Annotated in this window: 44 protein-coding genes and 1 tRNA gene (2 of these 45 only partly in view); 17 read left to right on the forward strand and 28 right to left on the reverse strand. The window is 44.9% G+C overall.

The annotated features are described in order from the left end of the window. The 3 genes from sufC to P150_RS0108525 form a co-directional block, all read left to right on the forward strand. Positions 1 to 41, forward strand: the final stretch of a protein-coding gene (gene sufC / locus P150_RS0108515; protein WP_028897319.1) for a Fe-S cluster assembly ATPase SufC. 721 nt of this gene lie to the left of the window's left edge; 41 of the gene's 762 nt are visible here — the last part of the coding sequence; its start codon lies beyond the left edge, outside the window; its stop codon occupies positions 39 to 41. Between the two features lie 541 nt (positions 42 to 582). Further along, positions 583 to 1,926, forward strand: coding sequence for a Fe-S cluster assembly protein SufD (gene sufD, locus P150_RS0108520; RefSeq protein WP_028897320.1), 1,344 nt, complete (start codon positions 583 to 585; stop codon positions 1,924 to 1,926). 71 nt (positions 1,927 to 1,997) lie between these two features. Then, positions 1,998 to 3,236: an aminotransferase class V-fold PLP-dependent enzyme gene (locus tag P150_RS0108525; RefSeq protein WP_028897321.1), complete on the forward strand. Its 1,239-nt coding sequence runs from the start codon at positions 1,998 to 2,000 to the stop codon at positions 3,234 to 3,236. A gap of 94 nt (positions 3,237 to 3,330) precedes the next feature. On the opposite strand, the gene P150_RS16240 is transcribed toward P150_RS0108525, so the two are convergent. Further along, positions 3,331 to 3,672: a hypothetical protein gene (locus tag P150_RS16240; protein WP_051617603.1), complete on the reverse strand. Its 342-nt coding sequence runs from the start codon at positions 3,670 to 3,672 to the stop codon at positions 3,331 to 3,333. Between the two features lie 170 nt (positions 3,673 to 3,842). Here P150_RS16240 and P150_RS0108535 point away from each other — a divergent pair, with 170 nt between their 5' ends. The 7 genes from P150_RS0108535 to P150_RS16255 all read left to right on the forward strand — a co-directional run bounded on the left by P150_RS0108535 (position 3,843) and on the right by P150_RS16255 (position 15,310). Further along, a complete protein-coding gene (locus P150_RS0108535) occupies positions 3,843 to 4,445 on the forward strand; it encodes a ribonuclease HII (RefSeq protein WP_028897322.1) in 603 nt (200 codons plus the stop codon). A 122-nt stretch (positions 4,446 to 4,567) separates the two neighbouring features. Further along, positions 4,568 to 5,476 (forward strand): YafY family protein, encoded by a 909-nt coding sequence (locus P150_RS16245; RefSeq protein WP_036932148.1) that lies wholly within the window; start codon positions 4,568 to 4,570, stop codon positions 5,474 to 5,476. A 919-nt stretch (positions 5,477 to 6,395) separates the two neighbouring features. Beyond that, positions 6,396 to 9,641 (forward strand): TonB-dependent receptor, encoded by a 3,246-nt coding sequence (locus P150_RS0108555; protein WP_028897323.1) that lies wholly within the window; start codon positions 6,396 to 6,398, stop codon positions 9,639 to 9,641. Between the two features lie 18 nt (positions 9,642 to 9,659). Next, on the forward strand, positions 9,660 to 11,267 hold the full coding sequence (locus P150_RS0108560) for a RagB/SusD family nutrient uptake outer membrane protein (protein WP_028897324.1): 1,608 nt from the start codon (positions 9,660 to 9,662) through the stop codon (positions 11,265 to 11,267). Positions 11,268 to 11,299: 32 nt separating this feature from the next. After that, positions 11,300 to 13,117 (forward strand): hypothetical protein, encoded by a 1,818-nt coding sequence (locus tag P150_RS0108565; RefSeq protein ID WP_028897325.1) that lies wholly within the window; start codon positions 11,300 to 11,302, stop codon positions 13,115 to 13,117. A 67-nt stretch (positions 13,118 to 13,184) separates the two neighbouring features. Further along, positions 13,185 to 14,873, forward strand: coding sequence for a M6 family metalloprotease domain-containing protein (locus P150_RS16250; protein WP_051617604.1), 1,689 nt, complete (start codon positions 13,185 to 13,187; stop codon positions 14,871 to 14,873). Between the two features lie 8 nt (positions 14,874 to 14,881). Further along, complete coding sequence (locus tag P150_RS16255; protein ID WP_051617605.1) at positions 14,882 to 15,310, forward strand: energy transducer TonB; 429 nt, start codon at positions 14,882 to 14,884, stop codon at positions 15,308 to 15,310. Positions 15,311 to 16,069: 759 nt separating this feature from the next. On the opposite strand, the gene P150_RS17600 is transcribed toward P150_RS16255, so the two are convergent. Then, complete coding sequence (locus P150_RS17600) at positions 16,070 to 16,231, reverse strand: hypothetical protein (protein WP_155952978.1); 162 nt, start codon at positions 16,229 to 16,231, stop codon at positions 16,070 to 16,072. A gap of 307 nt (positions 16,232 to 16,538) precedes the next feature. Continuing rightward, positions 16,539 to 17,030, reverse strand: a complete 492-nt coding sequence (locus tag P150_RS16260; RefSeq protein ID WP_155952979.1) for a hypothetical protein — start codon at positions 17,028 to 17,030, stop codon at positions 16,539 to 16,541. 297 nt (positions 17,031 to 17,327) lie between these two features. Between P150_RS16260 and P150_RS0108600 the strand changes: the two genes are divergently transcribed. From P150_RS0108600 to P150_RS0108615, 4 genes are all read left to right on the forward strand, one after another. Next, positions 17,328 to 18,485, forward strand: coding sequence for a nucleoside recognition domain-containing protein (locus P150_RS0108600; protein WP_028897328.1), 1,158 nt, complete (start codon positions 17,328 to 17,330; stop codon positions 18,483 to 18,485). Positions 18,486 to 18,816: 331 nt separating this feature from the next. Beyond that, positions 18,817 to 20,337 carry a 2,3-bisphosphoglycerate-independent phosphoglycerate mutase gene (gene gpmI / locus P150_RS0108605; protein ID WP_028897329.1) on the forward strand — a complete coding sequence of 507 codons (1,521 nt, stop codon included), beginning with the start codon at positions 18,817 to 18,819 and terminating at the stop codon, positions 20,335 to 20,337. A 171-nt stretch (positions 20,338 to 20,508) separates the two neighbouring features. After that, entirely contained in the window at positions 20,509 to 21,171 is a 663-nt protein-coding gene (locus P150_RS0108610; protein ID WP_028897330.1) for a uracil-DNA glycosylase, read from the forward strand. Positions 21,172 to 21,241: 70 nt separating this feature from the next. Further along, positions 21,242 to 21,835 (forward strand): DUF3109 family protein, encoded by a 594-nt coding sequence (locus tag P150_RS0108615; protein ID WP_028897331.1) that lies wholly within the window; start codon positions 21,242 to 21,244, stop codon positions 21,833 to 21,835. 224 nt (positions 21,836 to 22,059) lie between these two features. Here P150_RS0108615 and P150_RS0108625 read toward each other — a convergent pair whose 3' ends face one another. The 4 genes from P150_RS0108625 to P150_RS0108645 all read right to left on the reverse strand — a co-directional run bounded on the left by P150_RS0108625 (position 22,060) and on the right by P150_RS0108645 (position 25,774). Further along, positions 22,060 to 22,926: a helix-turn-helix domain-containing protein gene (locus tag P150_RS0108625; RefSeq protein ID WP_028897332.1), complete on the reverse strand. Its 867-nt coding sequence runs from the start codon at positions 22,924 to 22,926 to the stop codon at positions 22,060 to 22,062. Between the two features lie 245 nt (positions 22,927 to 23,171). Beyond that, positions 23,172 to 25,142, reverse strand: coding sequence for a DNA topoisomerase (ATP-hydrolyzing) subunit B (gene gyrB / locus P150_RS0108635; protein ID WP_028897334.1), 1,971 nt, complete (start codon positions 25,140 to 25,142; stop codon positions 23,172 to 23,174). Between the two features lie 278 nt (positions 25,143 to 25,420). Continuing rightward, positions 25,421 to 25,675 carry a 30S ribosomal protein S20 gene (gene rpsT, locus P150_RS0108640; protein WP_028897335.1) on the reverse strand — a complete coding sequence of 85 codons (255 nt, stop codon included), beginning with the start codon at positions 25,673 to 25,675 and terminating at the stop codon, positions 25,421 to 25,423. Positions 25,676 to 25,702: 27 nt separating this feature from the next. Continuing rightward, a tRNA-Glu gene (locus P150_RS0108645) sits at positions 25,703 to 25,774 on the reverse strand. Positions 25,775 to 25,882: 108 nt separating this feature from the next. Between P150_RS0108645 and recO the strand changes: the two genes are divergently transcribed. Beyond that, positions 25,883 to 26,617 carry a DNA repair protein RecO gene (recO, locus tag P150_RS0108650; protein WP_036932153.1) on the forward strand — a complete coding sequence of 245 codons (735 nt, stop codon included), beginning with the start codon at positions 25,883 to 25,885 and terminating at the stop codon, positions 26,615 to 26,617. 427 nt (positions 26,618 to 27,044) lie between these two features. Here the strand turns inward: recO and P150_RS0108655 are convergent, their stop codons facing one another. The 14 genes from P150_RS0108655 to mraZ all read right to left on the reverse strand — a co-directional run bounded on the left by P150_RS0108655 (position 27,045) and on the right by mraZ (position 45,595). Beyond that, positions 27,045 to 27,938, reverse strand: a complete 894-nt coding sequence (locus P150_RS0108655) for a hypothetical protein (protein ID WP_028897337.1) — start codon at positions 27,936 to 27,938, stop codon at positions 27,045 to 27,047. 1,160 nt (positions 27,939 to 29,098) lie between these two features. After that, positions 29,099 to 30,418 carry a cell division protein FtsZ gene (ftsZ, locus tag P150_RS0108665; protein WP_028897339.1) on the reverse strand — a complete coding sequence of 440 codons (1,320 nt, stop codon included), beginning with the start codon at positions 30,416 to 30,418 and terminating at the stop codon, positions 29,099 to 29,101. A gap of 48 nt (positions 30,419 to 30,466) precedes the next feature. Next, positions 30,467 to 31,909 carry a cell division protein FtsA gene (gene ftsA, locus P150_RS0108670; protein ID WP_028897340.1) on the reverse strand — a complete coding sequence of 481 codons (1,443 nt, stop codon included), beginning with the start codon at positions 31,907 to 31,909 and terminating at the stop codon, positions 30,467 to 30,469. A 22-nt stretch (positions 31,910 to 31,931) separates the two neighbouring features. Further along, complete coding sequence (locus P150_RS0108675) at positions 31,932 to 32,834, reverse strand: hypothetical protein (RefSeq protein WP_028897341.1); 903 nt, start codon at positions 32,832 to 32,834, stop codon at positions 31,932 to 31,934. A gap of 20 nt (positions 32,835 to 32,854) precedes the next feature. Further along, positions 32,855 to 34,234: a UDP-N-acetylmuramate--L-alanine ligase gene (murC, locus tag P150_RS0108680; RefSeq protein WP_028897342.1), complete on the reverse strand. Its 1,380-nt coding sequence runs from the start codon at positions 34,232 to 34,234 to the stop codon at positions 32,855 to 32,857. A gap of 50 nt (positions 34,235 to 34,284) precedes the next feature. Then, positions 34,285 to 35,403, reverse strand: a complete 1,119-nt coding sequence (gene murG / locus P150_RS0108685) for an undecaprenyldiphospho-muramoylpentapeptide beta-N-acetylglucosaminyltransferase (protein WP_028897343.1) — start codon at positions 35,401 to 35,403, stop codon at positions 34,285 to 34,287. A 137-nt stretch (positions 35,404 to 35,540) separates the two neighbouring features. Then, on the reverse strand, positions 35,541 to 36,806 hold the full coding sequence (locus P150_RS0108690) for an FtsW/RodA/SpoVE family cell cycle protein (protein ID WP_028897344.1): 1,266 nt from the start codon (positions 36,804 to 36,806) through the stop codon (positions 35,541 to 35,543). 222 nt (positions 36,807 to 37,028) lie between these two features. After that, on the reverse strand, positions 37,029 to 38,360 hold the full coding sequence (gene murD, locus P150_RS0108700; RefSeq protein WP_028897345.1) for a UDP-N-acetylmuramoyl-L-alanine--D-glutamate ligase: 1,332 nt from the start codon (positions 38,358 to 38,360) through the stop codon (positions 37,029 to 37,031). Between the two features lie 158 nt (positions 38,361 to 38,518). After that, positions 38,519 to 39,790: a phospho-N-acetylmuramoyl-pentapeptide-transferase gene (locus tag P150_RS0108705; protein ID WP_028897346.1), complete on the reverse strand. Its 1,272-nt coding sequence runs from the start codon at positions 39,788 to 39,790 to the stop codon at positions 38,519 to 38,521. Between the two features lie 46 nt (positions 39,791 to 39,836). Next, complete coding sequence (locus tag P150_RS0108710; RefSeq protein ID WP_028897347.1) at positions 39,837 to 41,294, reverse strand: UDP-N-acetylmuramoyl-L-alanyl-D-glutamate--2,6-diaminopimelate ligase; 1,458 nt, start codon at positions 41,292 to 41,294, stop codon at positions 39,837 to 39,839. A gap of 47 nt (positions 41,295 to 41,341) precedes the next feature. Further along, a complete protein-coding gene (locus P150_RS0108715; protein ID WP_028897348.1) occupies positions 41,342 to 43,495 on the reverse strand; it encodes a penicillin-binding protein in 2,154 nt (717 codons plus the stop codon). 3 nt (positions 43,496 to 43,498) lie between these two features. After that, on the reverse strand, positions 43,499 to 44,176 hold the full coding sequence (locus P150_RS16265) for an FtsL-like putative cell division protein (protein ID WP_231477590.1): 678 nt from the start codon (positions 44,174 to 44,176) through the stop codon (positions 43,499 to 43,501). Further along, positions 44,169 to 45,113: a 16S rRNA (cytosine(1402)-N(4))-methyltransferase RsmH gene (gene rsmH / locus P150_RS0108725; RefSeq protein ID WP_028897349.1), complete on the reverse strand. Its 945-nt coding sequence runs from the start codon at positions 45,111 to 45,113 to the stop codon at positions 44,169 to 44,171. The genes P150_RS16265 and rsmH overlap by 8 nt, the downstream gene beginning before the upstream one ends. Beyond that, positions 45,110 to 45,595, reverse strand: a complete 486-nt coding sequence (gene mraZ / locus P150_RS0108730; protein ID WP_028897350.1) for a division/cell wall cluster transcriptional repressor MraZ — start codon at positions 45,593 to 45,595, stop codon at positions 45,110 to 45,112. The genes rsmH and mraZ overlap by 4 nt, the downstream gene beginning before the upstream one ends. A gap of 602 nt (positions 45,596 to 46,197) precedes the next feature. Between mraZ and P150_RS0108740 the strand changes: the two genes are divergently transcribed. Further along, positions 46,198 to 47,013 carry a glycerol acyltransferase gene (locus P150_RS0108740; RefSeq protein WP_028897351.1) on the forward strand — a complete coding sequence of 272 codons (816 nt, stop codon included), beginning with the start codon at positions 46,198 to 46,200 and terminating at the stop codon, positions 47,011 to 47,013. Between the two features lie 51 nt (positions 47,014 to 47,064). Then, positions 47,065 to 48,072 carry a GNAT family N-acetyltransferase gene (locus P150_RS0108745; RefSeq protein ID WP_028897352.1) on the forward strand — a complete coding sequence of 336 codons (1,008 nt, stop codon included), beginning with the start codon at positions 47,065 to 47,067 and terminating at the stop codon, positions 48,070 to 48,072. A 375-nt stretch (positions 48,073 to 48,447) separates the two neighbouring features. Here the strand turns inward: P150_RS0108745 and P150_RS0108750 are convergent, their stop codons facing one another. The 7 genes from P150_RS0108750 to P150_RS0108785 all read right to left on the reverse strand — a co-directional run. Further along, complete coding sequence (locus P150_RS0108750) at positions 48,448 to 49,179, reverse strand: hypothetical protein (protein ID WP_028897353.1); 732 nt, start codon at positions 49,177 to 49,179, stop codon at positions 48,448 to 48,450. 976 nt (positions 49,180 to 50,155) lie between these two features. Next, positions 50,156 to 52,309, reverse strand: a complete 2,154-nt coding sequence (locus tag P150_RS0108755; protein WP_028897354.1) for a helix-turn-helix domain-containing protein — start codon at positions 52,307 to 52,309, stop codon at positions 50,156 to 50,158. 950 nt (positions 52,310 to 53,259) lie between these two features. Next, entirely contained in the window at positions 53,260 to 54,192 is a 933-nt protein-coding gene (locus P150_RS0108765; RefSeq protein ID WP_028897355.1) for a hypothetical protein, read from the reverse strand. An 11-nt stretch (positions 54,193 to 54,203) separates the two neighbouring features. Next, positions 54,204 to 55,658, reverse strand: a complete 1,455-nt coding sequence (locus P150_RS0108770; protein ID WP_028897356.1) for a lipopolysaccharide biosynthesis protein — start codon at positions 55,656 to 55,658, stop codon at positions 54,204 to 54,206. A gap of 24 nt (positions 55,659 to 55,682) precedes the next feature. After that, positions 55,683 to 56,504 (reverse strand): glycosyltransferase family 2 protein, encoded by an 822-nt coding sequence (locus tag P150_RS0108775; protein ID WP_028897357.1) that lies wholly within the window; start codon positions 56,502 to 56,504, stop codon positions 55,683 to 55,685. A 24-nt stretch (positions 56,505 to 56,528) separates the two neighbouring features. Continuing rightward, on the reverse strand, positions 56,529 to 57,095 hold the full coding sequence (locus tag P150_RS0108780) for a serine acetyltransferase (protein ID WP_028897358.1): 567 nt from the start codon (positions 57,093 to 57,095) through the stop codon (positions 56,529 to 56,531). A 524-nt stretch (positions 57,096 to 57,619) separates the two neighbouring features. Beyond that, positions 57,620 to 57,671, reverse strand: partial view of an aspartate ammonia-lyase gene (locus P150_RS0108785; RefSeq protein WP_036932154.1) — the final stretch only. It continues 1,367 nt past the right edge of the window; 52 of the gene's 1,419 nt are visible here — the last part of the coding sequence; the start codon falls outside the window, past its right edge; the stop codon is at positions 57,620 to 57,622.

A 57,671-nucleotide genomic window follows, 5' to 3' on the forward strand; every position in this document is an offset into this window, starting at 1 on the left:
ACGACTGGATAAAGGAAGAGATAGACAAACAGGAAGACTGATGCGCAGTTGCCTTTCTTTCCCTATGGTAAAATATTTTACAAAATGGAAGCCTCTTCAAACAGAGTGCGCAGAGAGTTGAAAAACTCTTATAAGAGTCTTAAAATTGTCTTATAAGAGAATTTAAATATTCTTATAAGAGAATTTTGTCTCTCTGATAATCATTGATTATCAATGAGTTATGAAAACAGCTTTCGGGTACTGAAAAAGTGCGAAAATATTTTACAGGGAATGAAATCAATCTCCTGATTTAGAGATAAGCCCGAGCGGGGCGAATGAAGACAGCAAGCCCACCGGCTGACAAGCAGATAACCTCTGACGTTCAGACAGATGATGGAAAAGTAAGACCGGAATCACAGGAAAGTGGAGCGATTCGCTCGTTTCCTCGTTCCTTGTTCCCTAACCCTTGCCAACTTCCTCGTTCTCTCGTCTCCTCGTTCCTCGTGAACTCCTCCTTATCTCTCGTAAACTTGTCCTCTCGTCCCCTTGTTCCTTGTGAACTCCCCCCCTTATCTCCTCAATACATTCATAAACAAAACGAAAATGGAAATCGAAAAACAATATATCGACCTATATAACGAAGCCCGACAGATGATTAACGAGCATTCTGCCGATGCTTTGAATGCGGTGCGTGAAAAGGCTTTCAAAGACTTCAGGCAGTCAGGCTTTCCAACGAAGAAGTTGGAACGCTACAAGTACACCGATGTTCGGCAACTCTTTGCACCCAACTATGGGCTGAACCTTCAGCGACTCGACATTCCCGTGGCTCGATACGATGCCTTCAAGTGCGATGTGCCCAATCTGAGCACTTCTCTCTATATGGTCGTCAATGATCAGTTCTGTTCAAAAAGGCTCCCGAAGGAGGAACTCAACGACGGAATCATCGTGGACAGCCTTCGCAATGCAGCATCTGAAAAGCCCGAACTCGTGGCTAAGTATTATTCAAGGATTGCCGATACTGGCAAGGATGGTATCACGGCATTCAACACGATGCTGGCACAGGATGGCGTATTCATCTATGTTCCAAGAAATGTAAAGGCCGAGAGAACCATTCAGGTAGTGAATATTCTTCGTTCGGATGTGGACCTGATGGTAAACCGTCGTGTTCTCATCATATTGGAGGAAGGTGCCGAAGCCACTATGCTTTTCTGCGACGACACGGCAGACGATCGAAACTTCCTGACCACGCAGGTTATCGAAGCCTACGTTGCTGACAATGCGAGCCTCGAACTTAATTGTCTGGAAGAAACCCACAAGAAGAACGTCCGCGTCTCCAACGTCTATATCGAACAGCAGCGCAACAGTCGTGTGAACCATAATGTTATTACCCTGCACAATGGCATTACGCGCAACAAACTCGACCTTGTTTTCCGTGGCGAAGGCAGCGAATGCTTCTGCAACGGTTGCGTCATAGCCGACAACAGCCAGCACGTAGACAACAATACCGTTATTGAACACGCCGTGGGACATTGCGTCAGCAATCAGCTCTACAAATACGTGCTCGACGATAATGCCGTCGGAGCTTTTGCCGGACTTATATACGTGGCGAAGGATGCGCAGAAGACGCTTTCGCACGAAGTAAACCAAAACCTCTGTGCTTCCAAAACAGCACGTATGTACACCCAGCCAATGCTCGAAATCTATGCAGACGATGTGCAGTGCAACCACGGTTCCACGGTAGGGCAGCTCAACGATGCCGCACTCTTCTATATGCAGCAGCGTGGTATCAGCAAGAAGGAAGCAAAACTCCTTCTTCAGTTTGCTTTCATCGGCGAGGTAATCGACAAGATGGAAATAGCCCCTCTCAGGGAACACCTCCATCATCTGGTGGAAAAGCGGTTCCGTGGCGAGCTTTCCAAATGCGAGTGTTGCAAATTGTGCAGATAGGTCTCCCATCTCCCCTTTAACATCTCCCATCTCCCATCTCCCGTTTCCCCTTTAACATCTCCCATTCAAATATGTACAACATTTCCTCCATTCGCAAAGACTTCCCGATTCTTTCCCGCACCGTCTACGGCAAACCTCTCGTCTATCTCGACAATGCCGCAACCACGCAGAAACCTCTCTGCGTGCTCGATGCAATGCGTGACGAATATCTCAATGTAAATGCCAATGTTCATCGCGGCGTTCATTGGATGTCGCAGCAGGCAACCGACCTTCACGAGGCTGCACGCGAAACTGTGCGCAGGTTTATCAATGCCCGTTCCACGGCAGAAGTTGTCTTCACGCGTGGCACAACGGAGGGCATCAACCTTGTTGCGTCAAGTTTCGTTGAAGGATTTATGAAGGAAGGCGACGAGGTTATCGTGTCGGCTGTCGAGCACCATTCCAACATTGTTCCTTGGCAAATCCTTGAGAAGCGCAGGGGAATCGTCCTCAAGGTCATTCCGATGAACGATGAGGGAGTGCTGGATCTGCCTGCTTTCGAACAGCTCATTACCGACAGGACAAAACTGGTGAGCGTCAGCCACGTGAGCAATGTGATGGGAACAATCAACCCCGTCCGAGAGATTATCCGTATTGCCCACGAGCACGGACTTCCCGTAATGCTCGACGGCGCACAGAGCGTACCTCATTTCAAGGTTGATGTGCAGGAACTCGACTGCGAGTTTCTCGCCTTCAGTGGTCATAAAATCTACGGTCCCACCGGTATTGGCGTTCTCTATGGAAAGAAAGAGTGGCTCGACAAGCTGCCACCGTATCAGGGAGGTGGCGAAATGATTGAAACCGTCAGTTTCAGCGGTACCACCTTCGAACGCCCCCCGTTGAAGTTCGAGGCCGGAACTCCCGACTATGTGGCTACCCACGGATTGGCAACAGCCATTGACTATGTTACCAATCTCGGTATGGACAATATCCAGCAGCACGAACAGGAACTCACGCGCTACGCCATCGAGCAGATGCGCGAAATCCCGGACATCCGTTTCTTTGGCATTTCCGAATCCGAAATAGCCGGAAACGTCGCCCCTCACGATGCCGTCGTGAGTTTCCTCATTGGCGATATCCATCCAATGGATCTCGGCACGCTGCTCGACCAACTCGGTATTGCTGTGCGCACAGGCCATCACTGCGCCCAACCATTAATGGAACGTTTCAATATCCTCGGCACAGTGCGTGCTTCCTTTGCACTTTACAACACCAAAGAAGAAATCGACGCCCTCGTTGCAGGCATTCAACGTGTTGTAAAGATGTTTTAGAATTAATAAGGGTACAAGAATACAAGGGAACGAGTAGACAAGCAAATCAGTAAGCAGGGAGACGAGAGAGCAAGTCTCCTTGCCTCTTTAAAAACTAACTTCCTTCTCCACTTGTCCTCTCGTCTCCTCGTAAACTGCCTCCCTCCTCCTCCTTACACCGATACACGCTCCACGCAAACCACACCATAAATACGATGTGCAGAAGTATCGAACTGACAACAGGAAAAACCGCCAATATGAACGCCAGTTGCGCCTGTGTAATCAAAACAGCCTGACGATTGGAAATGTCTTTCTCAAGCACGGCACTGTAATATCTCCTTAGCCATTCCAACGGAGTCATTATCCACTTTTTGAACTCCTGAGCGTATTGACCGATATTCTCAATCAATGGCATTTCACGATTGTTCACGGCTGATAGCATTATATTCTTTTTCATTTCTCTTTATTTTTAGTTGTCTGTTTCTTGTTTACAATGCAAAATTACACACCTTGTATGCACTATATGTTCATTTCTATGAAAAACTAAGTTATATAATCTTAATCAACGCCGTTACACCTTATATTATATATACCTTTGCCTACGAATCATAAAATCACGATATTTCAATGTTGCAAAACCATTATTACGACGGACTGACAGAAGCCGGCTGCGACGAAGCCGGACGCGGCTGTCTGGCAGGCAGCGTATATGCCGCTGCCGTCATTCTGCCCCCCGACTACCGAAACGACTTGCTCAACGATTCCAAGCAATTATCTGCCAAGAAACGCTATGCCCTCCGGGATATGATTCTCAGAGACGCCGTTGCGTGGGCAGTCGGCATCGTTACTCCCGAGGAAATCGACAAGATAAATATCCTCAATGCAAGTATTCTGGCTATGCACCGTGCTTTGGATGCCCTGAAAGTTCGCCCCGAAGCCGTGATAGTAGACGGCAATCGTTTCAAACCCTATCGTGATCTCCCCTTTGCCACAATTGTAAAGGGCGACGGCAAATACCTTTCCATAGCAGCCGCCTCGATTTTGGCAAAAACCTTCCGCGACGACTATATGGATGACCTTGCCGAAGAGTATCCCCAATACGATTGGCGGTCAAACAAAGGGTATCCCACAAAGAAGCATCGTGCTGCCATCAAACTTCACGGCGTAACACCCTATCATCGTAAATCCTTCACACTCCTTCCTCCGGAAGAGCTGTCGCTTGATTTTTGATTTGCTAACACCTCCGTGTAGAAAATATTCTCCTCAACCCTAATCTCCTTGTCCCCTCGTAAACTTGTCCTCTCGTTCCCTCGTCCCCTTGTTCACTAACCAACTTTCCCCCCTATTCAACTATGCGTTTCGACAAACTGAAAAAACAACTCGAACTCATCCTCTTGCTCTCCGATGCACGAGGCTACACCGTTCAGGAACTTTGCGACAAGATGGAAGTGTCGCGGCGGAACCTGTACTATCTCATAGACTTCCTGAAAGGAGCAGGTTTCGTACTCTTCAAGCAATCCGACAAGTACCACATCGACCGCCGCTCTCCCTTCTTCGGCCGTCTGCTGAAAACCATCCAATTCACCGATACAGAGATGCGCACCATCTACAATCTGCTCCTGATGGCAGGCAACGGCAATGAAATGCTGAATCAGCTCCGGCATAAGATAGACAGTGCCTACAACTTCTCCGTCTTTCTCAACAGCTCCGGACAAAAGCAGCTTGCCACCAATGTGAATATCCTCACTCGAGCCATACAGAACAAGCGGATGGTAAGAATCATCGGCTACTCCAGTCCTCACAGCCATTCCGTCAAGGACAGAATCGTGGAGCCTTTCTATATGATGAACAATAATCAGGATGTACGCTGCCACGAACTGACTTCAGGAATGAACAAAACCTTCCGAATCAATCGAATGGAAGATATTGAGGAACTCGACACGCCTTGGATTCACGAAGACAAGCACCGGCAGGTCTTTACCGACATCTTTATGTTCAGTGGCGAAGACCACCACAGCGTAACCTTACGGCTCGGTCAGCTTTCCCGTAATCTTTTCGTCGAGGAATATCCACAGGGCGTCGGTTGCCTCACTCCCGACGGCGATAATCATTGGATGCTCAATATCGAGGTCTGCGATTACAGAGGACTCGGCCGTTTTGTCCTCGGTCTGTTCTCGGACATCGAAATCCTTTCCGGCGATGGATTCAGGCAGTACATCAGCGGACAGATAGCCAAGATGCGGCTGGCAGCTTTAGATTGATTCATTCTCACAGATAGCACAGAAACACAGCTTTTCCCTTATCTCTCCTTGCGCTATCAACCTCGAATTTTCCTTTTCCTTTCTGCTCACAATCCGTGCTATCCTTGAAGGCTTTGCCTTCTCTGTGTTTTTGCCTAAGTTATAGAATCTGTGTATCTGTGTTCTCTGTGAGAGCTATATATAAATCAAGGTGTATATCTCTTTCGTATTTTGTGAGAACCATTCTTGCTGCAACCGTGCGAGCTGCTTCGTTTAACTAATGTATTAAAAGCCTCAAGTGTAAAACATTTTCAAACAAGAATATCATCAGAAAACAATCCACGCACATTTGCGCCGCAATCTTCGCAAAAGCAGCTTTCAAACGTGCGAAGAATGCACCGCATTTTTGCGAAGATTGCATTGCAATTAAGCCGCGTTTGTAAACGATAGTCATTCAGGCGTTTACAAAACCTTTGTCAGACACTTCCCCAAATCCACCGTGTAATGATTTTTCAACCCTATTCCTGCTTGGTCAGAACGATTATACTTTTAGCCTGCAATGCACCTTTCAACAAGAAAAACCGCGCCATCCCTGAATGCTTCTGCATTCTCTGTGCTAAAAACAGTATATCCCCATCATCAGGCAATTTCCGTCTTGCTTTCCCGTTATCTACTTAAATAGGCAGAGGTGATTTACTCGTCCTCTTGTCCCTCGTTCTCTCGTCTCCTTGCGATTTCATTAATACCTTTTGTTAATTAATGTGAAAAGAATAACTATTTTATTAATTTTATTTGTTTCGTTAATATAGATGCGCTATCTTTGCAATTATGTTAAAAGATGAAACGAACTTTCAATCTTTTGCTATGGAACGAAAATAATGCATATACCAGAAACAATATTACAATATTATTATATTTAATTTTAAAAGAGAGAAATTCTATGGAAAAAAGACTAACAATGTTTCTCGCCTGCCTTTTCCTAAGCTTAGGAATTGCTATGGCACAAACACAGATTAGTGGTACTGTAATTTCTTCCGAGGACGGGGAACCCATTATTGGTGCATCTGTCGTTGTCGTGGAAACGAAAGAAGGTGCTGCTACCGATTTGGATGGTAACTTCACGTTATCGGCTAAGCCCGGTTCTAAAATTACTGTATCTTACATTGGTATGGTAACTAAGACACTTACCGGTTCTGCCAATATGAAGATCATACTTGATCCGGAAAAGAAAGTGATGGAAGAGGTTTTGGTTGTCGCTTATGGTACACAGAAGAAATCAGCATTTACTGGTTCTGCTGCGGTGGTTAAGTCAGACGACATTTCAAAGGTACAGGTTACAAATGCTGTTGATGCTTTGAAAAACAAGGTGTCTGGTGTGCAGATGACACAGGCTTCCGGTGCTCCGGGTGCTTCGTCTCCAAGCATCAAGATTCGTGGTATTGGTTCTATCAATGCCAGTGGTGCTCCTTTGTATGTTGTGGACGGTTCTCCATTTGATGGCGACCTCACAACTATCAACCCACAGGATATCGAGAGTATGACGGTCCTCAAGGATGCTGCGTCTGCTGCTCTTTATGGTGCTCGTGGTGCTAATGGTGTGATTATGATTACCACAAAGGCTGGTCGTGCAGACCGTGGTACGATTACCGTTGATGCTAAATGGGGTGTTAAGTCTCGCGCTATCCCTGATTATGAGTACATCACCGATCCTGCTGGTTACTACGAACTCTACTACAAGGGCTTGTACAACTACGCTGCCAACACAAAGGATAATGGTGGTCGTGGTCTCTCTCCTGAAGCAGCAAATGCTTGGGCTAATGCAAACCTGACAGCTAACAACAGCTTCGGTTTGGGTTACAATGTTTATACTTTGCCACAGGGACAGAACCTCATCGGTATGAATGGCCGCTTGAATCCGAATGCAACGCTTGGCCGTTTGGTTACAGGTAAGGATGGCAAACAGTATTGGCTGCAGCCGGATAATTGGGTGGATGCTATCTATGGCAACGCACTCCGTCAGGAATACTCTGTAACAGCAGTAGGCAATACCGACAGATCTACATTCTATGCTTCTGTAAACTACTTGGACGACGAGGGTATCACTGTCAATTCAGATTACAAGCGTTTCACAGGTCGTTTGAAGGCAGACTATCAGATCAACGACTGGTTGAAGATTGGTGGTAACATGAACTATGCTCACTACACTTCTAACTCTGCTGCTACGGGTAAAGGAACATCTACTGACTCTGGTAATATGTTTGCTATGTCTCGCATTGCTCCTATCTATCCTCTCTATCTGCGCGATGCTAATGGTAACATTATGTATCACAACGAGGCGAAGATCGCATCTTACGACTATGGTGATGATGCAGAAGGCCTTGGTTTGGCTCGTCCATACTTAGGCAAGAGCAACGCCCTTTCAGACAACCGTTTGAATATGGCTTTCAACGAAGGCAACACTTTGAATGCAGTAGGTACTGTTGATATCCGTTTCTTGAAGGACTTCACTTTCCGTTCTGTAAACAGCGTTTACTTGGACGAATACCGTGGTCAGAGCACAACCAACCCTTGGTTCGGTTTGTATAAGACAGACAATGGTCATGTAAGTGTTGACCACGGTCGTACTTGGTCTTACAACTTGCAGCAGGTATTGACTTGGAGACACAACTTCGACTTGCACGAACTCGACTTGATGGCAGGTCACGAATACTATCGTTTGGAAGGCAGAAGCTTGAGTGGAAGCAAGACCAATATGTTCTCACTCGACTATCCTGAACTCTCCGGTGCTTCTGTAACAAAGAGTACATCTTCAGGAAGTTCGTTGTACAATACCGAAGGTTGGTTCGGCCGTGCTAATTATAGCTATGCCAACAAGTATTTCGGTGAAATGTCTTTCCGTCGCGATGCTACATCTAAGTTCCATCCAGACAACCGTTGGGGTAGCTTCTGGTCTCTTGGTGGTGCTTGGCTCATCTCTAAGGAAGATTGGTTCAACGCTCCTTGGGTTGATGAATTGAAGTTCAAGGCGTCTTATGGTGCACAGGGTAATGATGGTATTTCTTCATTCCTCTATACAAACACATACACGATTACTCCATCTGGAACAGAAATCTCTTTGCTGAAGCGTACAAGAGGTAATAAGGAAATTTCTTGGGAAAAGCAGGGTATGTTCAACGTTGGTTTCGATTTCTCTCTCTTCCGTCAGCGTTTGAGCGGTAGCATTGTCTACTTCGACCGTTCTACCAAGGATATGTTGTCATTCTTCTCATTGCCGCTCTCATTCGGTTGGACAGGTTACTGGGACAACGTGGGTGATATGAGCAACCGTGGTATTGAAATCGAATTGTTCGGCGACATCATCCGCAAGAAGGACTTCAGATGGTCTGCCAACCTCAACTTCACTTCTTACAAGAACAAGATTACACGCATCGCCGATGCTAACAAGACTCTGTATCAGGATGGTGTAGCTGGTTATAATGATGGCAGCTATTTCCTCGGTGAAGGCATTTCTATGTACACAATGCGTCTGAAGAGATACGCTGGTGTTGATCCTGAAACGGGTGAGGCACTCTACTACAAGGATATTTACAAGAGAGACGAGGCCGGAAACTATGTTCTTGATGCAAACGGACAGAATGTGGTTGAACGCACTGAAAAGGTTAAGAATCCTGAAGAGGCTCAGTATCATTTGGCTGGAACAACATTGCCAGACGCTTACGGTGGTTTCGGTACAAGCATTGAGTGGAAGGGTTTCGACTTCTCTGTTGATTTCGGTTATCAGATTGGTGGTCAGGTTTACGATGGCAACTATGCCAGCTCAATGGACCTCAGCCGTGGTGGTGCTATGCACGTAGATTTGCTGAACGCTTGGACAGCAGACAATAAGGGTTCAAACATCCCACGTATACAGAGCCAAGACCTCTATACAGCTTCATCATCTGACCGTTGGTTGGTCAATGCTTCTTACCTGAGCCTTCAGAACATCAACTTGGGTTACACACTCCCAACTAAGTGGGTACGCAGCTTGGGTCTCGCTAAGGTTCGTATCTACGCAGTAGGCGACAACCTTTGGGTATGGTCTAAGCGTCAGGGTCTCGACCCACGTCAGTCTCTCTCTGGTGGTCAGTCAAACGTTGGTTATGCTGCGGTTAGAACAATCTCTGGTGGTATTACAGTAACATTCTAAACTAAACAGGAATATTATATGAAAAAAATAAATAAATCAATTTTAGGAGTCTTGATTGCAGGGCTTACAGTACCTGCACTCACAGGCTGTATTGATGAGTCAGAGCCAAGAAATGGTATTGCTACGAACGGACAGATTGAGCGGTCTCCTTCTGCTACGGAAGCATTGGTTAATGCTTTGCCGGCTTATACAAAGAACGTATGGCGTGCCTCTGATGCTCATTGGAGTTATGGTACACCGGCTTTGATGCGTATTCGTGACGTGATGGCTGATGACTATGTTGTCGTTGACCACGACTACAACCAGTTCAGCAGATGGGCTTCAACAACAGCTTTGGGGCCTAGCTATCTGTATGGTCAGTTCGTCGGTGAATACAGTTATAGCTATATCCTTACTGCCAACTTGGCAATCGGTGGTGTCAATGCTGAAACGGCTACGAAGACACAGTTGGGTTATCTCGGGGTTGCCTATGCTTACCGTGCAAGTATCTATCTTGATATTGCCCGTATGTATGAGTTCTTACCGAACGATAAATTCCCTGATGGAAAGAACAACGAGGGGAATGTGGTTACAGGCTTGACCTGTCCTATTGTAACTGATAAGACGACCGAGGCAGAAGCTCGCAACAATCCACGTGCTACGCACGAGCAGATGGCGAAGTTCATCGAGGAAGACTTGAACAATGCCGAGAAGTACATTGTGAATAGCCCAAGCAACAGTGGCAACACACTGCCTGACTTGGCCGTTGTTTACGGTTTGAAGGCTCGTCTCTATATGTGGAATGAAGATTACGCAAAGGCTAAGGAGTATGCCCGCAAGGCTATTGATACTTATGGCAAGGCTCCTATGTCAGAAGAAGATGCTACAAACACTACGACTGGTTTCAACGACATCTCTAAGTGGATGTGGGGTGGTCAGTACACTACTGAAGATGGTGCTGTGAAGACTGGTATTATCAACTTTACTTCTTTTGCTTCCAACGAAACGTTGTTCGGTTATGCAGGCAATGGTCCGATGAATATGATTGGCAAGAAGTTCTACGAGCGCATCAGCAATACTGACTGGCGCAAGAAGATGTGGAAGGCTCCGGCAGGAAGTCCTTTGGCAGCACAGAACAAGTATGTTGATCCACAGTTCAAGGAAAGACTTCCTGAGTATGGTGCTTTGAAGTTCCGCCCAAACAAGGGTAACTTTGCGGAATCTTCAGTAGCCGTTGTAAGTGCGTTCCCATTGATGCGTGTTGAGGAAATGTACTTCATTGAGGCTGAAGCTGCTGAACATCTTGCAGCAGGTACAGGTATTGAACTCTTGAAGAGCTTTATGACGACTTACCGTGACCCTTCTTATTCTTACACTGGTACGGATGCTATCGATGAAATCATCTTCCAGAAGCGTATTGAGCTTTGGGGAGAAGGTCTTTCATTCTTCGATATCAAGCGTTTGAATATGTCTGTAACTCGTGGTTATGTTGGTACTAACTTCTTCGATCAGTGGCGTTTCAACACCAACGGTCGCCCGGCTTGGATGAACTTCTGCTTCATTAATTTTGAAGAGAACGGTAATCCGGCTGTGAAGAACTGGAACAACCCTGACCCTACAAAGGCATATCAGATTTGGACTAACTAATAAGAAGCTACTTAATTTTAAATAAATTGAATATGAATAAGTTCTTTAAAAGCACATACGTCCTCCTTATGGGATTGCTGGGTCTCGGCCTGGCATCCTGTACGGATGAATATGAATACCACGGCGCAGTCGCTGAAGGTATGGAAGTGTATTTCAGCAATGAGTTGGAATCACAGATTGAGTTGGTAGATGGACAGAATAGTTTCACGATTCCTGTAAATCGCATAGATGCAGCAGAAGCCGTTACTGTTCCATTGACATTTACTCCGGGTGAGGGAAATATCTACAATGTTCCTACATCTGTAACATTTGAGGCAGGACAGAAAGAAGCTAATATTACAGTTACTTATGATGCTGCTGGATTTAAGTATGGTAACTATGTAGGTGGTACTATTGCTATTGCTGAAGACGGCTACAAGTCTGTGTATGGTTCTTCTACTTACACTTTCAAGGCAGGTATCACTCCGTTTAAGGAAATGGCTGGATTTGGTTATTACCGTGATGGTATTGCTTTGCCTGTTTATAGTCTTCCAGTCCCTACTTATAAGGTTAAGATCGAGAAGCATACCACTATCGAGGGGGTTTATCGTTTGAAGCCTTATGGTGCTGCAACATCAGAATTCCAGTACACTGGTAATGTTGATCCTGCAACTGAAGGTTATATGGAAATTCACGCTGAAGATCCAAACTTCGTTTACTTCCTCTATGGCCGTAGTGGTATGACACTCAATGCAAAGGAAGGAGAATTGTACTTCTTGCATCAGGTAGAAAGATTCCTGAAGGCTGGAAACAGTATGGAAGATATTAAGGCTAAGGCTCCACAGTTCTTTGGTAAGCTGAAGAATGGTATCATTACTTTCTCTGAACCAAATTCTGTTGCTTTGTTATTTAATAGCATAAACGGAACTGCATACAATACGAATGCAGCCGGTATGTTGGCGATTGCATTGCCGGGCTATGAGTTCTCTGACTACTCTGCTACTGCAACCTATATGGGTCGTTTCACAGATGCTGCAACTGATAATGATTTGGCAAAAGTTCAGATTACATTGGGTGCTGATGTGAAGACTGCAAAGTATGCTTTGGTACCTGCGGGGTCTATGACTGAAGAGCAGGCTGTTGCTGGTGTTAAGGATGGTTCTATCGAATCTAAGGAAATTACTGCATCTGGCGATGTTGAAGTTCCTTTCACAAATAGTGGCGAATATTATTTTGTAATCGTGCTTTACGATGCAGCCGGTAATGTTCAAGGCACAGTAGTGGAGAAATTCACTTTGAAGTCAAGCAAAGACAATACCGAGCAGTTCAAGGATATCTACAAGGGCTTGCTCACGATTGCTGACCCAGCAGGCGACTTGGGTCCTAAGCTGTTGGAAGGTAGAGTTAAGGGCTTGTTGTTCAAGGATAAGTTGGAGTTTGAAGCAACTCTGTCTCAGAGCACAGCTGATCCAAACAAGTATCGTATTTCTCCATATCTCAAGGATGGTTTCCCATTGGAATTTACTGTTACCTCTGGCGGTTTTGTGATTGTCAAACTTCTTGATACAGGTATTAAGGCAAAAGATGGCCAAATCTTTGTTTCTGATGTTGTAACACTCTATCCTGCTGTGGCAGGTAAGGGCTTTGAGTCTACCTTTGACAAGGCAAATCAGACGATTAAATTTAATATGCTTTACACTGATGCTAGTGGAAAGGGTGTTTACGGTGCTGAAACAGAAACATTCTTGTTGGACGAGGCTTTGACTAAGCAGATTGTTAAATCTATGAAGAAGGCTCCAACATTCGATCTGAACTCAATGCTCAAGAAGCACTATATTGTGAATGTTCCATATTTTAATCTTGGAAAGTAATGTTTGATAATAAAGATTTCAGGGATAATTTCCCTGGAATCTTTATATCTTTTAAAAATAAATAATTATGAAGAAATTAATACTTCTCCTTAATGTCTTGTTTGCTTTCGCTATTGCGGCAAACGCTGTGCCTGCTAAGAAGGGGCAGAAGCGTCTACTGACTTTAGCTAACGGCGAAAAGATTGAGGCAGAACTCGTTGGTGATGAATTTTTAAGTTATTGGCTTTCTGAAGATGGTGTTGCATATCAGTATGATGCAAATACTGATACGTATGCCACTTTTGATTTAGAGGCTTCTTTTGCGCGTGCTGATAAATTGCGTGCACAGCGCGACAAGGATAATGATACTCGCAGAGCTAAAATGCGTAAGGTTGTAATTGGTGGTGATCACATCCCATTTACTGGTTCGCAAAGATGCTTGGTAATTCTTGTTGATTATCAGGATTTGAAATTTTCAACTTCTCTTACAAAGATGGAAGGGATGATAAATGGTCCACTAAGCAAGGTTCAGCAGAGGTTGTATCCTGGTACTGTAAAGCAGTATTTCCGCGATCAGAGTAATGGTAAGTTCGATTTGAACTTTGATGTTAAAGGGCCGTTTACTTTGTCTCAGACTCAGGCTTATTATGGTGGTGATATTGGTAATAACAAGGATATTAATGTTTCTCAGATGATTGCTGAAGCTATTAGAGCAGCAGATGCTGATGGTGTTGACTTCTCTGTCTATGACTGGGATAAGGATGGCGAAGTTGAGATGGTCTATATTGTCTATGCAGGTGAAGGACAGGCTGCCGGTGGCGGCGACAATACTGTATGGCCACACAAATTCAGTTTAGGTTCTAAGGCTATTGGTACAGATGGTGTTGTAGTAAACACGTATGCGTGCAGTAGCGAATTGCAGAAGAATGCATTAGGTTCTGGTACAACAACTGCTGGTATTGCAACTATCTGCCACGAATTTTCACACTGTTTAGGTTTGCCAGACTTCTACGATACCCGTTATACTGGTAACTTCGGTATGAGTAACTGGGACTTGATGGCAAGCGGTACATATAACGGAAATGGTTATTATCCTCCCAACTATTCTGCATACGAAAAATGGTACATTGGATGGCATCAACCAATTGAATTGACTAAGCCTGCAACTATTACCAATATGAAGCCTAATGGATTTGTAAACGGCGATTCAAACTGTGAATCTTATATTATTTATAATGATGAAAATCGTAATGAATATTATATTCTCGAGAATCGACAGGTAGCACATAGTAATGTCTGGGATTCAAAATTGCCAGGTAGTGGCTTGATGATTCAGCACAATGATTTCGATCCTCTTTATTGGAAATACAATGTACTGAATTCAACTATTACTTCTGGTAGTTTGAAGAACGACCATCAGCGTGGTACTATCTTCCGTGCCAACAATTCTAAGTCTGATGAAGCTAAAGCTACCGACCTTTATCCTGCAAATGGCAATACAGAGCTGACCGATGCTTCTTCTCCTGCTGCTATCCTTTATCAGGGAACAAAGGGTAAGATGGGTAAGCCAATTACGGAAATCACTCAGAATGCAGACGGTACTATCAGCTTCAAGTTTATGGGTGGTACTGATCCTACCGGAATCGAGAATATCGAACAGACTGAAACGATTTCAAATTCTGACATCTATTCTGTTGATGGTATCTATATGGGTACCGACGCAAGCAAGTTGCCTCACGGTATCTACATTGTAAATGGTAAGAAAATCGTGAAGTAAAAACGATTATGACTAAAAGACGACTTTATCTATATTTCTTATCTGCTTTATTGCTTGTTGCTTGCAAGGAAAGCAAGCAGCAAGGGCAGGTGCTGAATATAGATAAAGCCAGTCTTAAAGCTGATTCTCTGTTTAATGTAGACAAAGTACCTATGTTTAAAGGTGGGTATGATGCGATGCTGAAGTATATTGAACAGAATATAAAATATCCGGAAGTTGCTAAATCAATTAATTTGGAAGGAAGAGTGATTGTAGCAGCACAAGTAGATAAGAAGGGAAAGCTGAGTAATTTCAGCATTGTCAGTTCCGAACACAAATACCTGAATGCTGAAGCCTTGAGAGTAGTTGGGACTTTGCCTGACTTTGAACCTGCAATGGATGGAGGAAAAGTTGTAGAATCGGAAATCAAGATTCCCGTATTTTTCTCTTTAAAGTAATTTTTGAGATACGATACTTGCAAGCATTATCGATGAAATAATATTTTCTTCTTGCATTATTTAATCTCCGATGTTGAGGGCCGACTAATATGATAGTCTGCCTTTTTTTGTGTCTAAACGAGTTTGCTTGTTGTATTCAAGAAATGCACGGATTTGGTTTGCACTACCGTGATACATCGTTTGTGTTCGATTTTAAAATGCTTGGTATTCAGTGTTTTATAACTGCGTTGCATTTGTGCGAAGAATGCGTTGCAATCTTCGCACAAATGCAATGCAATCTTCGTACAAATGGAAAGCGTTTTTCGCACAAATGGAAATGGTGGTATGTATTCCGTCTTCTTGAATAAGAATACATAAGGAGGAATGGTAAGTTGGAAGAGGGGCGAGGAACAAGAGGATGAGGATATTCTATTTGTTTGCTTGCTTGCTCATCCTCTTGTTTGCGTCAGGAGTAAGGCTTGTTTGGAAATCAGTTTTTGAATATCTTTGTTACGAAATAATTGAGATACAATCTCCAGTTTTTCTATTCGTGCCCTCCATCTGTTTCTATATACTCGTATTTTGTGCCGATTTCATCGAGCTTTTTGCGCAAATTCACATTGTCCTGATAGAGAAAATCATTTTTTCCGATGGCTATATAGTAGTAATGGGTAGGAGTTTTGAGTTGAGCTTTCAGCTTTTCTTTTTCATATTCACTTTACCAGTCTGTTCAAAATTTCCCGAAAGAGTCTGAATCTTTCGTTTTGGCAGAAAACTTCCTTACAGTTGAACGTCTTTGGCGTTGGGAGCATAGTATCGGAATGTTATGCTGCCGTCTTTGTTGATTTCCGGTGATGTCGTCAGTTGAAGTCCGATTGTTTCCTGTGCAGTCGTGCTTAGTGAGAACAGAACCAATGCTAATGTGCTTAAAATTTTCTTCATATTCTTTATGTTTTTGTGCGAATACAAAGATACGAAAATAATGGGAAATGGAAAATGTGAAATGGGAGATGGATAATGGGAAATGGAAGAGGGGAAATGGGAGAGGGGTAATGTGAAATGGAAGAAGGGAAATGGGAGAAGGGGAGAGGCGAAATGAAAAAGACACTTGGCGTTGTGCCAAGTGTCTTAGTTCAATTAAGCTATATAAACGATTAAAAACTGTGATTCTGTTTAAACTGCACTTATCGGTTTCACAACTATTATTGGTAATAGTGTCGAAAGAGAGTGATTTGTGCCCTCGGATTGTTTATTTTAAGATTTCGTATTTAGTGGCTTTCACATAATAAACAGGGTAGTAGTCCTTTCCGTTGTCAGCCATCCATTGCTTCATATTCTGATAATTGCTCATCACGTTGTTGCAACGCTCTATGTTCATACAGTCTTCCTTTTCCAACTCGGCAGCAATCTGCGCTTCCTGCTTTGCGATGGTTTCCTTGCTTATGCGGTGTTCGCATACGATTCCGGTAGCTTTCATCTTGCTGCCAATCAGTTCGGGGGCGAACTTTTGAATATCTCCACCGGCGAAAATCTGAATGGTTTTTTCCTCGTCGGCACCTGCAAGAAAGACTTTCTTTCCAGAACTGTGGCATACGTGCGTAACTGTGCCAGTTATTTGAATTTCCTTGTCTATCAATGTTGCGCCGTCTTTCAATACCTGATCAGACGTGAACATTCCCGTTTGGGCATTTGCTGCTGCAAATGCCAACACCATTGTAAATACTAATAGGATTCTTTTCATTTTGATATAGATGTTAATTTGATTGCAAAGTTAATGTAAATCAAGTACCTGCGCAATACCTAATAGTTGTGAAATGTGAGATGGGAGATGGGAAATGTGAAACGGGAAATTTATTAGTAACAATCATCTAACATTTTCCATCTCCCATCTTCCATCTCCCATCTTCCATCTCACATTTCCCATCTTCCATCATCCATTTCACATTTAAATCGCTCATTATTTTGTCGGTTTATTTTTTTTTATTAATTTTATCCCGATTTTAAGACCTATATAATGGAAAACCAAAACGAGAAAAAAATGAATGAGCAGAATGAGACTGCTAACAAGAAAAAACAATTAATGCCCAAAGGGTGTGTATGTATCTTTATCATCATTGCGCTTTTCGGAGGAATAGGGTGGAAGATGGGAGTTGCACAGATGCTGAACACCATTATGCACACGGCACACGACCTTCTGCTGAATACCTGTTTTTATCTGATGGCCATCTGTGTGCTTACCGGAGCACTCGGTAAACTGTTTGTGGAGTTTGGAGTGGTTGATTTGATTGAGAAGTTCTTCCGTCCAATGATGCGCCCATTGTTCCGATTGCCGGGAGTAGCATCGCTCGGTGCCGTGCTGACTTTCCTTTCAGACAATCCTGCCATCATCACGCTCGCACACGACAAGCACTTCAGCGGTTACTTCAAGAAGTTCCAGTACATTTCGCTCACCAATTTCGGTACGGCTTTCGGTATGGGGCTTATCGTAATCGTGTTTATGCTTGGCAATGGATACTTTGTTGAGCCTCTGTTGGGATTCATCGGGGCTTGTATCGGTTGCTTGGTTTCAACGCGCCTGATGCAGATTTTCGTGCTCAAAGCCTATCCTAACTATCGTGAAGAGAACGCTTTGGAGAGCCAACAGTTCGAGCAACAGGCAGAGCAATCAGTGCGTCAAGAGGAGAAATCCGTCTTTCTGCGCACGCTCAACTCATTGCTCGACGGAGGTAAGTCGGGTGTTGAAGTGGGAATGTCTATTATTCCCGGTGTGTTGATTATCTCAACGTTGGTAATGATACTCACTTTCGGTCCTGCTGCCGACGGTTCTTTCACGGGTAAGGCCTATGAAGGTATCGCAGTTTTGCCCGAATTAGCAAACAAGATTGACTGGCTTTTGCAGCCACTCTTTGGTTTTACCGACCCACATCAGATTGCATTCCCCATTACTGCCCTCGGTGCAGTTGGCGCAGCTTTGAGTCTTGTGCCCAATTTTGCCACTCAGGGATGGATTGACGGCAATGCCATCGCCGTTTTCACAGGTATAGGAATGTGTTGGAGTGGCTTCCTCAGCACCCATACTGCAATGCTCGACACCATCGGTTATCGCGAACTGACTTCCAAAGCCATCATTTCCCACACCATTGGAGGTCTTTGTGCGGCATTGACAGCACACTGGTTGTATCTCATCTTTTGTTGATATCTAATAGATTTTAAGAGTTTGGGATGAATTAACTGTTGATTCATCCCGAATTTCCATATTTATTGATTTTCTTTTTTGTGAAGATAGCATTTTAATCTTTGCACAAATGGAAAGTATTCTTCGCACAGATGCAAGGTCTAATATAAGTTTTTTATATGATCTTACTGCGCGTGGATTAAATGGCTTTGTGAGGTTATTCTTTTGTAAATTCTTTGCTACTCGATTCTTTTTCAGTACCTTTGCACAATTAATGATGCAGCCCGGGTTTGGGTTTCGTCTGGAGTATATAATAATAGGTATTAATAAAAGAAAGAAGAATATAGAAATTATGGCAAAGAAAGCACTTCTGATGATTCTCGACGGATGGGGAATCGGAAATAAAGGTAAGGGTGATGTAATCTACAACACGCCAACGCCTTATATGGATTATTTGAATGCAGTATCGGCACATTCTTATCTGGAGGCTTCCGGCGAGAACGTGGGACTGCCTGACGGGCAGATGGGCAATTCCGAGGTGGGACACCTCAACATCGGTGCCGGTCGCATTGTTTATCAGGATTTGGTTAAAATCAACAAGGCTTGTGAAAGCGGCGATATTCTGAAAAACCAGCAGGTTGTAGAAGCTTACAGCTATGCACAGAAGAACAATAAGAAGCTACACCTGATGGGCTTGGCTTCAAGCGGCGGCGTGCATTCTTCACTTACGCATCTCTACAAACTCATAGAGGTGGGTAAGGAATACGGACTGAAGGATGTTTACGTGCATTGTTTTATGGACGGTCGCGATACCGACCCGAAGAGTGGTGCAGGTTTCGTGTCGAAAATTCAGAAGGTTTGCGAGGCTAACGGCGCAAACATTGCTTCGGTTGTCGGCCGTTTCTATGCAATGGACCGCGACAAGCGTTGGGAACGCGTGAAGGAGGCTTACGATTTGCTCGTGGAGGCTAAGGGTAAGCAGGCTCAGGATATGGTAAAGGCTATTGAAGAGAGCTATGCCGAGGGTGTAACCGACGAGTTTATCAAGCCGATTACGAATGCAAATGTGAACGGAACAATTCAGGAAGGCGACGTTGTTATCTTCATCAACTTCCGTAACGACCGGGCAAAGGAACTGACACAGGTGCTTTCGCAGGTGGATATGCCGGAGCAGGGAATGAAGACTATCAAGGATTTGCAGTATTATACGATGACTCCTTACGATCCTAACTTCAAGAACGTGAAGGTGCTGTTCCCGAAGGAAAACGTAACGGGTACGCTGGGCGAATACATCAGCAGCCTCGGTTTGAAGCAATTGCACTCGGCTGAAACAGAAAAGTATGCACACGTTACGTTCTTCTTCAATGGTGGTCGCGAAGAACCATTCGAAGGCGAGGACCGTATCTTGGTGGCTTCGCCGAAAGTCCCCACCTACGACCTCAAGCCTGAAATGAGTGCATACGAAGTGAAGGACAAGCTGGTGGCTGCGATCAATGAAAACAAGTACGATTTCATCGTGGTAAACTTTGCCAACGGCGATATGATTGGTCATACCGGTGTGATGAACGCCATTGCAAAGACGGTAGTAGTGATTGACAACTGCGTGAAGGACGTTATCGAAGCTGCCAAGGCAAACGATTACGAGGCTATCATCATTGCCGATCACGGCAATGCCGACAATGCACTGAACGAGGATGGTTCGCCAAATACGGCTCACTCATTGAATCCTGTTCCGTTCATCTATGTAACTGATAATAATTCTGCCAAGGTAAAGCCGGGCAGATTGGCGGACGTTGCACCGTCTATCCTCCATATTATGGGCTTGGAAAAGCCTGAGGAAATGACCGGCGAATGCCTGATTGAAGATAAATAATTTGTTTCAATAGTGATATTATGTAATGGAGTTAAGACAAATATGTGGTTTTGTTTTAACTCCATTATTTACCTAAATCCTTAAATCTCAACCCAGAGATACAAGGTTATAAGTGAACGAGTTTGCAAGGAAATTACCTCGTAAATTCAAGAGCGCAATGGAAAACGAAGAATGGTAAGAATCGAAGAATCTTGGAAAGCTCATCTGGAAGCTGAATTTGAGAAGCCTTACTTCCGTCAGTTGTCGGAATATGTGCGTCGGGAATATAAACAGAGCACGTGCTATCCACCCGGAAAACTGATTTTCAACGCTTTCGACCTTTGTCCTTTCGACAAAGTGAAGGTGGTAATCCTTGGACAGGATCCTTATCACGAGCCGGGGCAGGCGATGGGGTTGAGCTTTTCCGTGCCCGATGGCATTGCTTTGCCGCCTTCCTTGCAGAATATTTACAAGGAAATAGAGCAGGACTTGGGTACACCTGTGCAGCGTTCGGGCAACTTGACTCGGTGGGCTGAACAGGGAGTGTTGCTCCTCAATGCCACGCTTACGGTGCGTGCGCATCAGGCGAACAGCCATCAGAAACTGGGTTGGGCGAATTTTACCGATGCTGCCATCAAGGCTTTGAGCGACCATCGCGACCATATCGTGTTTATGCTGTGGGGAGGTTTCGCCCGGTCGAAGAAGTATCTGATAGATGCCAAACGCCATTTTATCCTCGAATCTGTGCATCCTTCGCCGTTGTCTGCCAATCGTGGTGGTTGGTTTGGGCAGAAACAGTTCTCCCGATGCAATACCTATCTGGCTGAACAGGGGGAGAAAGAAATAATTTGGTAGGAAGGATAAAAACGGATTGGCAGGCAAGACACCTGACAGGAGGTGTTGAGCCATTTAATTAGAAAACATTATGAACAGCGAAAAGATGATGCCTATTCTTCAGGTGGGCGATGTACTGGTTTCGCCCGATATCATAACGGAGAAATTCTGTTGCGATTTGGATGCCTGTAAGGGTATCTGTTGTGTGGAAGGCGATGCCGGAGCACCAGTTTCTCTCGATGAAATCGCAGAAATTGAAAACGTGGTAGACGATGTATGGACCGACCTTACGGCATCGGCACAGGCTGTTATCGACAAGCAGGGAGTGGCATATACGGACAGAGAGGGCGATTTGGTAACGAGCATTGTCAATGGCAAGGATTGCGTTTTTACGTGTTATGAGAACGGTTGCTGTCTTTGTGCGCTCGAGCGTTCGTACCGTTCTGGTAAGACAAAGTTTGTAAAGCCGATTTCCTGTGCGCTTTATCCGATTCGTGTAAAGGAGTTTGGCAACAATCTTGTCGGTCTGAACTATCACAAATGGGATATTTGCAAGGACGCTGTGAGGAAGGGTAGGGAGCTGAATCTGCCTGTTTACAAGTTCTTGGAAGGTCCGTTAATCCGTCGTTTTGGCGAGGAATGGTATAAAGAATTGAAGGAAGTGGCGGAGCAATTGGGATATTAGCAATAAGTATTTAGGCTTAAAACTCTTCATAGAAAGTGTTTAACACCATTGTGTGTAGGTGTTAAACACTATTGAGCATTAGTGTTCAACACCCGTTATCTATTTTCCATCCTCCGTTTCCCATTAATATGAAATACACATTTCCCATCTCCCATTTTCCTTCTCCCATTGATATGAAATGCACATTTCCCATTTTCCATTTCCCATTTCCCTTCTCCCATTTTTTAGCTTCTTCTGTATTGCGAAGGGCTCATTCCGTAGTTTTCCTTGAAGTATTTTCCGAGGAAACTCTGGTTGGGGAAGTGCATCACTTCTGCAATTTCCTTAATACTCATACGGCTGTTCTTCAGCAGAACACGGATTTCCAACATAACATAGTATTCTATCCAGTCGCTGGGTGTGCGCTGACTGATGGCTTTGATGGTTTCGGAAAGGTATTTTGGCGTGATATTCAGCTCGTTGGCATACCATCCCACTCGGCGTTCGTGGCGGAATTCCTTTTCCACCAGCTTGATGAAATCGGCAAAAATGGCCTCTGCCCGCGTGCAATTCTCGGTTCCTACCTGCTGCACCCGGTAAATGATGTTGCACATATCGTAGATGAGTACCTTGAGAAGGGAGCTTACCATCTCTCTTCTGAATCGATGGTTGGTGTCGCTTATCTTCTCCTTGATGGTGCGCATATATGCCTGCAACTGACCAATCAGCTTTTCATCGACGTGGAAAACCGGATGGCGGCGTGCAAAGAGGAAGAGTGCCGACAGTTCACGGATGCCGGTTACAATCTCTTGGAAGAACTCGTAAGACAGCACGAGACAAGTACCGTTGCAATCTTCAGACGCCTTGTAGTTGCCCATAACCTGTCCTTCACTTATAATCAAAACATCTCCGGGACCTGCTGTGTGCTCAACGGTGTCTACGGTGTAGGTTATTTCTCCTTTTGTACAAAAGGCTAAAATCAGACATTTAAGCCTTGAGCTTTCTGAAAGGTAGGGGAGTTTTGTGGTTTCGTCGTACAACAGAAACTCCTTCTCTACTTTGTACCCTGTCGGGTAGTTTGCATTTACAAATTCAACATTAATTTCTTTCATAATCTTTTATTGGTTAATTTAACCTTTTCTGAAAGCAAAATTACATATTATTTTCCTAAAAATGGCGTTGAATCGGAAAAAAAGAACAAAAAACAAGCTGTTTTTTGTTCTTTTTATAACCAGAAAAGGAAAGTTGATAAAATGATAAAAGGACGAGCTGACTTGCAAAACAGTCAGCTCGTCCTCTTTTATTTTCGTTTTCTTTTATTTTATTTCTCAGTTCTTTGCAGCACCAACGTTGAGATTTATGCGTCGATGTTTGCGTAGGTAGCATTCTGTTCTATGAACTCACGGCGTGGTTCTACGTCGTCGCCCATGAGCATAGAGAACATTTCATCGGCAGTTGTAGCATTTTCGATTGTTACCTGCTTCAAAAGGCGAGACTTCGGATCCATCGTTGTTTCCCAAAGCTGCTCCGGGTTCATTTCGCCGAGACCTTTGTAACGCTGCGTGTGTATCATCTTGTCGTCCTCATTTCCGCCTGCGTATTTCTCAATGAACTGCAAACGCTGCTGTTCTGTGTAGCAGTATTCGCTCACTTTCTTGTAAGAACACTTGTAGAGTGGAGGAGTGGCAATGTAGAGATGCCCTTCTTCGATTACTCTTGGCATATAACGGTAGAAGAGTGTCATTATAAGTGTGTCGATGTGAGAGCCATCGACGTCGGCATCGGTCATAATAATGATTTTGTCGTATCGGAGTTTGTCGGTATTTGCCTCGAAGTCTGATTCGCCATCTACGCCGAATCGCACACCGATAGACTGAATGATATTCATTACCGACTCTGCTTCGAACACGCGATGACGCTGAACTTTCTCTACATTCAGAATCTTACCACGCAGCGGAAGGATAGCCTGGGTGTATCGGTCGCGTCCCTGTTTTGCTGAGCCACCGGCAGAATCACCCTCGACAAGGAAGATTTCGCAAGCCTTTGGATCCTTGTTTGAGCAGTCTGCGAGCTTACCCGGAAGACCACCACCGGTCATAACGTTCTTGCGTTGTACGTTTTCGCGCGCCTTACGGGCTGCAATACGAGCCGTGGCAGCGAGAATTACCTTGTCGCAAATAAGTTTTGCTTCGGTTGGATGCTCTTCCAGATAGTCTGAAAGTGCTTCGCCCACCGCCTGTTGTACGGCACCCGACACTTCGCTGTTGCCCAACTTGGTCTTCGTCTGCCCCTCAAACTGTGGTTCTGCCACCTTGATGGAGATTACAGCAGTAAGACCTTCGCGGAAGTCTTCGCCGGTAATTTCAATCTTAGCCTTTTCTATTTGCTTGGCGATCTGGCTTTCGCTGTCTGCGTATGACTTCAATGTGCGGGTCAATGCAGCACGGAAACCGGCAAGATGCGTACCACCTTCTATGGTGTTGATATTGTTTACATACGAATGGATATTCTCGTTGTAGTCGGTATTGTACATAATAGCGACTTCGATTGGAATGCCCTGCTTCTCTGTTTTCAGATAAATTACGTCGTCGAAAAGATGTGCGCGATGACGGTCTACGTATCTGACAAATTCCTTCAGACCATCCTTTGCGTGGAAAACTTCTTCGCGTGTCTTGCCTTCAGCGTCTGGACGCAGGTCGCGCAGCGTTATCTTGATGCCGGCATTGAGGAATGCCAGTTCGCGCATACGGCGGGAAACGATGTCCCACTGGTAAACCGTTGTCGTGAATATCGTTGGGTCTGGCCAGAACTGCTGACGCGTACCGGTCTTATCCGTTTCGCCCACAACCTTTACGGCATAGAGAGGCTTGCCCTGTTCATATTCCTGCTGGTAGATTTTGCCATCGCGGAAAACCTGAGACTTCATGTGGTATGACAACGCATTGACACAACTCACACCTACACCGTGAAGACCACCACTGACCTTGTAAGAACCTTTGTCGAACTTACCACCGGCGTGGAGCACCGTCATCACGACTTCGAGCGCACTCTTGTGCAGTTTCTCGTGCATATCCACAGGAATTCCACGTCCGTCATCCTCAACGGTCACGGAATTGTCTTCATTGATCGTTACCTCGATGTGGGTGCAATAGCCCGCCATAGCCTCGTCGATAGAGTTGTCTACGGTTTCGTTGATGAGGTGGTGGAGACCTTTTTCGCTGATATCGCCAATATACATTGCAGGACGCTTGCGCACTGCCTCAAGTCCTTCAAGAACCTGAATGTTACTGGCGGAGTAATTGCTCTCGTTTTCTTGAATATCTGCCATTTTTTTAAGATTGTTCTTTTCTTTTGAGCCTGCCTTGCGCAGCGTCGAGCCTGTCAGTCGGACAGGCCGTTGTCTGCAAGGCTTCCCGATAGGATTAAGCTGCTGATTCTGTGTTGGTTCTATGCCACTTTGCAGCACGTGCCTATCTTTTGCAAAGATACAAAAAATACCTCATTATATGAAAGAATTAGGTGCAAAAAAGCATTAAAAGAATAAGGTCGGAATCCAAATGGATTCCGACCTTAATTATTCTTTATTCGCTATGACTTGTGTGCTGATTAGCCTAATGCAGCAATGTGCTTACAGAGACCAGACTTCAAGTTAGCAGCCTTATTCTTGTGAATGATATTGGTCTTAGCAAGTTTGTCAAGCATCTTCTGCACTGTAGGGTAAAGCTTCAAAGCTTCTTCCTTGTCTGCAATACCGCGCAGCTTACGAACCGCATTACGCATAGTCTTTGCATAGTACTTGTTATGCAGAGTCCTTGTCTTTGTCTGGCGGATTCTCTTAAGTGATGATTTGTGATTTGCCATCTTATTGTTTTCTTTTTATTTTTATCGTAGTCCCTAGCGGAATCGAACCGCTCTTGCAAGAATGAAAATCTTGTGTCCTAACCGATAGACGAAGGGACCGTGCTTTTGTTTAGCGGGTGCAAAGGTAGTCCAATTATTTTAATCGTGCAAATATTCTTCAATATTTTTTCGTATAAAATAGCTTTTTTGTAATTTTGTATTGATTTTATGGGTACGACAACCAAAACCAAGGCAATAGTCCTGCACAGCCTGAAGTATGGCGACGCTTCGCTGATTGTGGATGTCCTGACCGAAGAGTTAGGACGGGTGTCGTTTATGGCACGGATTCCGAAGACTTCAAAGGCAAGAGTGAAGAAGCAGTTCTTTCAACCGATGACGATTCTCGACCTTGAGTTTGATTACCGGCAGCGTTCGTCGTTGCAGCATATCAAGGATGCGCGCATTGCCATACCTTATTATAATATACCTTTCGAGCCTGTAAAGTCGAGCGTACTCCTCTTTATCGCCGAGTTCCTTTATAATGTTACGAAGGACGAGCAGCATAATCGCGCTTTATTCAATTACGTGGTGTCAAGTCTTCAGTGGTACGATGCCGCGGAGTGCGACTTTGCCAACTTCCATTTGGTTTTTATGATGCGCTTGAGCCGATTCATAGGTTTCTATCCAAATTTGGAGGATTATGTTTCGGGAAGCTATTTCGACCTGCGTAACGGCTGTTTTTCCACACTTGCGCCTTTGCATAATGATGTGCTGCAGCCTGTGGACGCCGGGCGGATATGCAAGTTGATGCGAATGGATTATGAGAATATGCGCCTGTTCAGATTGTCGAGGCAGGAACGGAACCGCTTTACCGACATTGCATTGTATTATTATCGGCTGCACGTTCCTAATATGGGCGAATTGCAGAGCTTTGAAATTCTGAAGGAAATATTCGGAGCGTGAGGGAAAGGAATACCTCGGTTCGGGATAGGCTGACAGGGAAAACTCTCACGGAGAGCACAGATTCAAAGATTTTCTTCTCATTTCCGGACACAGAGAAGGCAAAGCCTTCAAGGAGGGCGCAGATGCTTGATGAGAAACGATTGTGCATTTAGTCTGCATTAAGCGTTCACACAAAGAAATCTGTGAGTTCCTTGAAAGCTTCGCCTTCTCTCTGCTGAAAATAATATCTGTGCTTCCGTGAACTCTGTGAGAGGTTACGCCCAAAGAAGCCTCAATATTTTTCATCGCAATCTTATGTTTCTTGATTCGGATTTATCTCGAATTAAGGTATAGAATGGGAACATTCTGATTCTGAATAGGCTGACAAGGGAACAAGTGAACCTGTTTGCAAGCCTCGCTCCCTTGTCATTTTATCCTCTAAATCCGATTATTTTATAATCTTCTTTCCGTCTATGATGTAGATTCCGTGCTGAAGTTCGGTTCCGTTCGGAATGCGTTTCCCGTCGATGGTGTAGACTGCGCTTTCCTTGCTTTCAGACTTAACTGCCTCTATGCCTGTTGATACGGATTCGGGAGTCAGAAGGACAGAATTTGTTGAACCGTCAGTTTGATAGACTTTCCAGTTTTTGTCGTTGGCAATCTTTATATCGCTGCCTACACAACTGTTCTTTCCCCTTTCCTCTCCTTTTTTATAAAGAAGATAAATAGTTCCTCTCCTTGCAGGTGTTGGTAGGCTGTTCATCATTGCCGTCATATTGGCTCCGGTAATGTTGTTATGATAAACATTAATGTCTCCAATCTTCTCGCAATGGCTGAAATCAAGCATTGTCAGTTGATTAAAATCAGCTGAGATTCTTCTGAGCTTTGGACCGAATTTGATGGAAGTGATTTCATTGTGGCTGCAATTGACATTGTCAATTTCCGGACACATCTCCAAATTCAATTCTCCCTTGAATTTATTTTTTCTGCAACAGAAACTACTCAACTTAGGAGTTCCGCTGAGATCTATCGAACTCAGTTCGCAGTTTTCAAAATCCAACTGAAGGAGCGATGGACAATGTGTAATGTCCAGTTTCTCCAAAGGAGTTTTGTTGATAGTGAACATACTGATATTTCCTGTCAGGGTTACTTCCTTTTTCAGGACTTTGTAGCGAGCCTGTTCTACTTTCTCCAGTCCGTCAATTTTAACCCCGGTGCCGCAATGCCAATACACCCTTATGATGTCTCCCGGCTCTCCCTTGATGGTAAATGTGATGTAGTTTTCTGCCCACGAATTGAGCGAGGCAACTAAAACAATCAGCAGTAACAATACTTTTTTCATATTGATATTAAAATTTTAAAAGCACCGCCTCTCCCTTGACAGTAAATAAACATTAGTTAGATAGAATAAAAAAAGCGTGGGAGACCTACTGCCACCCGTCCCACACTCTGAGGTCTTCGCATTACCCGACACAGTTGAACGAGCAACGAGACCCCACGCCGATATGAAAAAAGCATAATACACCTATACACCTCATATATCCATACTTGCATTGAGCAGTATGAAGCATAACGAGATGATAGGGCTGAATGCATTGATTCACACCCGTGAGCATCTACCGTTGCCAAGTTCGTGACTATGTCTGGAAGTTTGCGAAGTTTCAGAGTGTCAAGAACAAAGCGCGTGTAAACGCCTTTCCATATATGATTCCCCACACAGGCAGGTTGTTCGCTAAGAACGGTTTGCCGTTTTCCCCGATGCTGTTTCCTGACGGAAACGCATCATCGGCGTAAGGATGCTGCAAAAGTAATCATAAATTCTTAAAGCACAAAGAGAAACGGGTAAATTTCGCTTTAATTGAAAATACACTTGTCAATACGGTTCGCATTGTTCATTAATAAATGCAATGCGTTTCTGCTCTCCATCTTGTGTTTTTTGAGTTTAGGTTTTGTATGCTTTGGGGTATGCTTTCCGTCTTTTTCCGTAAAGATATTGCTCGTTTAAATTCGATAGGAACATCAATCCTTGCAAGAGGATAATCATACGATTTGCGAATGACCGAAGATTGCATTCCATTCTTCGCAAAAACGCTTTGCAATCTTGCGAAGAATGGAATACAATTTTCGCACGTTTGAAAGCTCTCATTTGTCGTTTGATTTTCAGACGTTTACAAAGAGAACGTTTGCCGACTATGTTGCTTTATTTTGAATAATTTTCTGATGAAAATGCCAGAGCAGAGGATAAGGGTGGAACTTGTAAATACAAGACGGCGAATTTGCCGATGTGTTGATTTATTTATCTGTCTTTAATTTTGTCTCTGACGGATAGAATTTTGGCACATCGTTTTCATCAACGTTCAGTGAAATCCTTGAAGGTCTTGCCTCTCGCAGATATGAGAGAATTATGGATAATCGTTTTGCCACGAAGATGTCGGATGGGCAAAAATAAAAATCCCTTCAGCAGCACGCTAAAGGGATTTACGTCATATATGATAAATAGGTTTACACAAAATTAATCAAGCCTTGAACAGCTTCGGAGTCGTTATTCTCGTTTTCCTGTTCTTCCTTGTTGGTTGTTTTCAGATCCTTGATCAACTGCTTTGTACGCTTGTATGTCGGAGTATTCTCAATCTGGAGAATAACATCCTCGTTGTCCAAGTCGTCTTGTGAGAAAAGATAGATGTGCGGGCGACGCTTGTATTGCGAGTTGTTTTCGTTTTTGTAGTAACGGTCGCGGCGTTCACGACGCTCTGCGTTCTTTTCTTCCTCTTCGGCAATGCGTGCAGCCTCTTCCTGAGAATGCTTGCGTATGCGGCTTCCCATACCATCCACGTCTTCGATACCGAAGCCGGTTGCAAGGATAGTAACCTTCACTTTCTTGTCGAGTTCAGGGTCGAGGGCGATACCCCATTTGAGTTCAAAGTCGTCGCTGAAGCGTCCCATAAACTCGTTTACGTCGCCCATTTCCTCCATTGTCAGGCCGGGGTTGTCCTTATTGTCGCTGCTGAAGTTGATGGAAAGGAGAATCTTCTTTGAATTGTAGATGTCGTTGTCGTTGAGCAACGGCGAGTTGAGGGCATCTTCGATGGCCTGTTTCACACGGCCTTCGCCTTCTCCGTAGCCTGTACTCATTATGGCAACGCCGCCATCCTTGAGCACAGTCTTCACATCGTTGAAGTCGAGATTGATCAAGCCGTGAACGGTAATAATCTCTGCAATGCTCTTTGCGGCGATGCTCAGGGTGTCGTCGGCCTTTCCGAATGCGTTGAGGACGCTCATTTCGGGATAAATCTCGCGGAGACGTTCGTTGTTGATAACCAAGAGTGCGTCTACCTGCTTTGACATTTCCTCAACACCGTCGAGTGCCTGATCGATTTTCTTGTCGCCCTCGAAACGGAACGGTATGGTAACGATACCAACCGTGAGGATGTCGAGTTCCTTAGATACGCGGGCAATAACCGGTGCTGCGCCGGTACCGGTACCACCGCCCATACCTGCTGTGATGAAGGCCATCTTCGTTCCATCGTTGAGCATATTACGGATGTCGTCGATGGTTTCCTCAGCAGCCTCTCTTGCCTTTGCAGGTTTGTTGCCGGCACCAAGTCCTTCCTTGCCCAATTGCAGGTGAACAGGCACGGGAGAGTCGTTGAGCGACTGTGCGTCGGTATTGCACAACACGAAGGTTACGTCGTGGATACCTTCCTTATACATATGGTTTACGGCGTTGCCACCTCCACCACCAACGCCTATTACCTTGATGATGCTGTTCTGTTCTTCTTCGCCAAAGTCCAGAATGTCCAATGTCTTATTTTCGTCTGCCATAACAGTAATTTCCTTTTAAATGTTTTCTAATTATCATCAAGTCTCTGCTTATTCTTCTTCTTCGAGCATCTTGCCGCCAAATTCCTTGAGTTTTCGGGTAAATCTGCTCCAAACGCTGTTCTTTCTCTTTTCTTCTTCCTGTCGGCGTCTCTCTTCTTCTTCCTCCTCGCGCTTACGTTGTTCTTCTTCTAAACGTCGACGTTCCTGTTCTGCCTTTTCCTTTTCAGCAGCCGTGAGCACTACTCCTTCTTTTACTTCGGTAGGCTTGCGAGGTGTCTCGTGGAGTTCGCTGGTGTTGCTCTTTGTTGGGTTTGTGTCTACAAAGAGATTTTGGTCAGAACTGATGGCAGGGCCTGCACAGTTGATGTCGCCCTTTGCAAGAAGGCCGAGAATTGTATTCATCGTGCCGTTCTTGGCATTGATTTCGGGAGCATTGCCGTTGATGGTCTGGTTTACGAACTTCGCAGTACGGATCTTGTCTACGTTTTGATGATTGCGGAATGCACGTTCAATATTCTTCATATTCGAGCCGCCACCGGTAAGAATGAAGCCTCCGAGGAGTTTGTCGAGGTATGCCGTGGGCACCTGATGCACTACGTTTTCGATGATTTCGAGCACGCGTGCCTCTACAATCTCAATGAACTTGCGGCTCTCTACGGATCGTTCCGGGTCGATAGAGTAGGACAGGCCGTTGTCTATATCGTTGTTGTCGGTAAATGCACTGCCATATTTCAGCTTCATAGCTTCTGCATCCTTCTCCTCCATCTGAAGAGTAGCGATGTCCTTTGTAATGTTGCCGCTTCCCAATGGGAGGACTGCAAGATGGCGGAGGATGTTCTTATAGTAGACGGAAACTGTTGTGGTGTCTGCTCCAAAGTCTACCAGTACGCAGCCGCCACGCTTTTCTGCTTCGGAAAGTACGCTGTCTGCCAGTGCCAAAGGAGCGAGATACATCTCTGCGATTGAGATGCCTGCCTTTTCAAAACAGTTGTTCAGATTATGGTAGAATGATTTGCGCCAGAGGATATTGAGGAAGTTTCCTTCAAGATGACTGGCCTTTATGCCCACAGGATCGACAACATACTGGTTGTCTACCTTGTATTCCTGTGTTGCAGCGTCGAGAATCTCCTGATCCTGATAGCTCATAGTGCGGTTGTTGTCCATCAGCTCGTTGATCATATCGCTTGTAATGAGCGTTTCGGAAGGGAGTTCCTTCACGATAACGTTCTTTACGCTTCGGATAGACTGTCCGCCCACACCCACGTAGACGTGTGAAATCTCGTGTTTGAGCTGTTTTTTCAGCTTGCCGATGATGCTGATTAAGCACTGCCCGGTCTTGTCGATGTTGTAGACAACGCCTTTGCGGATGCACTGTGAGGCTCCCTCTGTAACAACAGCCTGCACAGTGATGCTGCCGTCAAGGTTCTTCTTGCCAGCGATTCCTGTAATCTTTGATGAGCCCAGTTCAATGGCTACAATGAATTCTGCCATACACGTAATATTTATTTTTATTTTATTCTGTCGCTTCTAATGAACTTTCCTGAGGCTCGGCAGGTGTGTCCTGTTTCTTTGCCTCGCTTGTTTCAACCTCTTTCTTTTCTTCAGCAGGTTGGCTTTCTGGGAATTCTGCACCGTATTTCTTGCAGATAATCTGATTGTCGAACTCTACGTTGATGTAGGAATACTTGTTCCAGCCGGCCTGTGAGAGACCGTAACGATAGAATTTCTCCAGTCTGGTAAGTTTCTTTTCCACGTATGCCGCTATCGCCTTTTCGGTTTCTGCCTTGTTTTTCTTTATAGGAAGATAGCCGATAAAGATGATATGGTCGCCGATTCGTGGGATGAGTTCAATGCCTCTGTCGCTCAGCACGTGTATCTGTTCAATCTGATTGAGCCAGAACTCCGACTTGCTGATGGCCTTTGCAAGCGGCGTGATGCCGTTGTTGGCGAACCAATGATTGATATTGCCCGAAGCAATAATCAGATCGCTTGTATATTTTGAGTTGGGCAATATGCCGCCTTGGTCGTCAAGGTAGTAGTCGTTGCCGTTATCGCTCTTGATACGGATAATCGGCATTCGCTGCGAGATGGAAATGTTTACATCGCCATTCTCTGCAACATAGCATTGAGCGGTATTGACGAATGGTCCAACCTTCAGAGCTTCCTCTATCTTTCTTGGCTCAATGGAATCCACCTGTTTGTTCAAAGGGTAGAGTTCGGCTTTCTGAAGAATGCTTTTTATCTCGTCAGCACTGAGAAATCCCGCATTGTTGGAGTCGGAAATGTCGATGTTTACCTTATTGCATACGATATGCTGCTTGTCAGGCTCGTTCCACGAAGTGATGGCCATAACAAGATAGAATGCCAGAAGGATATCCAAAGTGCATATTGTAGCTTTTTTCCAACTAATGTGCATTTCTTATTCTTTGCTTTTGTTTACTCTTTACTTTTTAATATTTCAGCCATTGCAGGCACGTAATTGTCCAAGTTGCCGGCTCCGAGAACCACAAGAACATCGAAATCGCGCTCCTTGGTAAGTTCCAGCACGCTGTCTTTTTCAATCATCTGCTTCGCAATGCCTTCTTTCAGATTGTCGAATATCAATGAAGTGCTGACGCCCTCAATGGGTTCTTCGCGTGCAGGATAGATTTCCGTCAGTATGACTTCGTCGAAATGGCTGAGCGCATCGGCAAATTCCCGATAGAAATCTCTTGTACGGGTGTAGAGATGAGGCTGGAAGATAACCGTAACCTTGCGGTTTGGGTAAATCTCCTTCAAGCTCTTGGCACTCTGAAGGATTTCCTTTGGATGGTGGGCATAGTCTGAAAGGAAGACGTGCTTGTCGTTTTTGATTTTGAAATCGAAACGACGGTCTACACCTGCGTATGTTTTCATTCCGTTTCGCAACTCTTCGGCAGTGCAGCCGTTGAGCTGTGCCAATGCCATTGCCGCAATGCCGTTCTCTATATTAATAGGTACGGGCTGTCCGAGTTCGATGTCTTGCACGTTCTCGACAGGCGAAATGAAATCGAACACGATAGTTCCATTTTCAATACGGATATTTTCTGCGTGGAAATCGCCCTCGATGCGACTGTACTCATAGACCTTCACACCCTCCTGAACATTCTGTTTCATTTCCAGATTCTTGTGAATGACAAGCACGCCGTCGGGCTGAATCAATTCCGTATAGTGCCGGAAACTCTCCAGATATGCCTCCTTGGTTCCGTAAATATCCAAGTGGTCCGGGTCGGTAGACGTGATAACGCTCATCCAAGGACGCAGCCAGTGGAAAGAACGGTCGAATTCATCTGCTTCAATTACAACATAGTCGCTCTTGTCCGACAAGATATAATTCGTGCCGTAGTTCTTTGAAATGCCGCCAAGGAAAGCATTGCAGTCCAAATGGCTTTGGTGCATAAGATGCGCACACATTGTAGATGTGCTTGTTTTGCCGTGTGTTCCTGCGAAGCAGAGACCTTTATGTGTTTTGGTCAATGTGCCTAATACCTGTGCACGTTTCTGAATCTCGAAGTTGTTTTTGCGAAAGAACGCAAGCTCCTTGTGGGTTTCCGGAATTGCAGGCGTGTAGACAACTAACGTTGTGGCGGCATCCTTGCATTCAGACGGGATGAGATTTACGTCTTCTTCGTAATGAATCTGTATTCCCTCTTTCTGAAGTTGGGCGGTAAGTTCGGAAGGAGTCTTGTCGTAACCACCCACGACAAGTCCCTTTTGGCGGAAGTAACGGGCGACAGCACTCATCCCTATGCCGCCTGCACCTACGAAATATACTGCCTTGATATCCTTGAGTTCCATTTTATCTTATGCTTATGTGTTGCCCTGAGTCGCTGTTGAGGCTCCGGGCTTTAATTATTCTTTGCTGCCTGAATCAGCTTCATCACTTCGTCTGCAATGATGTTTGCAGAATCGTGAAGTCCCATTTTCTTTACGTTTTCGCTCAGACTGGCGAGTTTCCTGTCATCGGAAACTGTTTGGAGTGCCAGAGAAAGCAACTTTTCCGGTGCTTCTGCATCTTTCACGAAGAGTGCGGCATCCTTGTTTACGAGTGCCATTGCATTCTTTGTCTGATGGTCTTCGGCTACATTCGGACTGGGAACGAGGATGACCGGTTTGCCAATCAACTGAAATTCGCTGATGGAACTTGCGCCGGCACGGCTGATAACCAAGTCGGCCGACTTGTAGGCAGCACCCATATCGCCGATGAAGTCCATTATCTTGAGGTTAGGCAGTTCCCTACCCTTCATTTCATCGAGAATGCTCTGATGATAGAATTTGCCTGTCTGCCAAATAAACTGTGCGTCGGAATTGGCTATCAGGTCGAGATGGTCCAGTACCGAACGGTTGATGGTGCGTGCGCCGAGACTGCCGCCAACGAGAAGAATGGTCTTCTTTGCAGGGTTCAGACTGAAACTCCTGCGCGCTTCTTCAACGGACACCGCTGTGTGCAACACATTCTGGCGAACGGGATTCCCGGTCATAATGATTTTGTCGGCAGGGAAGAATCGTTCCATCCCTTCGTAAGCCACGCAGATTTTCTTTGCGCGCTTTGCCAACAGCTTGTTCGTAACGCCCGCATACGAGTTCTGCTCCTGAATGAGACAGGGAATGCCCATCTTTGAGCACTCGTAGAGCGTAGCCCCGCTTGCATAGCCGCCTACACCGACTGCCACCTGTGGCTTGAAATCCTTGATGATTCTGTGCGCCAGTCTGAGACTTTTCCACAATTTGCACAGCACGCTGAAGTTCTTCAGCTTGTTGGCACGGTCGAACCCCTTGATAGGCAGCCCTTTTATTTCATATCCAGCAGCCGGAACACGTTGCATTTCCATTCTGCCTTCGGCACCGACAAAGAGGATTTTCGCTTCAGGATGCTTTTCCCTGATGGCATTGGCAATAGACACGGCTGGGAAAATGTGTCCTCCTGTTCCGCCTCCGCTGATTATGATTCTTAACTCGTCGTTCATCTTTTATGCAGTATTAACCTACAAAGTTAATCATTTTTTTTATCTTACTGATATTTATTTGTCTATTTTAAGGCAATTCGCATTTTGGGGCAGTCAGGCGAACTGACTTGGCGTCATTGGCGTGTGGGCAACGTTGCTTATCCCTTGGCAGTTCCTTCCTCGGTTTCGGGACGTTTTTTGGCAAAACGACTGATGCTCAGCAATACGCCAATGTAGACACAGTTGATAACCGTAGACGTTCCTCCCTTGCTGATCAGGGGCAATGGCTGACCGGTAACCGGAGCAAGCCCTACTGCCACCGCCATATTGAACAATGCCTGAGACACCAGCAGAATCGCAATTCCCATTGCGAGAAAAGCCGGGAAGGAATTTTCGCACCTGTTGGCTATTCTTCCGACTCTGAACAGGAGAAAGATATAGAGTGCGGCAACCAGTCCGGCTCCCAAAAGTCCCATTTCCTCAATGATGATGGCGAAGATAAAGTCGGAGAAAGCCTGCGAAAGGAAATCGCGTTCGTTGGAGTTTCCCGGACCTTTGCCCACATAATTCGCCGATGCGACGGCGATGTTGGCGTGTGCCACCTGTCCGTCCTTGTCGAGGTCGTAGTTCTCCGGCGCAATATATTCGTCGTCGGTGAATTTCAGGATACGGGCTTTCCACGTGTCCATACGGTGGAACATCTTGTCAATCATTCCTTCTTCCTTAGGTTCTTCCTGTATTCTGGCTGCAACCTCTGTCAGTTGTTGTTTCTCATTTGCTGCATTTTCACTATGCCCGAAGAGAAGGATGAATCCTAAGCCTAACGAACCCAGTAATGCCAGTGTGCCGATGAATTTGCCTAATTGCTTCATAGGAACTCTGCCGATAAACATCATAAGCGTAATCGTTAGCCCCAAAAGTGCAGCCGTTGATAGATTTTCAAATACAGTCAGTCCGATAATGATAGATGAGATTATGAAAATATACCAGAAAGCCCTCTTGTGTGCTCCGTTTTCCGTCTGCATAGCACTCAGAATCTGCGCTGTGCAGAGTACAAGTGACATCTTTCCGATTTCCGAAGGTTGGAATTTTATTCCCATTATATCGAGCCACCTGCTCGCATCGTTGGTGGCTTCGCCCATACTCAAAACCATCATCTGCGTTAAAATTGCAAATAGGAGCATCGGTACGGAGATAAGTTTGAAGTATTTGCACTTGACGTTCATCACGACGATGAGGCTGAATGCGCCAAGCAGGATGGTTCCCACGTGCTTTATGATAGGATTCCAGTAGTTTCCACCTTTGTATGACAGAGAACTTGAGGCTGAATAAACCTCAATGATACTGATTATACAAAGGATGAAAAATATCATCCATATCACTTTGTCGCCTTTGAATATATTGCTAAGGGACCAATTCCTCATTTTGCCTGTTGGTTGAATTATGTTTATAAAATTTGTAATTTGAGATTCTGCTATGTTCTGATTTTAGGTGCTTTGTAAGTTTCTGAAAATCAATAGCCTACATCATCGTTTTCAAACGTGCGAAGAATGCGTTGCAATCTTCGCAAAAATGCACTGCAATCTTTGTAAGATTGTTTTCCATTCTTCGGTTACTTGCAAATCGCCTATTCGCTACTGCCGAAACTACAAGGCACGAACGAGGGTCTTGAACTGTTCGCCTCGGTCTTCCATATTCTTAAACAGGTCGAAGCTGGCGCAGCAAGGACTCAGCAGAACCGTGTCGCCGGGTTTTGCCAGTTCGTAGCAGGCGTCCACGCATTCCTTCATAGAGTGGGTGTCTCTTACGGGAATGCCGAGATTGTCGAAATTATCGTGGAGTTTCTGATTGTCGGCACCGAGATAAACGATGCCCGAACACTTCTCCTTTACCAGTTCCTTGATGGGTTCGTAGTCGTTGCCCTTATCCTTGCCGCCGATGATGAGGATGGTGGGCGTGCGCATACTCTCGATCGCATACCAACAGGCATCTACGTTGGTGGCCTTTGAGTCGTTGATGTATTGAACGCCCTTGACCTTGCAGACCTTTTCCAGACGGTGTTCTACGCCCGGGAAGTCGCTGAGACTCTTGCGTATGCTTTCTTTCTTTATGCCGCTGATGTTCGATGCTATTCCGGCAGCAAGCGAATTATAGATGTTGTGCTTGCCGGTGAGCGAAAGCTCTTCCTGTTCCATATTGAAGGGCGTGGGCTGTTCTATCTTGTATTCGCCTTCCTCTATGTAGCCGATGCTTCCCTTTTCCTTCAGTTCGGAGAATGGATACTGCACGGCCTTGACGTCAAACTTCTCGAGCTGCTTCTTGATTACTGGGTCGTCGTTCCAGTAGATGAAGCTGTCCTCTTTGGTCTGGTTCTGAATAATGCGCATTTTTGAGTCGGCATAATTCTCGAATTTGAAGTCGTAACGGTCGAGATGGTCGGGCGTGATGTTGAGCAGAATGGCTATGTTCGCACGGAAATCGTACATATCGTCGAGCTGGAAACTGCTCAGTTCGATGATGTAGTATTCGTGTGGGTCTTCTGCTATCTGAAGAGCGAGACTGTTTCCGATGTTGCCTGCCAGACCTACGTCGTAGCCTGCATCCTTGAAGATGTGGTAGATGAGGCTCGTTGTCGTTGTCTTGCCGTTGCTTCCTGTGATGCAGATCATCTTGGAGTTGGTGTATCTGCCGGCAAATTCTATTTCGCTGATGATGTGCGTGCCCTTTTCTATGAGCTTTTTTACCATCGGGGCTTCTCTCGGAATGCCGGGACTCTTAATCACTTCGTCGGCATCGAGAATCTTTTCTTCCGTATGCCGTCCTTCTTCCCATTCTATTCCGTGCTCGTCGAGCAGCTTCTTGTATTTGTCCTTTATGACAGACATATCCGAAACAAAGACCTCAAAACCCTTAGCCTTTGCCAAAATCGCTGCTCCTGCACCACTTTCGCCTGCTCCTAAAACTACTATTTTCTTCATAATCAATATTTTTTCTTTCTTATGCTGGAGTAGTTTGTAGGGCTCCAGACTTGTCTTTAATTTCTCTTTATCTGTTTTTAATGTCCTGTTCGCTTGCCGTTCGGCTTCTTTCGTCCAACTGTTGCGATGGTGTTGCGGACGGTTGGCAATCGGACGGACTATCTGATTTTCAGCGTGATGATAGCCAGTGCGGCAAGGATGATGGTGGTAATCCAGAAACGGATGGTAATCTTGCTCTCGTGAACTGCATTGTGCGGCACCTTAATCAGGTACTTGCACTCCGGATCCAACTGACTGTCCTGTGTCCTGAAGTTGTCGTGGATAGGCGTGCGCTTGAATATTCTTTGCTTCACGCCCTTACGCTTCCCCAGTTTATAGTAGTAAACCTGTACGATTACGCTCAGACTCTCAATGAAGAAGATGCCGCAGAGGATGGGCAGCAGCAGTTCCTTGTGAATGATAATGGCACCTACGGCGATGATGCCGCCGATGGTCAGGCTGCCGGTGTCGCCCATAAACACTTGGGCGGGGTAGGCATTGTACCACAGGAAACCGATGAGTGCTCCGATGAATGCCATAAAGAACACCACGAGTTCTTCAGAACCGGGTATATACATTATATTGAGGTAGGCGGCATACCGAAGGTGGCTGCTCACATAGGCAAGAATGCCCAGCACAACTCCTATTATCGCTGAGTTTCCGGCACACATTCCGTCCATTCCATCGTTGAGGTTCGCACCGTTTGATACGGCTGTAACTACCACGATGGTCATTATCACGAACAGAATCCACCCTGCCGCCGTCTTGTATTTGCCACAGAACGACATTATTTCAGAGTAGTCGAGATTGTGGTTCTTCACTAATGGGATGGTGGTCTTCAGCGTTTTTTCGGCTTTGTCCTTATGCTGCACCACCATTTCCGTACCGTCGTTCTTGGTTACTTCAAGGTTGAGGTTGGCTTTCACGTCGGGCGATGCCCAGAGCACGAGTCCTACGATGAGTCCAATCGTTACCTGTCCGACAATCTTGTATTTACCTTTCAGTCCTTCCTTGTTGTGTCTGAAGATTTTGATGAAATCGTCCATTCCACCGAGGAAACCTAACCAAACTGTTGTAACGACCATCAGGATTAGGTAAATGTTGCGCAATCGGCCTAAAAGCAGTACGGGGATGAGCAGGGCAACGATGATGATGATGCCGCCCATCGACGGTACGCCGATTTTCTTCACACCGAATGGGTCGATGCTTGCGTCGCGCTGCACTTCGGTAATCTGCTTTCTCTTGAGACATTTAATGAACTTCTCGCCAAACCAAGCAGAGATGATGAGGGCAAGAATCAATGCAACGATGCCGCGAAAACTGATGTAGCCCCAAAGGTGTGAGCCACTGATGCCGTATTCCTCCAACCAACGGAAAATGTAGTATAACATAATTTTCTCTTTTTAATGAGTAGTCTCTTTGTCTTCTTGCTCCGGTTTACTGAATACCGAATATTTCTTTGATTACTTCGTGGTCGTCAAAATGGTGCTTTACACCCTTGATTTCCTGATAATCTTCGTGTCCCTTACCGGCAACGAGGATTACATCGCCTTTTTCCACAAGCATACACGCAGTGCGGATAGCCTCCTTTCGGTCCACGATGGTAAGCACTTTTTTCTTCTGAGGGGCTTCAAGTCCTTCCATCATATCGTCGATGATGGCCTGTGGGTCTTCATCTCGGGGGTTGTCGCTCGTAAGGATAACCTTGTCGCTTTGCTTTACTGCCTCCTGTGCCATCAATGGTCGCTTTCCCTTGTCGCGGTTTCCACCTGCGCCGCAAACCGTGATTACCTTGCCTTCCTTGCCTTCCAGTACGTCGTGGATGGCAATGAGCACATTCTCCAATGCGTCAGGTGTGTGTGCATAATCAACAACCGCCGTATAGCCTTCGGGCGAATTGATGGGCTCTAAACGGCCATTGACGCTTTTCAGCGTGCTGAGTGCGAGCAGAATGTCTTCCGATTGCTTGCCAAGCATCATCGCTGTGCCGTAAACGGCGAGCAGGTTGCTCACGTTGAACTTGCCAATGAACTGTACGCCGACTTCCTTGCCGTCTACTTCAAGGTACATTCCCTCGAAATGGCACTCCAGAATGCGGGCACGGAAGTCTGCCATACGCTTCGTTGAATAGGTCTTTATTTCGGCTTTGCAGTTCTGTACCATTACCATACCGTTCTTGTCGTCGGCATTCGTAATTGCAAACGCATCCTTCGGCAACTCATCGAAGAACATCTTCTTCGCATTTCTGTAATTCTCGAACGTCTTGTGATAGTCCAGATGGTCGCGGGTAAGATTGGTAAATGCGCCACCTGAGAACTTCAAGCCGCCAATGCGGCGTTGCTGAATAGCGTGACTGGAACATTCCATAAAGGCATATTCGCAGCCTTCTTCGACCATTCGGCTGAGAAGTTGGTTCAATTCGATAGGGTCTGGCGTAGTATGGGAGGCAGGTACGGCTTTGTCGTCAATGTAATTGCAGACGGTTGAAAGCAAACCTACCTTATGTCCGAACTTGCGGAACATATTATACAGCAATGTTGCAATGGTGGTCTTGCCGTTAGTTCCCGTGATACCAACGAGCTTTAACTTGTGTGAAGGATTGCCATAGAAAAGCGTTGCGACTTTACCTACCTCTTCTTCAGTAGATTTTACCTGAATGTAAGTGATGTTTTCTGCTGTTTCTTCCGGCATATCTTCCAAAAGAATGGCTGTTGCGCCAAGCTCAATAGCCTTGGGAATGAAGCGGTGGCCATCGGTTTGTGTCCCCTTGATGGCTACAAAGAGATGTCCCTTTTCGATCTTACGGCTGTCAATGTTGATGCCGGTAATATCTGCATTGTCATTGCCTACTACGTTAAGCGGCTTGACATTCTTGAGCAATTCACTTATTTTCATATCTTGTAATATCTTCTTGTAATGTTTTCTTGTTTTTTATTATCTTGTTATCCGAAGGTAAGCGTGCAGATCATATTGCTTTTGATAGCTTCGCCTGCGCCGATGGATTGTCGAATTACTTTGCCGCGGCCGGTCATCTTCACTTTGATTCCTCTGCTTTCCATCAGATAGACAGCGTCTCGGGCACCCATACCGTGAACATCCGGTACTACTTTTTCGTTGTCTTCCTGTTTCTTCTGCAATATGAGGGAAGAATTGTTTGCTGCAACGGTTCCCCATACGGGGCTTCCGAACGGATAGGCACCGTTCCATCCATTTTTAACGTTGAAGCCGAGGAAATTCAAAACGTAGTCCGATGCGAGCAGATTACCAGTCTTTGCCTGTGGAATGAAATGAGAAGTTTCGTCCTTTGCATCATTAACGCTCAGTTTCAGACTTTGCGCCATAATTCCTTCTGCGATATTGTGGAAGACAACACCGCTCATTCCACCTCCCGAAGCAGGCAGTCCGGACTTCTGAATGCAGACGATGCAACTGTAACGTGGCTTGTCGGCAGGGAAGAAACCTGCAAAACTCAACAGATAGTTGGTTACTCCGGACGTATAGCCTGCTGCGCCCTTTGACATCTGCGCAGTACCCGTCTTGCCGGCTACCGAGAACTTGTCTGAACCGGCTTTCTTTCCGAGTCCTTCCGACACTACTTCGGTAAGGATTCGCTGCATCTGTACGATGGTACTTTCTTTTGCTATCTGCGGACGCATCACTACCGGTGCGTAATCTGCCAATACTTCGTTGTCCTTTATAATCTGCTTGACGAACCGCGGCTTCATCATCTTGCCGCCGTTGGCGATTGCATTGTAGAATGTAAGCGTTGAAATCGGCGGAACCTGAGTTTCATACCCGATGCTCATCCACGATAATGCCGTGGCACTCCAGTTGATATACTGGTTCTTTTTATTCTTCTTTGGCATACGGATTTTAGCCGGAGAATAGCCGACAATAGGGATATTGAGGTCGTCTGCAAGACCGAGATCGTAAATTCCCTGCACGAATTTCTCGGGTTCGTCGTGATAGTTCATATCAATGATACGGCTGACACCGATGTTGGAACTGTACTTCAAGGTCCAAGGAAGCGTCAATGTGCCATACCCGCCACGCCGCCAGTTGTGGTCCTTCATATCACGGCCATACATATTCCACACGCCACCTGCCGTTTCTATCGTTTTCATCGTGTCTACCACACCGTCGTCGAGTGCAACCATAATGGAAGCAGTCTTGAAAACAGACCCCGGTTCGAGCAAATCGCTCACTGCGTGGTTCTTGATTTCGCGATATTCTCCATCGGCACACTTGTCGAGATTCACGATTGCCTTGATATCTCCGGTTGCAACTTCCATCACGATAGCTACACCTACGTTGCCGTTGATTTCTTTCAATTCATCGAGCAGGGCGCGTTCTGCCAAGTCCTGAATGCCAACGTCGATTGTTGTGATGATATCTGCCCCGTCGATGGGCGGCACTTCGGTTATGTCGAGGAATTTATTGCGCACCTTCTGGCGTCTTTTCATACCGTTGATGCCACGCAGTTCCTTGTCGAACGTCAGTTCAAGTCCGCATCTTGCCACGTCCTTTGCGCCATAGAGGTCGCCCACGGTTCGCTGTGCGAGCGACCCGAACGGACGGCGGCGCGCATTGAACTCATCCCAGTGGAATCCACTCTGGTATTTCGACAGATGCAATACAGGAAGTTTCTGTACTTCTATGAATGTATTATAGTCTATTCGTGAATTGACGATGGGGAGATGCCTCTTCTTGTTCTTCAATCCCGTAAGCAGTTCTGATTTGAATTGACTGGGACTTTTTTCCGGGAAAAGCTCATTCAGCCCTTTGCATATCAAGTCGATACTGTCTCTGAAAGCCGTATCGTTCTTTGCCTCGGTCAATGCGTGGAAGTCCATATAGATTTTGAACTCCGGCAGAGAACTTGCCATCAGTTGCCCGTCGGCACTTAGAATGTTTCCACGGGCAGGCGTGATAGGCACGCTGTCCCTCTTGAGTCGGGAAGCGACGTCCATCCAATAATCCTTCTTTGCCGTCATAGTGTATGCGGCCTTGCCAATCACTGCAATGGCAATGAAAGTCATAATGAACGCAATACCCTTGTAGCGAGGCAAACTTTTCTGATTGTTGAATTTTCTCATTTCTTACTCTCCTGGGACATTTATTATATAAGGTGGACGCGGGGACATTTTCAAAACGCTGTCTTTCCTTGTTTTCAGTTGTTCGAGCACGTGGCTTTCGCGGGATTTCTCCGTGAGCTGACTGTTGCTCGACAGTGCTCTGTACTTAGCATCCTTCAGTTCATTGTTGAGCTTGTCTATCTCAATGAGGTTTTTTTGTATTCCGTATCTGTTGGAAATGTAGACGATGATGAAAAAGGATGCGAGCAGAATCAGCCAAATGTTATTTTTCAAGAGGTTGGTTGAAAGAAGGTCGCCGGCAAGAATCTTCTTCAGCGTGAAGGTGGACGACATCGGTTGTTCGTCTTCTATGGCTTGCGCTGCGATGGCATCCCTTATGGCTTTGTCTTCAGCCTCTCTCTCTTCCCTTTCAAGCCTTTCTTTCTCTTCCTTTTCCCTCAGCTTTTCCTCCTTTTTCCGAACGCTGCTGTCTTCTTCGTCTTCTCTTTGTTCAGGACCGGAAGTGCTCTCTTCTTTTTTCTTGGGACGGTCTACCGTGAGCTCAATACTCACAGGCTCGGCGATAACGACAGATGGCCGAGGCTCTTCTATAACCTCAGCTTCCACAACGACCTCGGAATCAGCCGCAAGTTTGGCTTCAGCAATCTCCTCGTCGATATAGTCCTGTTTCTTGTCAATCATCTGTCTTTCGCTCTGCTATTCTTAGTTTTGCACTTCGGCTTCTTGGATTCTCCTCCTGTTCTTCCTTACTCGGGACGATAACCTTGTTGTTTACCAATCTGTATGGCGATTCAATCCGTCCGAAAAAGTCTTGTTTCAGTTTTCCCTCTATGTTGCCGGTCTTCATTATGTTCTTGACTATTCTGTCTTCAAGCGAGTGATAGGTTATGACAGACAGTCTTCCTTCCGGTTTCAACAGCTCTGTGGCTCCGAGGAGCATTTCCTTCAGGGCATCCATCTCGTGGTTTACCTCTATGCGGAGTGCCTGAAAGAGTTTTGCCATTTCTTTTTTCTCCCTTTCCCGCTTGAAGAAAGGCTCAACGACGGCTTGAAAATCTTTTGTTGTTTCTATTTTCTTCTGCTTTCTGCTATTGACAATGGCAGATGCAATCTTCCTTGAATTTTTGAGTTCTCCGTACAGGTAGAAAAGGTCGGCAAGCATTTCTTCATCGTATTCCTGCAGAATGTCGGCTGCCGTTTTGCCTGCACGCTTGTTCATTCTCATATCCAGTGGCGCATCGAAACGGAAGGAAAACCCCCGCTCTTCGTCATCGAAGTGATGGCTGCTCACGCCGAGGTCGCCGAGAATGCCGTCTATCTGCTCAATGCCGTGATAGCGCATCCAGTTTTTGATGTATCGGAAATTGGAACGGACGAAAGTGAAGTTCTCCGGCATCGCATCTCCGCTGCCGATGGTCTTGATGTTCTGTTCCGCGTCGGCATCCTGATCGAAGCTGAAAAGATGTCCCTTGTTGCTGAGACGGGAAAGAATCTCACGGCTATGACCGCCACCTCCGAAGGTTACATCGATGTAAATTCCTTCGGGGTTGATGTTCAGACCGTCAATACTTTCTTTCAAAAGGACGGGAACGTGATATGTTTCAGCCGTTTTAATCATAGCAGGGGAGTGCTTTCTTCTTTTGAGTTGTTGGCGGCATCGTCGTTGCCCATCAGTTCTTCCAGTGCTTTGCTGAAATCTTCCGGACTCATAAAGGCATTCTGAGCATCGTTGTTCCAGATTTCAATGCAGTCGTCCATTCCGATGAACTTTATCTGCTGGTCGATGTTCGCCATTTCCAAGTAGCGTTTCGGGATGAGGAAACGGCCGTTTCCGTCCAGCGTGATGGCTTCGACGTCTGAAACGAATTGGCGGTAAACAGTCTGGTCGCGCTTGTTCCATCTGTTCAGGCGGCTGCGGAGGTTGTCCAGCATTCCGTTCCATACAGATTCGGGGTATAAAACGAGGCAAGGCTGATAGACATCTTTGCGCATAATGAGAGATTCTTCGCCCGATGAGCTCAACACCTTGCGAAAAGCAGCAGGCAAAAAGGCGCGCCCCTTTGCATCTGTCTTAGCTTCTGTACTGCCTAAAAATCTCATACGTTCTCCTTATAATATGTAAACTCGGTTCAAAGTTAAGCAAAAATCCCCACATTCCACCACTCTGCACCACAATATTTGCGCAAATGGCTTATTTTTGTGAAATTTAACAAATGCGATAAAGCTGTTTTTATTATCTGCCTGTCCGTTGGTTGAGTTGGATCTGTCAGTCCGTTTCCGGCTTTTTCTTGCTCGTTCGTTCCCTTGTTTTCCTATGCTCTTTTTCCCTTCTGTTTTTGTCCGTTTGCAACTGACCGAAGAATGGAGAGCAATCTTCGCAAAAATGCACTGCAAACGTGCGAAGATTGGAACGCATTCTTCGCACGTTTGGAAACAGAGTTTTTGTATTCTGATTTTCAAATACTTACGAATAGGATGTTGATTGGTGGATAGTGTCACTGTCGTTTGCCGACAGATGAGGGTGTTTGCCGTTTTCCGTTGTCAGCATTTTATAAATTAAAATCATTCCAAGAGTTCGGTCTGTTTGTTCATTCTTGTGTCAAATTTATGAATTTTTTTATATTTTCTGCTTAAAATCAAAGTTTTCTCAAAAGGATTCGTTATTTTTGCATTCAGTAATAGAGAAGAAAGCATAGATTGTAATGGAGAAAACCATTGACATCGACAAGATTCTTGCGAATAAGATGGGTGCGAAAGCCAAACTCGTACCGGGGTTTGCAGTTAATTGGCTCAAGAAGATTGTACACGAAGACGAGGTGAACAAGTTTCTTTGGGAAAGCCGGGCTTTGTCTGGAACAGAGTGGCTTACCGAATGCGTGAAGTATCTTGATATGACTTTGCAGATTGACGGTTTGGAAAATCTGCCCGATAAGAACGACGGAAAACTTTATACTTTCGTTTCCAATCATCCACTTGGTGGACAGGATGGTGTAGCCCTTGGCTCAATCATCGGTCAGCATTACGACGGAAAGTTCCGTTATCTCGTGAACGACCTTCTCTTGAATCTGCCCGGATTGAAACCGGTAAGTATCGGGATTAATAAAACAGGAAAACAGAGTCGTGATTTCCCCAGAATGGTCGAGGCCGGATTCAGCAGCGACAATCACATGCTGATGTTCCCTGCCGGGTTGAACAGCAGAAAGATTGACGGCAAGATTCACGATTTGCCTTGGACAAAGACTTTCATCACAAAGAGCGTGGAGTACAAACGCGATGTGGTGCCAATCTTTTTCAGTGGGCAGAACTCCGAACGCTTCTATAAGATTGCACATTTCAGCGATAAATACGTGAAGAAAATAAACATTGCGATGCTCTTTCTTGTCGATGAAATGTACAGAAACGTGGGGAAAACCTTCCGTGTGGCATTCGGAAAACCTATACCTTGGCAGACTTTCGACAAGAGTAAAACGCCGATGGAATGGGCGAAATTCGTGGAAGAGAAAGTCTATGAACTTTAGACTTCGGATGATTATAGGACAAGAATAAGCAATATTACTCATATACTTTATATGGAAGAAGAAATAATCCAACCTGTCAGTAAGGAACTTCTGAAAAGCGAACTTACACCGGAAAGGCTTCTGCGTGTAACGAACAAGAGCCACAACGAGATTTACGTTGTGTCTGCTGATGAAGCACCAAACGTAATGGATGAAATCGGGCGTCTCCGTGAGATAGCATTCAGGAATGCAGGTGGAGGAACGGGCAAGGCAAAAGATATTGATGAGTTTGATTTGATGCCCGGCTGTTGCAAGCAGCTCATCGTTTGGAATCCCGAAGCACACGAGATTATCGGGGGATACAGGTATATATTCGGTTCTGATTGGAAACTCGATGAAAACGGACAACCTATGCTTGCCACCAGCCACATGTTCCATTTCTCCGACAAATTTATGAAAGAGTATGCTCCCTACACCGTTGAGTTGGGGCGTTCTTTCGTGTCTTTGGAATATCAGAACGTCCGGAAGAGCTCAAAGAGCATCTTTGCACTCGATAATCTTTGGGACGGCTTGGGTGCTTTGACGGTTATCAATCCCGAATGCAAGTATTTCTTTGGAAAGGTTACGATGTATCCGTCGTATATCCGTCGTGGAAGGGATATGATTCTCCACTTCCTGAAGATGTATTTCGGCGACAAGGACAACCTGATTATCCCGATAAAACCATTGAAAATTGACACTCCTCTGTCTGAATTGGAACAACTCTTCAATGGTAATGGGTTCAAGGAAGACTACAAGATTCTCAATAAGCACATCAGGGATTTGGGTTTCAATATCCCGCCGTTGGTAAATGCCTATATGAATCTGTCTCCAACGATGAAGCTTTTCGGCACAGCCATTAATTATGGATTCGGCGATGTAGAGGAAACGGGCATCCTGATAGCCGTGGATGAAATCTTTGAGGAGAAAAGGATTCGCCATATCGAGAGCTATGTAAAGGAGAATCCAGAGGCGTTGAACCTTACAAGTGGTGCCAATAAGCTGATTTATCCTGACGCTGAAGCAGCAAATCGGCAATAATCAGCCAGCAAAGGCCTGCGATATACGGAGGGAATCTTAATAGTTCAGTATATACAGAGACCGTATCAAAGCCCAAGGGCTTCGGTACGGTCTCTTCTTTGGTTGTTCAGGCTGCAAGAAATAAAATGCTTGATAGGTAAAGGAAAAAGTAAAGGAAACAAGTTGAGAAGCCAAAATAGGACAACTGAACTTCCTCTGTGCGTAGAGAGAAATGTCGGGAGGTTTAATCAGGAATTGTTTGTCGATAAAGAAGTCTCCTTGTCAGCTTGTTCGCTTGCCGTCTTGTCCACTTGTTTCGGGATTGGATAGAAATAAAAAATGGGGATGCGTCGGTAAAACGCATCCCCATATCTGTTTGAAAAGTTTGTCTGATAATTACTTAGCGATGAACTTTATTGCTTTCTGTGTGCCGTCGCTGTATTTAACCTGCTTGATGGTAACACCCTTAGCCGGTTCTGAAAGCTGCTTTCCGGAGAGATCGAAGTACTTTTCAGCAACTACGCTGCCTGCGTTCTCGCCTTCTACGGTTTCAATGCCGTTTGTTGCATCCTGATCGAAGGTGTAAACAGCAAGCATTTCACTGTAACCTGCCCAAGAATTGTCGTCTGAATAGAAGGTACTCAGGAAGTTTTTATTATCTGTACCATTCAGGGTAATCGTATTGTTCGATACGGTGTATGTGATATTGGTTACCGCTGTGTTCTTTTCGTAGCCGCCAGTAGCTTTTTCCTTTGCCATAGCTACCTGCATACCCCAACCTTTATCACTCATATAAATATATTGATCAACAGGAACGGTGATAGTGTTGCCAGAAATAGAACCTCTTACCCAAGAACCGAGATTTGCGGTAGCAATAGGATTCTTTAGGTACACAGTCTTTCCATCTGCTGCATACACTACCTGCAGGTTTGCAGACTCTGTAGTGAGCGTATCTAATTGAACAATGGCTACTTTATAGCCTCCCTTGCCGTTTGGAACTACGTCAGCACCTATACCAGTGCGCTTGTAAACTTTCTGTTCGCCTGCCGGATCATCATAAATAACTGTCTGAGCAAATGTGCTTACAGAGAAGAATGCCATTAAAACTAAAAGTAAATGTTTTTTCATAATCAATGTTTTTAAATTATACATTAATAGGATTTTCTCCCGTCTTTACTTCGGTCGAAGAGCTTATAAGATAAATCTTAATGCTCAAAAAGCTATTTTAAAAAGCTTATTCTTGGAAATAAGTCTCTCAATTCTTTCTATTGCAAAGATAGAAATTAATTTCGATGTGTCAAACTTTTAACCTAAAAATATTTATTTTAATGCAAATTTCCGAATTAATGCTACATAATGTAGGTTTGAATAAGGCTACCACATTATTAAATAATACTTAGATAGAGATAAGTTAATAAGAAAGCAAGAAAACTGATTTACAAAGAAACCAATCGACGCTTGGATAAATTGAGAGGAGGATTTGTTAATCATCCTCTTATTACAGCATTGTTTGTTCTGTTGTAATTAGAGATTATGGAAATGATAGATTTGTAGACGTCTTCAGTTATTGGCTTGCATTTCTGCATTTAGACTTCTTCTGAACTTGTGGAATGGGTTTGATTGGAAAAATGTGAGGCGAAAATAATTCAGGATAAGGCATAAAAAAGAGTGTATTCTTGCATCACGCAAGAATACACTTTGCCACTTAACTAAATAACTCAAAAAATTACTTGACTCAATTCTGATTGGTTTATTTTCTCACGAGAACTCTCCAACCTACATTTGTTTGACTATTAACTTACTAATAACTATTTTGTCTGTTTTTAATCAAATAGCTTGAATTGATTTTACAAAGGTATAATTTTTCTGTTGTATACCAAAGTATTTCCCATTTATTTTTCAAATTAATGATAAATAATGGTTCTTTTTACAATTATTCACGCTGCGAAACAGATGTTTTTTATGTTCTGTGCGTCCATATTTTGTATTATTTACAGTATTTTCGCACGCTATGCTGTGATTTGAAATCGGTGTTCGGCACGGAGTGAAACGATACATAATTCTCTGTGTGTAAATAATATTTACTGACTATTTGAAACCTGTATCATTGTTTTTCGGCAAGTACAAGTTTGATATCGCTGTACGAAATATCATTGCCACATAGATTCTTGATAGGCATAATACCGTCCTGTGTTCCTACGGCCTTTATAATCCTTCTGATTCGGTTTACTTTTTCTTTGTTTACAATTTCCTCAGCCTTGATTTCCCCAGCGGAAACGTAGCTTTCAAGATGCCCTTGAATGGTAGAGACGACCAATCCTCTTTCCTTGGCAATCTCTTCCACGTTCTTGCCTTCCTTGAAAAGTCTGTAAGTAACGACACTTGTCTTTTCCTTTGGCACTTTCGCCTCCTGCGTTTTCTTTTTCCTTTTTCTCGATGCAGTTGCCGTATCTTCTCCCATTGCTTCGAGAATAGCCTCCTGTTTGGCAGCAAGATATCCGTTGGTGGTAAAGCCTTCTTTCATCATTTCGGCTAATAATGCCCTTTTTGCACCCACCGTCTGTTCCAAATCTGTATATGTATTCTGATACCTTTTCACGGCAGCCTTGTTGTTGCTTTCCAAGCCTTTGGTCATTTCGAGCAGATGAACGAAAAGTTCCGTCAGCTGACTGTGGAAGTAGAGGGCACTCTTTTTCACGCGGTCAAGGAATGCTTCCTCGTGCAGTTCTTCATCTTTAAGCCCTTTCATTACCGAAATCCACTTTTCGGCAACCGACAATATCCGCTTGTCGTAGTCTTCAATAGTCATCTTGTGGAGTGCCGTCAGCTTGGAATACTTGTAATAATATTCCGACAATACACGAAGCATGGCATTCTCAAAACGGAAAATCTCGTTGAAATCGAACATTTCTGTCAATAGATAACGATAATAGGTTTCTTTCAGAAGTGGGAGCGAGGCTACGCTCTTCTCGGCAATTTCAGATTGCTGATTGATGTATTGGCTCACTCTCTCGTCGCTGATGATGGCATTTTCGCCGACCGGCGATGCCAAAACCAGACCTTCCAATGTTCGGCATCGGCTTAATGCCACATAGACCTGCCCGGAAGCGAATGCCTGTTGTGCATCAATGATAGCGTGATCGAAGGTTAATCCCTGACTTTTGTGTATGGTTATCGCCCACGCCAACCGAAGGGGATATTGCTCGAAAGTGCCCTGAACTTCGGCTTCAATCTGCTTTGTCGTCTCGTTCAGCGTGTATTTGGTATTTTCCCAACTGTGCGGCTCCACGTCTATCGCCTCTTTTTCGCCCGGACAAAGCACCTGTATCTTCTGGTCGTCTATATAAGTAATGTGCCCTATCTTGCCGTTGTAATACTTTCCGCCATTGTCGTTGCAGATAAACATCACTTGTGCACCCTTTTTCAGGCTCAACTGGTAGTCGGCGGGATAGTTGAAGTCTTGAAACTGACCTTCTATTTTGGCTGTAAAAGTGTAGACTTCAGACCGAATGTTGTTCAACTGCTGACTGTTGAAGCTGTCTGCCATACGGTTGTGGGTTGTCAGTCTGATGAAATTGCTGTTTGTCTCGGGCTGAAACGTCGGATTGTAACGTTTGTTCAGCGTCTGCAAATCCTCATTTGTTGCCTTTCCATCGCGGATATGGTTCAGAATGTTGATGAAAGTGAGGTCTTGCTGCCGATAAACCTTCGACAGTTCTATCGTTACGTAGTTGATGCTCTTCAATGCGTGCGAACCGAAGAAATAGGGCGTATCGTAATACTTCTGCAAGAGTGCCTCCTCGTCGGGACGGACCACCGGCGTAAGCTGCTGCAAATCGCCAATCATCAGCAACTGAACCCCTCCGAATGGCTTGTCGTGTTCGCGGAAACGGCGCAGCACGGAGTCGATAGCATCGAGCACATCCACGCGGACCATACTGATTTCATCGATGATAAGGAGGTCGAGCGTGCGCATAATCTTGCGTTTCTCCTTGCTGTATGAAAAGCGTGTCTGAATCTGTGCTTCCGGAACAAAGGGCGAGAGCGGCAGTTGGAAGAAAGAATGAATCGTGACGCCGCCGGCATTGATGGCTGCAACGCCTGTCGGTGCCACAACTATCGACCTCTTGCTGCTGTTTTCCCTGATGGCACGCAGAAACGTTGTCTTTCCCGTGCCCGCCTTACCGGTCAGGAAGATGCTGATGCCCGTATGCTCTACGAAATCCCACGCATTGCGCAGTTCATTGTTCTTCTCCATTTGCTTTGTATTCTCTTAGCGGATAGCAAAATTACGCAAAAAAAAAGACACCTCCAAACCATCCGTTGATAAATATCAATTGGCTTGACACATAGCAATAAAACGAGGATTTTTTGTGTCTTTGGGCATATTTGATTCCCCAGTTCGCCAAAAGCCACTAACTTTGCAAGCGTAAAAAGATTAAGGATAACAAATAATTCAGGACAAAGGGTCCTGCTAAAGAAAGATTGATTATGGTAACAGTATTATTAGTAGTAGCAGTAGTAGTTGCATCAGTAGCCCAAGCGTTTAATGTGAATAAAAGGCTCGGAGCTTGATTTGACAAGAATAAAGTAGAATTTGAGAGATTGTGAGGTCTCGGTTTCAGCAATGAAATCGAGACTTTTTGTTTGTTTTTATTACCAAAAAACGTACTCTGAAAAAATTCAATACAGAAATTAAAATGCGTTATTGGGAACGTTGAAAGTTGAAAAAGCGAAGATAATTTTTCAATCTATCGACAAATGAATTGCATTCTTCGCAAGAATACACGCCGTTCTTCGGTAAATTGCAAGGCGAAAGTACGAAAAACAAAGCATAAAATCAGGTTATTTATTCCGATTTACTGTCCTATTCAGGAACTTTTTATATTCTGTTTTGTGCACAAAACACGAATGATGAATATAAATCTCTGTCAGTAAATCATTTATGATTGCACGCTCATAATTCGCGTATTTGAAAATTTAAAATAACTTTGCCGAAAATAAACGAATTATAAAGCCCCTTTTGTCAATATTATTCACAATAGTGCTTCTCATAAACTTCACGGAATCACAGCATTTATCTGCAAACCGAGCCACTTGTTGCCCTGTTTTTCTATGTTCCGAACCATTCTCTGAATGCAGGGAAACAAACAATCTGCATCGGGGCATAGCCGATGCAGATTGTTATATAGATAAGCGTAGTCGCTCTTACCAGTTCTTCTTTGTAATGGTGGTGTTTTGGTCGAGTTTCATACTCATTCCCATCACTTCCACTTTGCGATTCAGCGTTGCGGTTGTAACCCAACCTTTTGGTGAGAAATTGAAGGTTTCGGTGGAATCGTAAGTGAGATTGGTCATTCCCATCGCCTTCATCTGTCCCCAGTTGTTCTCTATCTGCGACGTAACTTCTTCGCCAAGCCCCATCTTCTTCATATTTGAAATTATCATTGCTTTTACATCCTCGTCGGTCATATTGCTCTTCTGGGTTCTCTTCACATTCAATGCGCCCTGAGATTCAGATGTTTCATAGGTAGCGGTCGTTTTCACGTCCTGCACTACTTTCAGATTCTCCTTGAAACCATTGCTGAGCTTCTTGCCATACAGCCCCATAAAGGTGGAATACTCGATGAAATCGATGATATTTGGCTCTTCCAGTTGCTTGCTGATAGCCATAATCACGTTTCCTTTCGGCATAATTTGCTCTACTGCCGGATTTTCCTTATACAGTTTTTCTATCTCGGCAAGTGCATTTTCGCTGGCTTTTGCCACCACCTCCTCGTAGTTTTCAATCTTCGTGATCTTGCCGTTGGCATCTGTCAGAAAGACCATTTTCACGCCTTCAAGGTATTTTTCCTCCGGACTTACCATCTGACTGACCACCTCTTCCTTGCCGTCATACTTCAGACTTGTAATGGTGGTTTCCAAACGGTAGCCGTTCTTGCTCTTGTCCAACACCACATAACGGGTATCTACCGTGGTACTCAACTGCTCTCTGCCTGCCCCCATCGGCATATCCATCGTGCCTTTGGCAACTGTCTGATAAACGGTTGTGTCGCCTTTGTTAAATTCTGCCTTTACGGTCTGCGCATCAGCTATCGTCGATGCACCGAGCATTAGTAGTGAAAAAAGAATTGTTTTCATAAGTTTCTATATTATTTATGGTTTGACTTTTGTTTTTTCTTGAGCAGATATTGCAGACATTCCTCCATAATTCTGGCGTGGCTCAGTTTCATTGCTGCAAAATAAATCACTCCGGCCAAGAGTATTTTTGCACCAAGCAGCAATACAATATGCTCTATCGGCTTTACTATCCAATAGGAAACAAACATTGTAAGGAAAGTAATGACGGCAAACGGAAATACATCCTTCACGGCATCGAAGAACGTGATACCGATAAGCCTATGTGCAAAGTATTGCCAAACGAAGAACCATACAATATTTAAAAGGCTGTATGCCAACACCATCACTTCTATTCCAAAACGATAAACCGTAAGAATCAGTACAATCTGAACCAGAATCTGCGCTATATTGCACCACATATAGGTGCCGGATTCGCCCTTGCTGATGACCAGATTCTGATAAAGGATGTGCAACGGTATGAAAGCACCGCCCAAACAGAGCATCTGCAACAGCGGAACGCTTTCTATCCATTTGGAGGAAATCGTGATAACGATAAATTCCGGAGCCACGAAAGCAAAGCCGAACATTGCCGGGAAAACGATGAACGACGTGAAACGGAGCATCTTTCTGAATGCACGCAACTGCCGTTCGCTTTCCTCGTTCAGTTGGGCAAAAACCGATTGAGCCACCTGTATTACTGTGTTCGATACAAATGAATGCGCCATCGTGTTCCATTTGAAGGCTTGTGTAAAGTTGCCCACAGCCTTGATAGGGAACACTCTACCGAAAATAAACGTAAGAATGTTCTGGCTTACCGTGCTCACGATGGCCGTAATGAGGATTTTATTGCTGAAACCGAACATCTGCCTCACGGGTTTGAAGTCTATTCGGAGGTTAGGCCGCCATTCAACGTAATAGAAACGTCCGATATTGAGCACGAAAATATACGTTATCTGCTGCCACGCAAAGCTCCAGTAGCCATATCCGAGAAATGCCAACGCAACGCCGGTGCTGCCCGAACAGACGAGCGATACAAAGCTGATGATGGCTTTTTCCTTGTTCATCAGATTGCGAACCATATAGGCTCCGTGGGCAATACCGAGGGAAGCAATGACGAAACTGAGGAAAACGAACCGCGAAAGCGGAACAAGAGCCGGCTGATGGAAGTAGGCTGCGATGAGCGGAGCCGAGAAAAACAGAATAATATACAGTCCCGCGCCCATCAAAACATTGAACCAGAAGACCGAATTATAGTCGTTGGGCTTGATGTCTTTCAGGTTAATGAGCGCAGTAGAGAAACCGCAATCCTGCAAGTTGCCTGCTATTGCCGTGAAAATGGTAATCATTCCAATCAAAGCATAGTCTTCCGGCATCAAAAGTCGTCCGAGACATATTCCGATAATGATGTTCAATAGCTGCATACTGCCGCTATTGACAGCTCCCCAGAATAAGCCCTTAACAGTTTTATCTTTCAATGAATCCATAATATTATGCGATGAAATCGGTCTTTTCTACAAATTTTCTTTGTACGCTTCGGCAGGTTTTCCCACGTATTGCCATTTTCTTATGGCGTTACGGAAGTTGCATCCGTCGATGAATTTATACAGTCTGAACAAAGGATAATACATTCCACGATTCGCAGGGGTGTATTGTCCGTTGTATCTCTTCGCTATCGCCGCCGTATCTCTGCTCCAGATGTTGCCTCCCATCGCCGTCTTCGTTTCGCCATAGATACGGATTGCCGATAGATTGCGGTTGATTCGGCGCACTTTCAAGCCTCCCTCGTAAACCCGAATCAGCCATTCCACATCCATTTTTGCGTGAAAATCTGGATTGATATATCCGATTTCATCGAATATTTTGCGCTTCCAGAACATTCCCGGCTGCGAAATATTGTAGCATCCGTGCCTGAAGAAGAAATGATTCATCACGATGTGCGTGAAGTTTATTATCTTCCCCTCCCTGTCAATTTCGACGGTATAGCCATTGGCAAAGTCGGTATCGGGATACTTTTCATAAAATGCCGCAACGGTTTTCAGCGTTCCCGGCAAGAGCACATCGTCGCTGTTTATCCAGCAAACTATGTCGCCCGTAGCTCTGTGCATACCTTTATTGATGGCATCGCTCTGTCCCTTGTCCTTCTCGCTGCACCACCACGTGATGGAAGCATCGTATTTTTTCAGAATATCCACGGTTTCATCGGTAGATTCACCATCGCAAACGATGTACTCCAAATTGGGATATTGCTGGTTCAGCACCGAAAGAATCGTTGCTTCTATGAACTCTCCCTGATTATAGGAAGGTGTAATAACGGATATTTTAGGGTATTTCATTGCTTGATGCTTTTGATAAAGTCTTTAATTCTCCTGACGGATGATGTGTGCCGGATTGCCAACCACCGTCGCACCATCGGGCACATCACGGAAGACCACAGCTCCCGCACCGATGGTTACGTTGTTTCCAATCCTTATCGGTCCGAAGATCGTTGCGCCAGTCATTATCTTCACGTTGTCGCCGATGGTCGGTCGCCCGTCGCGTCCTTGATGATGGCCTGTTCCTAAAGTAACGAGTTGCAGGCAATAGAAGTTCTTCCCGATGCTTTCGGCATTCAGGTAGGTGGCATAGTTATGTTCAAAATGAGCCCCTCCACCTATTCTCGAACACCATATATTCAACGTCCGTTCGGGTGGGCACAGCCATTTCACGAAAACCGAGCGATACTCTCCCATCCGATAATAAAACAGGTTGCGGAAAGTGCGTTCCCTTGTCATTGCCTTGATGAAGTTTCCCACCGTAGCTTTCCTGTCCTGAACTTGCAACAAATCCTCGTTCACATCACGATGCTTCGTCTTATACAATATAATATGTGGTATAAGACGAATCGACGACATTGTGAGCAAGATGTGTTGCGTGAGTTGATTCATTGCTTTTATTTTCTTGCAAAAGTAATATTATTTTGTCAGTTTCCCCATCTTTTGCATCATATCTTTTTCCTTTCCTATCATTTAATCGCTATTATACCTCGTTGATTGGATTAATTTTGCCTATGCGTTTCACTTTTCTGTGCCTTTCTGCAATGGTTCAAGAGCTGTTGGCGAACCAGTAAAACTTCTCTCGTTTCGGCAATGATAAAGATATGATTTGCAATTAACCGAAGAACGCACTCCATTCTTCGCAAGATTGCAATGCGTTTTTGCGAAGAATGGAATGCGTTTTTCGCACGTTTGCAAACTGATTATTAAAATATTGATTTTCAAACACTTACAAAATACAATACAAGATTTTTCACATTGCATCATTTTGCTCCCTAAGTTGTGGAAAAAGAGTGGTGTATGAGCAGCAAACTATACGGCAGAAACGAAAAAAGCGACACCACGCTGCCCAACGAGCAAGCGCAATGTCGCTTATATTTCAATCTTCAACGTGAAGATGAATCACGCAGAAAATCTTACTTCACTTTCTCTTCAAAGCTCAACATGTGCTCTGGAGCGAGGATAGCG

The organism is Prevotella sp. HUN102 (assembly GCF_000688375.1).
Classification (GTDB): Bacteria; Bacteroidota; Bacteroidia; order Bacteroidales; family Bacteroidaceae; genus Prevotella.

Excerpts from the sequence above, each read along its gene's own strand:
- sufD (WP_028897320.1), top strand. The coding sequence starts at position 583 with ATGGAAATCGAAAAACAATATATCGACCTATATAACGAAGCCCGACAG.
- P150_RS0108525 (WP_028897321.1), top strand. The coding sequence starts at position 1,998 with ATGTACAACATTTCCTCCATTCGCAAAGACTTCCCGATTCTTTCCCGC.
- P150_RS16240 (WP_051617603.1), bottom strand. The coding sequence starts at position 3,672 with ATGAAAAAGAATATAATGCTATCAGCCGTGAACAATCGTGAAATGCCA.
- P150_RS0108535 (WP_028897322.1), top strand. The coding sequence starts at position 3,843 with ATGTTGCAAAACCATTATTACGACGGACTGACAGAAGCCGGCTGCGAC.
- P150_RS16245 (WP_036932148.1), top strand. The coding sequence starts at position 4,568 with ATGCGTTTCGACAAACTGAAAAAACAACTCGAACTCATCCTCTTGCTC.
- P150_RS0108555 (WP_028897323.1), top strand. The coding sequence starts at position 6,396 with ATGGAAAAAAGACTAACAATGTTTCTCGCCTGCCTTTTCCTAAGCTTA.
- P150_RS0108560 (WP_028897324.1), top strand. The coding sequence starts at position 9,660 with ATGAAAAAAATAAATAAATCAATTTTAGGAGTCTTGATTGCAGGGCTT.
- P150_RS0108565 (WP_028897325.1), top strand. The coding sequence starts at position 11,300 with ATGAATAAGTTCTTTAAAAGCACATACGTCCTCCTTATGGGATTGCTG.
- P150_RS16250 (WP_051617604.1), top strand. The coding sequence starts at position 13,185 with ATGAAGAAATTAATACTTCTCCTTAATGTCTTGTTTGCTTTCGCTATT.
- P150_RS16255 (WP_051617605.1), top strand. The coding sequence starts at position 14,882 with ATGACTAAAAGACGACTTTATCTATATTTCTTATCTGCTTTATTGCTT.
- P150_RS17600 (WP_155952978.1), bottom strand. The coding sequence starts at position 16,231 with ATGAAGAAAATTTTAAGCACATTAGCATTGGTTCTGTTCTCACTAAGC.
- P150_RS16260 (WP_155952979.1), bottom strand. The coding sequence starts at position 17,030 with ATGAAAAGAATCCTATTAGTATTTACAATGGTGTTGGCATTTGCAGCA.
- P150_RS0108600 (WP_028897328.1), top strand. The coding sequence starts at position 17,328 with ATGAATGAGCAGAATGAGACTGCTAACAAGAAAAAACAATTAATGCCC.
- gpmI (WP_028897329.1), top strand. The coding sequence starts at position 18,817 with ATGGCAAAGAAAGCACTTCTGATGATTCTCGACGGATGGGGAATCGGA.
- P150_RS0108610 (WP_028897330.1), top strand. The coding sequence starts at position 20,509 with ATGGTAAGAATCGAAGAATCTTGGAAAGCTCATCTGGAAGCTGAATTT.
- P150_RS0108615 (WP_028897331.1), top strand. The coding sequence starts at position 21,242 with ATGAACAGCGAAAAGATGATGCCTATTCTTCAGGTGGGCGATGTACTG.
- P150_RS0108625 (WP_028897332.1), bottom strand. The coding sequence starts at position 22,926 with ATGAAAGAAATTAATGTTGAATTTGTAAATGCAAACTACCCGACAGGG.
- gyrB (WP_028897334.1), bottom strand. The coding sequence starts at position 25,142 with ATGGCAGATATTCAAGAAAACGAGAGCAATTACTCCGCCAGTAACATT.
- rpsT (WP_028897335.1), bottom strand. The coding sequence starts at position 25,675 with ATGGCAAATCACAAATCATCACTTAAGAGAATCCGCCAGACAAAGACA.
- recO (WP_036932153.1), top strand. The coding sequence starts at position 25,883 with ATGGGTACGACAACCAAAACCAAGGCAATAGTCCTGCACAGCCTGAAG.
- P150_RS0108655 (WP_028897337.1), bottom strand. The coding sequence starts at position 27,938 with ATGAAAAAAGTATTGTTACTGCTGATTGTTTTAGTTGCCTCGCTCAAT.
- ftsZ (WP_028897339.1), bottom strand. The coding sequence starts at position 30,418 with ATGGCAGACGAAAATAAGACATTGGACATTCTGGACTTTGGCGAAGAA.
- ftsA (WP_028897340.1), bottom strand. The coding sequence starts at position 31,909 with ATGGCAGAATTCATTGTAGCCATTGAACTGGGCTCATCAAAGATTACA.
- P150_RS0108675 (WP_028897341.1), bottom strand. The coding sequence starts at position 32,834 with ATGCACATTAGTTGGAAAAAAGCTACAATATGCACTTTGGATATCCTT.
- murC (WP_028897342.1), bottom strand. The coding sequence starts at position 34,234 with ATGGAACTCAAGGATATCAAGGCAGTATATTTCGTAGGTGCAGGCGGC.
- murG (WP_028897343.1), bottom strand. The coding sequence starts at position 35,403 with ATGAACGACGAGTTAAGAATCATAATCAGCGGAGGCGGAACAGGAGGA.
- P150_RS0108690 (WP_028897344.1), bottom strand. The coding sequence starts at position 36,806 with ATGAGGAATTGGTCCCTTAGCAATATATTCAAAGGCGACAAAGTGATA.
- murD (WP_028897345.1), bottom strand. The coding sequence starts at position 38,360 with ATGAAGAAAATAGTAGTTTTAGGAGCAGGCGAAAGTGGTGCAGGAGCA.
- P150_RS0108705 (WP_028897346.1), bottom strand. The coding sequence starts at position 39,790 with ATGTTATACTACATTTTCCGTTGGTTGGAGGAATACGGCATCAGTGGC.
- P150_RS0108710 (WP_028897347.1), bottom strand. The coding sequence starts at position 41,294 with ATGAAAATAAGTGAATTGCTCAAGAATGTCAAGCCGCTTAACGTAGTA.
- P150_RS0108715 (WP_028897348.1), bottom strand. The coding sequence starts at position 43,495 with ATGAGAAAATTCAACAATCAGAAAAGTTTGCCTCGCTACAAGGGTATT.
- P150_RS16265 (WP_231477590.1), bottom strand. The coding sequence starts at position 44,176 with ATGATTGACAAGAAACAGGACTATATCGACGAGGAGATTGCTGAAGCC.
- rsmH (WP_028897349.1), bottom strand. The coding sequence starts at position 45,113 with ATGATTAAAACGGCTGAAACATATCACGTTCCCGTCCTTTTGAAAGAA.
- mraZ (WP_028897350.1), bottom strand. The coding sequence starts at position 45,595 with ATGAGATTTTTAGGCAGTACAGAAGCTAAGACAGATGCAAAGGGGCGC.
- P150_RS0108740 (WP_028897351.1), top strand. The coding sequence starts at position 46,198 with ATGGAGAAAACCATTGACATCGACAAGATTCTTGCGAATAAGATGGGT.
- P150_RS0108745 (WP_028897352.1), top strand. The coding sequence starts at position 47,065 with ATGGAAGAAGAAATAATCCAACCTGTCAGTAAGGAACTTCTGAAAAGC.
- P150_RS0108750 (WP_028897353.1), bottom strand. The coding sequence starts at position 49,179 with ATGAAAAAACATTTACTTTTAGTTTTAATGGCATTCTTCTCTGTAAGC.
- P150_RS0108755 (WP_028897354.1), bottom strand. The coding sequence starts at position 52,309 with ATGGAGAAGAACAATGAACTGCGCAATGCGTGGGATTTCGTAGAGCAT.
- P150_RS0108765 (WP_028897355.1), bottom strand. The coding sequence starts at position 54,192 with ATGAAAACAATTCTTTTTTCACTACTAATGCTCGGTGCATCGACGATA.
- P150_RS0108775 (WP_028897357.1), bottom strand. The coding sequence starts at position 56,504 with ATGAAATACCCTAAAATATCCGTTATTACACCTTCCTATAATCAGGGA.
- P150_RS0108780 (WP_028897358.1), bottom strand. The coding sequence starts at position 57,095 with ATGAATCAACTCACGCAACACATCTTGCTCACAATGTCGTCGATTCGT.